The organism is Citrobacter sp. R4 (assembly GCF_026719175.1).
GTDB lineage: Bacteria > Pseudomonadota > Gammaproteobacteria > Enterobacterales > Enterobacteriaceae > Citrobacter_A > Citrobacter_A sedlakii.
Window position 1 is genome coordinate 110,515 of record NZ_JAPPSU010000002.1, and the last position, 56,496, is coordinate 167,010.

53 protein-coding genes, 5 tRNA genes and 1 pseudogene (1 of these 59 only partly in view) are annotated in these 56,496 nt (G+C 57.6%); 29 read left to right on the forward strand and 30 right to left on the reverse strand.

All coding sequences use genetic code 11. The features are described 5' to 3' along the window. The 3 genes in view from OOJ60_RS06055 to OOJ60_RS06065 are tightly spaced (each overlapping or abutting the next) and all read left to right on the forward strand, a layout consistent with a single transcriptional unit that may run on beyond the window. Window positions 1–2,526 carry the 3' portion of a type VI secretion system protein gene (locus OOJ60_RS06055; RefSeq protein ID WP_205612241.1) on the forward strand. Its footprint begins 1,026 nt before the window's first position, so only the last 2,526 of its 3,552 coding nucleotides appear in the window; its start codon lies beyond the left edge, outside the window; its stop codon occupies window positions 2,524–2,526. Continuing rightward, entirely contained in the window at window positions 2,526–3,446 is a 921-nt protein-coding gene (locus OOJ60_RS06060) for a type VI secretion system ImpA family N-terminal domain-containing protein (RefSeq protein ID WP_205612242.1), read from the forward strand. Before OOJ60_RS06055 ends, OOJ60_RS06060 begins: the two co-directional genes overlap by 1 nt. Continuing rightward, window positions 3,443–3,835, forward strand: coding sequence for a DUF4280 domain-containing protein (locus OOJ60_RS06065; RefSeq protein ID WP_205612243.1), 393 nt, complete (start codon window positions 3,443–3,445; stop codon window positions 3,833–3,835). The genes OOJ60_RS06060 and OOJ60_RS06065 overlap by 4 nt, the downstream gene beginning before the upstream one ends. 9 nt (window positions 3,836–3,844) lie before the next feature. Here the strand turns inward: OOJ60_RS06065 and iolB are convergent, their stop codons facing one another. The 10 genes from iolB to OOJ60_RS06115 all read right to left on the reverse strand — a co-directional run bounded on the left by iolB (window position 3,845) and on the right by OOJ60_RS06115 (window position 16,916). After that, entirely contained in the window at window positions 3,845–4,660 is an 816-nt protein-coding gene (gene iolB / locus OOJ60_RS06070) for a 5-deoxy-glucuronate isomerase (protein ID WP_205612244.1), read from the reverse strand. Window positions 4,661–4,669: 9 nt separating this feature from the next. Then, window positions 4,670–5,560 (reverse strand): myo-inosose-2 dehydratase, encoded by an 891-nt coding sequence (gene iolE / locus OOJ60_RS06075; RefSeq protein ID WP_205612245.1) that lies wholly within the window; start codon window positions 5,558–5,560, stop codon window positions 4,670–4,672. A gap of 11 nt (window positions 5,561–5,571) precedes the next feature. Continuing rightward, window positions 5,572–7,476 carry a bifunctional 5-dehydro-2-deoxygluconokinase/5-dehydro-2-deoxyphosphogluconate aldolase gene (locus OOJ60_RS06080; RefSeq protein WP_205612246.1) on the reverse strand — a complete coding sequence of 635 codons (1,905 nt, stop codon included), beginning with the start codon at window positions 7,474–7,476 and terminating at the stop codon, window positions 5,572–5,574. A gap of 12 nt (window positions 7,477–7,488) precedes the next feature. Then, a complete protein-coding gene (locus OOJ60_RS06085; protein ID WP_205612404.1) occupies window positions 7,489–8,622 on the reverse strand; it encodes a Gfo/Idh/MocA family protein in 1,134 nt (377 codons plus the stop codon). An 8-nt stretch (window positions 8,623–8,630) separates the two neighbouring features. Continuing rightward, a complete protein-coding gene (locus OOJ60_RS06090; protein ID WP_013098254.1) occupies window positions 8,631–9,659 on the reverse strand; it encodes an ABC transporter permease in 1,029 nt (342 codons plus the stop codon). 11 nt (window positions 9,660–9,670) lie between these two features. Then, on the reverse strand, window positions 9,671–11,218 hold the full coding sequence (locus OOJ60_RS06095) for a sugar ABC transporter ATP-binding protein (protein ID WP_205612247.1): 1,548 nt from the start codon (window positions 11,216–11,218) through the stop codon (window positions 9,671–9,673). A gap of 54 nt (window positions 11,219–11,272) precedes the next feature. Beyond that, entirely contained in the window at window positions 11,273–12,202 is a 930-nt protein-coding gene (locus OOJ60_RS06100; protein ID WP_042288441.1) for a sugar ABC transporter substrate-binding protein, read from the reverse strand. A gap of 30 nt (window positions 12,203–12,232) precedes the next feature. Further along, window positions 12,233–13,219, reverse strand: coding sequence for an inositol 2-dehydrogenase (gene iolG / locus OOJ60_RS06105; protein WP_205612248.1), 987 nt, complete (start codon window positions 13,217–13,219; stop codon window positions 12,233–12,235). 254 nt (window positions 13,220–13,473) lie between these two features. Continuing rightward, window positions 13,474–15,399: a 3D-(3,5/4)-trihydroxycyclohexane-1,2-dione acylhydrolase (decyclizing) gene (gene iolD, locus OOJ60_RS06110; protein ID WP_205612249.1), complete on the reverse strand. Its 1,926-nt coding sequence runs from the start codon at window positions 15,397–15,399 to the stop codon at window positions 13,474–13,476. A gap of 11 nt (window positions 15,400–15,410) precedes the next feature. Beyond that, window positions 15,411–16,916, reverse strand: a complete 1,506-nt coding sequence (locus OOJ60_RS06115) for a CoA-acylating methylmalonate-semialdehyde dehydrogenase (protein ID WP_205612250.1) — start codon at window positions 16,914–16,916, stop codon at window positions 15,411–15,413. A 291-nt stretch (window positions 16,917–17,207) separates the two neighbouring features. Here OOJ60_RS06115 and OOJ60_RS06120 point away from each other — a divergent pair, with 291 nt between their 5' ends. After that, complete coding sequence (locus tag OOJ60_RS06120) at window positions 17,208–18,044, forward strand: MurR/RpiR family transcriptional regulator (protein ID WP_060569154.1); 837 nt, start codon at window positions 17,208–17,210, stop codon at window positions 18,042–18,044. Window positions 18,045–18,081: 37 nt separating this feature from the next. On the opposite strand, the gene OOJ60_RS06125 is transcribed toward OOJ60_RS06120, so the two are convergent. Beyond that, the gene (locus OOJ60_RS06125) at window positions 18,082–18,837 is read right to left on the reverse strand and encodes a hypothetical protein (protein ID WP_205612251.1); all 756 of its coding nucleotides are present in this window, start codon (window positions 18,835–18,837) and stop codon (window positions 18,082–18,084) included. Between the two features lies 1 nt (window position 18,838). Further along, complete coding sequence (locus tag OOJ60_RS06130; RefSeq protein WP_060569152.1) at window positions 18,839–19,036, reverse strand: hypothetical protein; 198 nt, start codon at window positions 19,034–19,036, stop codon at window positions 18,839–18,841. A gap of 373 nt (window positions 19,037–19,409) precedes the next feature. Between OOJ60_RS06130 and OOJ60_RS06135 the strand changes: the two genes are divergently transcribed. Both OOJ60_RS06135 and OOJ60_RS06140 read left to right on the forward strand, forming a co-directional pair. Then, the gene (locus OOJ60_RS06135) at window positions 19,410–19,604 is read left to right on the forward strand and encodes a DUF1482 family protein (RefSeq protein ID WP_060569151.1); all 195 of its coding nucleotides are present in this window, start codon (window positions 19,410–19,412) and stop codon (window positions 19,602–19,604) included. 190 nt (window positions 19,605–19,794) lie between these two features. Continuing rightward, on the forward strand, window positions 19,795–20,151 hold the full coding sequence (locus OOJ60_RS06140; RefSeq protein ID WP_060569150.1) for a hypothetical protein: 357 nt from the start codon (window positions 19,795–19,797) through the stop codon (window positions 20,149–20,151). Window positions 20,152–20,240: 89 nt separating this feature from the next. Here OOJ60_RS06140 and OOJ60_RS06145 read toward each other — a convergent pair whose 3' ends face one another. Together OOJ60_RS06145 and tctD are read right to left on the reverse strand one after the other, a co-directional pair. After that, the gene (locus tag OOJ60_RS06145) at window positions 20,241–21,653 is read right to left on the reverse strand and encodes a sensor histidine kinase (RefSeq protein WP_205612252.1); all 1,413 of its coding nucleotides are present in this window, start codon (window positions 21,651–21,653) and stop codon (window positions 20,241–20,243) included. Continuing rightward, window positions 21,640–22,314 carry a transcriptional regulator TctD gene (gene tctD, locus OOJ60_RS06150; protein ID WP_042288453.1) on the reverse strand — a complete coding sequence of 225 codons (675 nt, stop codon included), beginning with the start codon at window positions 22,312–22,314 and terminating at the stop codon, window positions 21,640–21,642. The genes OOJ60_RS06145 and tctD overlap by 14 nt, the downstream gene beginning before the upstream one ends. 153 nt (window positions 22,315–22,467) lie before the next feature. Here tctD and OOJ60_RS06155 point away from each other — a divergent pair, with 153 nt between their 5' ends. The 3 genes from OOJ60_RS06155 to OOJ60_RS06165 are packed head-to-tail and all read left to right on the forward strand — an operon-like array spanning window position 22,468 to window position 25,416. Beyond that, complete coding sequence (locus OOJ60_RS06155; protein WP_205612253.1) at window positions 22,468–23,445, forward strand: Bug family tripartite tricarboxylate transporter substrate binding protein; 978 nt, start codon at window positions 22,468–22,470, stop codon at window positions 23,443–23,445. 14 nt (window positions 23,446–23,459) lie between these two features. Then, window positions 23,460–23,891: a tripartite tricarboxylate transporter TctB family protein gene (locus OOJ60_RS06160; protein ID WP_042288459.1), complete on the forward strand. Its 432-nt coding sequence runs from the start codon at window positions 23,460–23,462 to the stop codon at window positions 23,889–23,891. A 10-nt stretch (window positions 23,892–23,901) separates the two neighbouring features. Next, window positions 23,902–25,416 carry a tripartite tricarboxylate transporter permease gene (locus OOJ60_RS06165; RefSeq protein WP_205612254.1) on the forward strand — a complete coding sequence of 505 codons (1,515 nt, stop codon included), beginning with the start codon at window positions 23,902–23,904 and terminating at the stop codon, window positions 25,414–25,416. On the opposite strand, the gene OOJ60_RS06170 is transcribed toward OOJ60_RS06165, so the two are convergent. Then, window positions 25,413–26,900: an alpha/beta hydrolase gene (locus tag OOJ60_RS06170; RefSeq protein ID WP_233470887.1), complete on the reverse strand. Its 1,488-nt coding sequence runs from the start codon at window positions 26,898–26,900 to the stop codon at window positions 25,413–25,415. The genes OOJ60_RS06165 and OOJ60_RS06170 overlap by 4 nt on opposite strands. A gap of 279 nt (window positions 26,901–27,179) precedes the next feature. Here OOJ60_RS06170 and glaH point away from each other — a divergent pair, with 279 nt between their 5' ends. The 5 genes from glaH to csiR all read left to right on the forward strand — a co-directional run bounded on the left by glaH (window position 27,180) and on the right by csiR (window position 33,161). Next, window positions 27,180–28,157 carry a glutarate dioxygenase GlaH gene (glaH, locus tag OOJ60_RS06175; protein WP_042288468.1) on the forward strand — a complete coding sequence of 326 codons (978 nt, stop codon included), beginning with the start codon at window positions 27,180–27,182 and terminating at the stop codon, window positions 28,155–28,157. A gap of 17 nt (window positions 28,158–28,174) precedes the next feature. After that, on the forward strand, window positions 28,175–29,443 hold the full coding sequence (lhgO, locus tag OOJ60_RS06180; RefSeq protein WP_205612256.1) for an L-2-hydroxyglutarate oxidase: 1,269 nt from the start codon (window positions 28,175–28,177) through the stop codon (window positions 29,441–29,443). Window positions 29,444–29,467: 24 nt separating this feature from the next. Beyond that, complete coding sequence (gene gabD, locus OOJ60_RS06185) at window positions 29,468–30,919, forward strand: NADP-dependent succinate-semialdehyde dehydrogenase (RefSeq protein ID WP_199957105.1); 1,452 nt, start codon at window positions 29,468–29,470, stop codon at window positions 30,917–30,919. A gap of 103 nt (window positions 30,920–31,022) precedes the next feature. Then, window positions 31,023–32,423, forward strand: a complete 1,401-nt coding sequence (gabP, locus tag OOJ60_RS06190; RefSeq protein WP_042288477.1) for a GABA permease — start codon at window positions 31,023–31,025, stop codon at window positions 32,421–32,423. A 45-nt stretch (window positions 32,424–32,468) separates the two neighbouring features. Continuing rightward, window positions 32,469–33,161 (forward strand): DNA-binding transcriptional regulator CsiR, encoded by a 693-nt coding sequence (gene csiR, locus OOJ60_RS06195; protein ID WP_042288480.1) that lies wholly within the window; start codon window positions 32,469–32,471, stop codon window positions 33,159–33,161. Window positions 33,162–33,167: 6 nt separating this feature from the next. Here csiR and lysM read toward each other — a convergent pair whose 3' ends face one another. Then, window positions 33,168–33,617 (reverse strand): peptidoglycan-binding protein LysM, encoded by a 450-nt coding sequence (gene lysM / locus OOJ60_RS06200; RefSeq protein ID WP_042288484.1) that lies wholly within the window; start codon window positions 33,615–33,617, stop codon window positions 33,168–33,170. Between the two features lie 131 nt (window positions 33,618–33,748). Beyond that, entirely contained in the window at window positions 33,749–33,907 is a 159-nt protein-coding gene (locus OOJ60_RS06205) for a YqaE/Pmp3 family membrane protein (protein WP_042288486.1), read from the reverse strand. Window positions 33,908–34,088: 181 nt separating this feature from the next. Between OOJ60_RS06205 and OOJ60_RS06210 the strand changes: the two genes are divergently transcribed. Continuing rightward, window positions 34,089–34,388, forward strand: a complete 300-nt coding sequence (locus tag OOJ60_RS06210; protein ID WP_205612257.1) for an ArsR/SmtB family transcription factor — start codon at window positions 34,089–34,091, stop codon at window positions 34,386–34,388. A gap of 9 nt (window positions 34,389–34,397) precedes the next feature. Beyond that, the gene (locus OOJ60_RS06215) at window positions 34,398–34,934 is read left to right on the forward strand and encodes a rhodanese family protein (RefSeq protein ID WP_060569142.1); all 537 of its coding nucleotides are present in this window, start codon (window positions 34,398–34,400) and stop codon (window positions 34,932–34,934) included. 35 nt (window positions 34,935–34,969) lie between these two features. Here OOJ60_RS06215 and stpA read toward each other — a convergent pair whose 3' ends face one another. Next, the gene (gene stpA / locus OOJ60_RS06220) at window positions 34,970–35,371 is read right to left on the reverse strand and encodes a DNA-binding protein StpA (protein WP_042288495.1); all 402 of its coding nucleotides are present in this window, start codon (window positions 35,369–35,371) and stop codon (window positions 34,970–34,972) included. Between the two features lie 498 nt (window positions 35,372–35,869). Between stpA and alaE the strand changes: the two genes are divergently transcribed. Next, on the forward strand, window positions 35,870–36,319 hold the full coding sequence (gene alaE, locus OOJ60_RS06225; protein WP_042288498.1) for an L-alanine exporter AlaE: 450 nt from the start codon (window positions 35,870–35,872) through the stop codon (window positions 36,317–36,319). A gap of 32 nt (window positions 36,320–36,351) precedes the next feature. Here the strand turns inward: alaE and OOJ60_RS06230 are convergent. Beyond that, window positions 36,352–36,694: pseudogene (locus OOJ60_RS06230) on the reverse strand (DUF2002 family protein). 162 nt (window positions 36,695–36,856) lie between these two features. Here OOJ60_RS06230 and OOJ60_RS06235 point away from each other — a divergent pair. From OOJ60_RS06235 to proX, 8 genes are all read left to right on the forward strand, one after another. Next, on the forward strand, window positions 36,857–37,183 hold the full coding sequence (locus OOJ60_RS06235; protein ID WP_042288505.1) for a DUF883 domain-containing protein: 327 nt from the start codon (window positions 36,857–36,859) through the stop codon (window positions 37,181–37,183). A 338-nt stretch (window positions 37,184–37,521) separates the two neighbouring features. Further along, entirely contained in the window at window positions 37,522–37,767 is a 246-nt protein-coding gene (nrdH, locus tag OOJ60_RS06240; RefSeq protein ID WP_205612258.1) for a glutaredoxin-like protein NrdH, read from the forward strand. Beyond that, window positions 37,764–38,174: a class Ib ribonucleoside-diphosphate reductase assembly flavoprotein NrdI gene (nrdI, locus tag OOJ60_RS06245; protein WP_042288511.1), complete on the forward strand. Its 411-nt coding sequence runs from the start codon at window positions 37,764–37,766 to the stop codon at window positions 38,172–38,174. The genes nrdH and nrdI overlap by 4 nt, the downstream gene beginning before the upstream one ends. Continuing rightward, a complete protein-coding gene (gene nrdE, locus OOJ60_RS06250; RefSeq protein WP_060569139.1) occupies window positions 38,147–40,291 on the forward strand; it encodes a class 1b ribonucleoside-diphosphate reductase subunit alpha in 2,145 nt (714 codons plus the stop codon). Before nrdI ends, nrdE begins: the two co-directional genes overlap by 28 nt. 10 nt (window positions 40,292–40,301) lie before the next feature. After that, the gene (gene nrdF, locus OOJ60_RS06255) at window positions 40,302–41,261 is read left to right on the forward strand and encodes a class 1b ribonucleoside-diphosphate reductase subunit beta (RefSeq protein ID WP_042288515.1); all 960 of its coding nucleotides are present in this window, start codon (window positions 40,302–40,304) and stop codon (window positions 41,259–41,261) included. Window positions 41,262–41,615: 354 nt separating this feature from the next. Beyond that, the gene (gene proV / locus OOJ60_RS06260) at window positions 41,616–42,818 is read left to right on the forward strand and encodes a glycine betaine/L-proline ABC transporter ATP-binding protein ProV (protein WP_060569138.1); all 1,203 of its coding nucleotides are present in this window, start codon (window positions 41,616–41,618) and stop codon (window positions 42,816–42,818) included. Then, the gene (gene proW / locus OOJ60_RS06265; protein WP_205612259.1) at window positions 42,811–43,875 is read left to right on the forward strand and encodes a glycine betaine/L-proline ABC transporter permease ProW; all 1,065 of its coding nucleotides are present in this window, start codon (window positions 42,811–42,813) and stop codon (window positions 43,873–43,875) included. The genes proV and proW overlap by 8 nt, the downstream gene beginning before the upstream one ends. A gap of 9 nt (window positions 43,876–43,884) precedes the next feature. Beyond that, complete coding sequence (proX, locus tag OOJ60_RS06270; protein ID WP_205612260.1) at window positions 43,885–44,880, forward strand: glycine betaine/L-proline ABC transporter substrate-binding protein ProX; 996 nt, start codon at window positions 43,885–43,887, stop codon at window positions 44,878–44,880. Between the two features lie 52 nt (window positions 44,881–44,932). Here the strand turns inward: proX and OOJ60_RS06275 are convergent, their stop codons facing one another. Further along, window positions 44,933–46,333 carry a DUF1996 domain-containing protein gene (locus tag OOJ60_RS06275; protein WP_205612261.1) on the reverse strand — a complete coding sequence of 467 codons (1,401 nt, stop codon included), beginning with the start codon at window positions 46,331–46,333 and terminating at the stop codon, window positions 44,933–44,935. A 211-nt stretch (window positions 46,334–46,544) separates the two neighbouring features. On the opposite strand from OOJ60_RS06275, the gene OOJ60_RS06280 reads away from it, so the two are divergent. The 4 genes from OOJ60_RS06280 to emrB all read left to right on the forward strand — a co-directional run bounded on the left by OOJ60_RS06280 (window position 46,545) and on the right by emrB (window position 51,492). After that, window positions 46,545–47,729: an MFS transporter gene (locus OOJ60_RS06280; protein WP_042288525.1), complete on the forward strand. Its 1,185-nt coding sequence runs from the start codon at window positions 46,545–46,547 to the stop codon at window positions 47,727–47,729. Between the two features lie 381 nt (window positions 47,730–48,110). Then, complete coding sequence (mprA, locus tag OOJ60_RS06285) at window positions 48,111–48,641, forward strand: transcriptional repressor MprA (protein ID WP_042288528.1); 531 nt, start codon at window positions 48,111–48,113, stop codon at window positions 48,639–48,641. 123 nt (window positions 48,642–48,764) lie between these two features. Beyond that, window positions 48,765–49,937, forward strand: coding sequence for a multidrug efflux MFS transporter periplasmic adaptor subunit EmrA (gene emrA / locus OOJ60_RS06290; protein WP_200035397.1), 1,173 nt, complete (start codon window positions 48,765–48,767; stop codon window positions 49,935–49,937). Between the two features lie 16 nt (window positions 49,938–49,953). Further along, window positions 49,954–51,492 carry a multidrug efflux MFS transporter permease subunit EmrB gene (gene emrB / locus OOJ60_RS06295; RefSeq protein ID WP_042288532.1) on the forward strand — a complete coding sequence of 513 codons (1,539 nt, stop codon included), beginning with the start codon at window positions 49,954–49,956 and terminating at the stop codon, window positions 51,490–51,492. A 101-nt stretch (window positions 51,493–51,593) separates the two neighbouring features. Here emrB and luxS read toward each other — a convergent pair whose 3' ends face one another. From luxS to csrA, 10 genes are all read right to left on the reverse strand, one after another. Beyond that, window positions 51,594–52,109, reverse strand: a complete 516-nt coding sequence (luxS, locus tag OOJ60_RS06300; RefSeq protein ID WP_060569134.1) for an S-ribosylhomocysteine lyase — start codon at window positions 52,107–52,109, stop codon at window positions 51,594–51,596. 149 nt (window positions 52,110–52,258) lie between these two features. After that, on the reverse strand, window positions 52,259–53,815 hold the full coding sequence (gene gshA / locus OOJ60_RS06305) for a glutamate--cysteine ligase (RefSeq protein WP_205612262.1): 1,557 nt from the start codon (window positions 53,813–53,815) through the stop codon (window positions 52,259–52,261). A gap of 76 nt (window positions 53,816–53,891) precedes the next feature. Beyond that, window positions 53,892–54,320 carry a YqaA family protein gene (locus OOJ60_RS06310; protein ID WP_042288542.1) on the reverse strand — a complete coding sequence of 143 codons (429 nt, stop codon included), beginning with the start codon at window positions 54,318–54,320 and terminating at the stop codon, window positions 53,892–53,894. Further along, window positions 54,317–54,883, reverse strand: a complete 567-nt coding sequence (gene yqaB / locus OOJ60_RS06315) for a fructose-1-phosphate/6-phosphogluconate phosphatase (protein WP_205612263.1) — start codon at window positions 54,881–54,883, stop codon at window positions 54,317–54,319. Before yqaB ends, OOJ60_RS06310 begins: the two co-directional genes overlap by 4 nt. 269 nt (window positions 54,884–55,152) lie before the next feature. Beyond that, window positions 55,153–55,229: transfer RNA gene (locus tag OOJ60_RS06320), tRNA-Arg, on the reverse strand. Between the two features lie 62 nt (window positions 55,230–55,291). After that, window positions 55,292–55,368: transfer RNA gene (locus OOJ60_RS06325), tRNA-Arg, on the reverse strand. 194 nt (window positions 55,369–55,562) lie between these two features. Further along, window positions 55,563–55,639 (reverse strand) — tRNA-Arg (locus OOJ60_RS06330). Window positions 55,640–55,833: 194 nt separating this feature from the next. Beyond that, a tRNA-Arg gene (locus OOJ60_RS06335) sits at window positions 55,834–55,910 on the reverse strand. 3 nt (window positions 55,911–55,913) lie between these two features. Beyond that, window positions 55,914–56,006, reverse strand: a tRNA-Ser gene (locus OOJ60_RS06340). Between the two features lie 304 nt (window positions 56,007–56,310). Then, window positions 56,311–56,496, reverse strand: a complete 186-nt coding sequence (gene csrA, locus OOJ60_RS06345; RefSeq protein ID WP_000906486.1) for a carbon storage regulator CsrA — start codon at window positions 56,494–56,496, stop codon at window positions 56,311–56,313.

Sequence of the window (56,496 nt, forward strand, 5' to 3'; positions counted from 1 at the left end):
GTGATGACCTGGCGCTGGCAGTATCAGCACACCAACGCCCTGCTGCTGCACGATCGCCTGCAACTGCTCGCCAGCCAGACCGCAGAACCCGGCGCGCCCGGCGAGCGTACAGCCGCTTTTTACTGGCGCATTCTCAATGCCATTCCGCAGTGGCAGTTCAGCTCCGTTGTCTGGCCGGGTTCGCTGTTCAGCCGTACGGACGGCAAGCTGCGCGAGACCCTGCATAGCGCCACCCTGACCAGCCTGCTGCTGCCCGCCGCTAACGGCGTCTGTCAGCAAAACCACGTCCTGAGCAACGAAGAGGACGCGCGGGAAGATCTGCTGCCGGACGAACGCTACCGGCAGATTGAGGCGCTGCTGGGAGAAACAAAGCAGATGGAGACCCGCTATCTGCCGCTACTTCAGCTATTGCAGGTAAAACAGCCGACAGTCACGACGCTGGCGAACGTCTCGTCCTCCATCTGGGGGGTCACCGTTGACGTTGATTCTTTGCCCGCGCAAGACAGCCTGAATGCGTTGTTCGCCACTCTCAACATCGCCCCTCTGCATCTACCGGACGCCAGCGAACTGACCCGGCGAAACAGCGAGCTGTTTTCTCGTGAAACGATGCGCTGGCTGGAACAGAACTATGGGGACGCCAGTCTCGATGACAGCGAAGAACGGCTGGAGAAACTCCTGGCGCTGTTCAGTAACGATACGCGGATCACGCCACTGTTTGTCCGCTCGCTGGTGCGCCAGATTGGTCGTCTACAGGCAACGCTGGCGACCATCAACAACCTGAGCCGCGACGCGGCGCACTCCCCTGTCCGGCTTCCCCTTGATGAGCTACTGACCCAGGCGCGCGGTCTGCGGCTTATCGACAATCGCGTCATTCCGCAATTGCTACGCCATGAAGCGCTGCTACGCCAGCGCTTCATGGCGCAAGTGGATGATTCGCGGCTGCATTTTTCTTCATTAACCGAACAGTCACCAGATGGCAATTTCAGCGTTTCGCCGGATATTCTCGCCCTGCAAAAAAGTCTGCGCGATCTGCTCAACCACCCTTTCTGGCAGCGTGGCGTGGACCTGACGCCGATAGCCAGCACAGGCTATCCTGGCGTACTTCAGTTGCAGCAGGCACAGCAGTTGTTCAGCGGTTACCAGCGCTATGTCCAGCAATTGCCTGACAGTCTGTGGCGGCCAAAGCTGGTCGCGCTGGCGCAGAACGCGGTGGAGAACGCCATGAACCTGGCGCTGTATGCGGACGCGCCAGATTCGGCGCAAGGAAGCGCTGTCAGCATTGCCGATGCGGACCGGGTAATCGACGCCTTTAGTCAACTCGCCCGACCACAGCTCGCCGCCCGGCTGCGCCAGCAAATCGCAGCGCAGGTCATGGCGCGGGTGAGCCAGCAGGGCGGCGCGTTGCTGCCAAACATGGCGCCTCCCGCGATTGCCTACGCCACGCCGGAGCAGGCGCAGGCCAGTGGCGAACGGATCGCCGCCTGGTCGACGGCCCAGGCGGAACAGATCTCCGCCACGCTCACCCGCTATCAACAGGACGTCACCTGGCTTGACGGACAACGCCCATGGCTGTCGGCGGCGGAGAATCAGCAAATCGTCCGCTGGGTTAATTCCCTGAACGCCATGCAGCGTCTGCTACAGCAGGACCCGACCAGTCCCCCGGCGCAAATGACCACCCTCGCAACCGCGCTGCCGACCCTGACCGCGCAAAACTGCCAGAGCGAACTGGCGCAGTTCACCGCCTCCGGCGGCAATGATTTTTACAGCCAGTCGCTGACAGCGCTGGTCGGCGCCGCGCAGCAAAACTGCCGTCAGTTGCGCCAGCAGGCCAGCGTCAGCACGACGCAGAAGATCTTCAACCTGTATAACGTCTGGCTGGCGGGGCATTTCCCGTTTACCGCCGTGCCGCACGCGCCGGACGCAGATGTCGATCGGGTCCGCGAACTTACCGTACTGCTTGATACGCTGCCGCCGGAATCTCTGACCGGACAGCCGCCGCTGATCCAACAACTGGCAGCGGCAAAACCGCTGCTGGCGGCTCTCGTCTCACCGAAGGGCGTTGCGGTACGCGTCCTCTGGCGCACTTCGCGCAATAACGAGTCCGGCGCAGATCAAATAGTCGACTGGCGGCTGAGCGGAAATCAACAGACCCTCAGCTACCCCGGCGGCGCAGAGGTGGATCTGCACTGGCGCAGCGGCGACGCTCTGAGCGTAAGCCTGCGCTGGGCGAAAAACTCCGCATGGCGGCCATTGCCGGGCGCATCACAGCCAGGCATAACCGTTGTCGGCGATACGGGGCGCTGGCGCTGGCAAGGCGCGTGGTCGCTGTTGCGAATGATTGCACAACAGCGCGTCGGCAGCGCACTGGCCCAGCCGCTGCCGCTGCGCTTCACCCTTCCCGTGGGCGACGGTCAACTGCGCGCAACGACCACCGTGTATTTACAGGTAGTGCTACTGGATGTGGAAGGTAAAGCGCCGTTGCCCTGGGTAAGGCTCACCGAACAAGGATTATCAGGAGAGGATTAATGGAACATATTGAAGCACTGCTGGCCCCTGTCCGCGCCGACTGCCCCTGCGGCGAGTCGATACGCTACTCGCCAGAGTTTGACCAACTGGTCGCCGCACGCCAGCAGGATGACGAGACGCTGCCTACCGGCGTCTGGCAAAGCACGCCCCGGCGCGCTGACTGGGAAGCGGTCGCCCGCATTGCCAGCGAACTGACCGTCACGGGCAGTAAAGATCTGGTGATCATGGGCTGGCTCGGCGAGGCGTGGCTGCGTCTGCGCGGGCTGCTCGCCCTGCCCGATGCGCTGGCGCTGCCCGTACTGGCGCTGGAGCGTTATCCGACAGAGTTGCATCCACAAATTCAAGCGGGTGATTACGACTATCGCGCCGCGCCGCTTAGCTGGCTGGCACAGCGCTACGCGCTGCTGGTGGCTGACGCGCCGCTGTTTTTATCCGAGGATGAGAGCGTGTCGTTGACGGGGTGGCAGCAGGGCAACGTTGCCAGATTTCTCTCCCCCGAGAAGCAGGCGCCGATTGTGCAGGCGCTGGCGACAAGCCTGGAATGGCTGCAACGCCTGAACGCCGTCTGCCAGCACTGGCCAGAGGCTTCTGCCCCCTCATTTACCCACCTGGAGCAAAAGATTAAAACCTGTCAACAGGCACTGGGCAGCGCACTGCCTGAACAGATACTGCCAGCCGCGCAACCAGCCGCACCGATGCCTGTCCATGGAGCGGCTTTCGGCAGCCGCGAAGAAGCCTATCAGATGCTCAGGCAGATCGCGGATTATTTGCAGAGCACCGAGCCGCACAGCCCGGTGCCCTACCTGTTGCAGCGCGCCTGTGTGTGGGGAAATACGCCGCTGCCGGAGTTGCTTAATGAACTGATCAGCGGCGATGAGGCCGCCCGCCGACTGTGGCGGCAACTGGGAGTCTTACCATGAGTTGTCCAGGAGTATGTAATGGCGCGACGCTGCAATGCTCGTTTGGCCTCGCGCCTTCCCCGCTGTGCGTAGTGCCCATCAGCCGTACTCTGGTAAACAGCATGCCGATGGCGAATATCATGGACAACAAATCGTTCGTGAACATTTTGCCGTTCGGGATGTGCAGCAGTATGGCTAACCCGACCGTGGCCGCCGCGACCGCCGCGGCGCTCGGGGTGCTGACGCCGATGCCCTGCATTCCCGTGACCATAGCTCCCTGGATGCCCGGTTCGCCGACAATACTGGTGGGCGGCATGCCCGCCCTGACCGCGCAGTCGAAGCTGATGTGCAACTGGGGCGGCGTGATTCAGATTGTGTTTCCGGGACAGGTGACGACCATCGTGACGTAATTCTCCTGTTCACCTGGCGGGATAATCGCGATTAATCCACGTGTGATCGTCTTCCCAGGTGAACATCCATTTGCGCACCGGCCCGGCCATCACGTTGAGGTAATAGCTGTCATACCCGGCCATCGTCGCCACCGGATGGTAGCCCTTCGGCACCATGACCACGTCGCGGTTGTAGACCGCCATGCACTCGTCCAGCGTTCTGTCATCGGTGTAGACGCGCTGCATGCAGAACCCCTGCTCCGGGTTGAGGCGATGATAGTAGGTCTCCTCCAGGTAGGTCTCCTGCGGCGGGTTATCCGTATCGTGCTTGTGGCTCGGATACGAGCTGGTGCAGCCCTCGCTGGTCCACACCTCCACCACCAGCAGGCTGTCGGCGGGCTTGTCTTCCGGCAGAATGTTGTGCACGTAGCGCTGGTTGTGCCCCTTGCCGCGCGCTTCGCCGTCGATATCCTGCGGGGCAATCAGCCGCGTCGGATACGCGCCTTTGCCGGGAGCGGCGCAGACCGCCAGCTCCAGCCTCGTCAGCGCCTTCACCTGGACCGCCTCCAGCGGGGTGACGTAAACCGCCCACGGCTTGATGCGCTCGAACGGGCTCATCCGCTCCCCGATGTCGTTAAACCGCGCGGATGGCGTGCTGATGGAGGCGCGCCCGGCCACCAGCACCAGACAGCGCTCTTCGCTGACCGCGGGCAGCGTCAGCTCCTGCCCCTCCTGAAGTTCATAGGCCTCAAAGCCAACATATCCCCAGCCCGCGCCGTGGGGCGTGACGGACTGGGTGCGTCCCTCAGCGTTCGGCAGTTGCCAGCGTGATAACAGACGTGACATGACACCTCCTCAGAAAAGCCCGGCGTCGCGCGCCAGGCGGCTCAGGTTGTTATAGCCCAGACGGGCGTAGGTCAGCGGGTGAGCAATCGCCGGATCCTGCTCAGCTTCCACCACCAGCCAGCCGTGATAGTCCTGCGCTTTCAGCAGTTGCATGATTGGCGGGTAATCCACGCAGCCGTCGCCTGGCACGGTAAATACGCCGCTCAGCACCGCGTCGAGGAAGCTGGTTTTGCGGTTTTTGACGTCCGCCAGCACGTCGGCGCGCACGTCTTTGCAGTGGACGTGGTTGATGCGCGACGCCCAGCGCTGCGCCACCGCCAGCGGATCGGCCCCGGCAAAGGTCAGATGCCCGGTGTCCAGCAGCAGCCCGACCTCTTCGCCGGTATGGGTCATCAGGTTGTCCACGTCGTCGGCGGACTCAATCACCGTGCCCATATGGTGATGGTAGGCAATCTGCACTCCCTGCCGCTGTGTATAGCGCGCAAATTCGGTGAGCTTCTCGCCGTACTCCTTCCAGCGATCCTGCGGGAAGCGCGGGCGCAGGTGCACCGGCGTCTGCTGCTCGCCGTGAATGCAGCCGCTCACCTCCGCAAAGACCAGCACCTTCGCCCCCAGCTCGCGCAGCAGCGTCAGGTGCGACTGCACGGCGGCAATCTCCTCCTCCACGCTGCGCTCCAGCAGGCGGCCGGAGTACCAGCCGGAGACCAGCTGCAGGTCGTGGCGCTGCAGAATGGGGCCAAGCAGGCGCGCTTCGCGCGGGAATTTGTTGCCCAGTTCGAAACCGGCAAAACCGGCCTCTTTGCCTTCGCTCAGACAGGTCTCCAGCGGCGTCTCCGCGCCGAGCGAAGGCAGATCGTCGTTCGTCCACGTCAGCGGGTTAATGCCCAGTTGTACACTCATTGTCGTCTCCATTATGCGTGCCCGCGCTCGCGCCACCAGGCGATAAGCTGCAGGTAATTGTCCCGGATGCGCGCCACCAGTTGCGCATCGTCGATATCGTGCTTCAGCCATGCGCGGGAAGCGTCGCCGAACAGCGTGCGCCCCACGGCAAACCCCTTCACCAAATCGTGCCCCGCCGCGGCGTTAAACCCGGCGCGTAGCTGTTCGGCCGGCGCGTCCAGCCCGAGGATCACCACCCCGCGGCAGTGCGGATCCCGGCGTTCGATAATTTCGCCGAGCGACGCCCAGCCGTCGGTCGAGAGCGGCGGCAGCTTCCACCAGTCCGGGTAAATGCCCAGGTTGTAGAAGCGGGAGATGGCGCGCAGGTAAAGTTCGTCGCTGCGCGGCATGGTCGCGGGCAGGATCACCTCCAGCAGCAGCTCATGCCCGGACCGGCAGCAGGCGCGGTAGACTTCGGCAATTTTCTGCTCCTGCTCCAGGCGCAGGCCGTGGGCATCTTCCGGATGGAAAAAGACCAGGCACTTCACCACGTGCTCCTGCGGCCAGCTGATAAGCTGGGTGCCGATATTGCCGTGCTCCATTTCCAGCGGACGGGAGCCCGGCAGCTCAATGGGCCGCCCGATCCACCACCCTTCACCGGTAATGGCGTTGAGCGCATCCTGGCCAAAGGTGCCGTCGCACAGCAGACCGGCTTTGCCCTCCAGCCCGGCGCGGCTCGCCGCTTCGCGGCTGGCCTGCAGGATCAGCTGCTTCAGGGCCGGAATGCGCCCGAGCGACGCGCCGCACTGTATAGCCATATCCTCAAGCTGGCTGCGGTGATCGAAGGCCATCACGCACAGCTCCGGCCACTCGCGGCGGCGGGTGGTGACCCGGTGCAGATGGTTCAGGCGCGGATCGAGATCCGGACGCGGAACGAGCGCGGCGCGAGAGAGATAATCGTCCAGCTCGATTTTGCTCGGCATCGCCGGGGCGCAGCCGTGGCGCGAGACCACCAGCGCGCCGCAGGCGTTGGCGTAGCGGCACGCCTGCTCCCAGCCCTCGTCGTTCAGGTAGCCGCGCAGCAGGCCGGACATAAACGCGTCCCCCGCGCCGAGAACGTTCAGCACCTCCACGCGCACGCCGGTCACCGTCAGGCCGTCGTCCAGCCGTGGCGGAATGGCGCCGGTATAGACCGAGCAGCCGAGCGCGCCGCGCTTGCAGACCAGCGTGGCCTGACTCACGTCGCGCACCCTTTCCAGCGCCTGTAAGGTATCCGTGCTGCCGCCCGCAATGTGGAACTCCTCTTCGGTGCCGACAATGACGTCGAAGAGGTGCAGCACCTCCTGCAGCTCGCGGGTGACCCGATCGGCGGGAATAAAGCGCGTTTCGCCGTCGCCCAGGGAGGTCAGCCCCCACAGCACCGGGCGGTAATCGATGTCCAGCACCGTGCGCACGCCGTGACGGCGGGCATAGCCCAGCGCCGTCTGCACCGCCTCGCGGGTCTGAGGGTGAGAAAGGTGAGTCCCGGTGATGGCAAGACACCGTGCGGAGGCGATGTAGCTTTCGTCCACATCGCTGGCGGTAATCGCCATATCCGCGCAGTTATCGCGGTAAAAAATCAGAGGAAAGGTGTCCCGGTCTTTAATGCCGAGCAGCACCAGCGCCGTGAGGCGTTCTTTATCGGTGATCAGATGGCTGGTGTCGCAGCCCACCTGATTTAACTCTTCCCGCAGGAAGCGGCCCATATGTTCATCGCCCACGCGCGCCAGCATCGACGAGCGCAGGCCCTGACGCGCGGTACCGTACGCCACGTTGCCGGACGATCCGCCGAGATATTTGGCGAAGCTCGACGCATCCTCCAGGCGGGCGCCAATCTGCTGGCTGTAGAGGTCTACCGCCACGCGGCCCATGCATATCACATCAAACTGCTTTTCCACGTTGATACCTCTTCAGACAATGTCATTCACGTTCAGCCAGCGGCCCTGCTGGTGCGAGAGTGCGATGGCGTCCAGCACGCGCGACACCTTCCAGCCCTCTTCGAAGTCCGGCCACATCGGCGCGTCGGCGGCAATGCCGTCCACCAGGTCGCGCACCTCCACCGTTTTTTGGTCGTTAAAACCGATCCCGTGGCCCGCGCCCATGCAGAACGCGGCGTACTCCGGGTGTGCCGGGCCGACCAGCAACGTGCGGAACCCCTGGCGGTTGACCGGATCGTCATGCAGATAGAGCTTCAGCTCGGCCATGCGCTCCTGGGTAAAGCTGATGGCGCCTTTCGTCCCGGTGATGACGTACGACAACCCCATCTTGCGGCCACAGGCGACGCGGGAGGTTTCAATCACACCCTGCGCCCCGCCCGCAAAACGCACCATCGCGTGGGCCTGATCCTCGTTTTCGACGGCAATCATTTCCGGCGATCCGGCCTTCGCCGGGCGTTCCGGGACCACAATCTTCAGGTCGCCGCAAACCTGCTCAATCTCGCCCACCAGGTACTGGGCCATATTGACGATGTGCGCCGCGAGGTCGCCCAGCGCTCCCAGCCCGGCGGTCTCCCCGAAGCAGTGCCAGTGAATGGGCGACAGCGGGTCGGCCATATAGTCTTCGTTGTGGGTGCCGTAGAAGTGGATCACCTCGCCAATCTCGCCGCGGGCGATAATCTCCTTCGCCAGCTGCGCCGTCGGGTTTTTCATGTAGTTGAAGCCCACCAGGGTTTTCACCCCTGCCCGCCTGGCGGCGTCGACCATCTCGCGCGCGTCGTGGGCGTTCAGCGCCAGCGGCTTTTCCGAGTAAACGTGCTTGCCGTGGCGGATCGCCTCCAGCGCCATCTCTTTATGGAGATGGTTGGGCGAGCAAATATCCACCACGTCAATAGCCGGGTCGGCCACCAGCGCCCGCCAGTCTCCCGTTGAACGGTTGAAGCCAAACGCCCGGGCGCGCTCTGCCGCCAGCGTCGGGTTTACCTCGGCCACCATCTCGCGCACCAGCCTGCCGCGCAGGTTGAACACCGTCGGGGCCTGGGCATAGGCGATGGCGTGCGCCTTGCCGATATACCCGGTGCCGATTAATCCAATACGTACCTCTTTCATCACGATCCTCACAGTGCGCCGCGACGGCTCTTGGCGTAGGTGTCGAACGCCACCGCCAGAACGATAATTAATCCGGTGATAATCTGCTGGTAGTAGGCCGAGACGTTCATCAGCACCAGGCCGTTAATCAGAATACCCATGATGATGGAGCCGATGATGGTGCCGCCGATGCGCCCGTAGCCGCCCATCAGCGAGGTGCCGCCAATCACCACCGAGGCGATGACGCGCAGCTCAAAGGAGATCCCGGCGACCGCCTCGGCGCTCCCCAGACGCGCGCTGAGGATGAAGCCCGCCAGCCCCGCCAGGCAGCCAATCAGCACGTAGACGCTGACCAGCACGCGCTTCACGTTCACACCCGCCAGACGCGCCGCCTCCGGGTTGCCGCCGATGGCGTAGACGAAGCGGCCCCAGCGGGTTTTGTGCAGCGCCAGATAGCCGCCAACGGCGACGATGGCGAAGATCCAGATCGGAATGGAGATGCCGAGCAGCTCCCCGCGCCCCCACCAGCGGTAGCCCTGATCGAAACCGGCGATCGGCGCGCCGTCGTTAATCACCAGGGTCAGGCCGCGCCAGATGGTCATCCCCCCGAGGGTGACGATGAACGGCGGCAGGCGCAGGCGGGTGACGCCCAGACCGTGCAGAAAGCCAATCGCCGTGCCCATCGCCAGGCAAATTCCCAGCCCAATCAGCCAGCTCATGCCGCCCCAGGCGTTCGGGTCGACGGTGGTAAAGTTGTCGCCTTTAATCACGTACGCCGCGGTCATGGCGCACACCGCCAGAATGGAGCCGACGGAGAGGTCGATCCCGGCGGTCAGGATGACGAAGGTCATCCCCACGGCCATGATCCCGTAGATAGAGACTTCGGTCAGAATGTTGAAAATATTGCGTTCAGAGAAAAAGTTGCTGTTCTGCGACTGGAAGAAGATCAGCAGCAGGATCATGAAAATCAGCACCCCGAAGCGCTCGAAGAAGGCGATGGGATCGATGCGTCCGGCGCGTTTCACCGGGGCCTGCGTTTTAGAAATCATCTGCGTCATGAGAAACTCCGTTATGCCGCGTTCAGGGCGTTGTGGTTGATGGCCATCATCGTCATCAGCCGTTCTTCGTTAGCGTCGTCGCCGTGGATCTCGCCGGTCACCCGGCCTTCGCTGAGGGTGATGATCCGGTCGGACACCGCCATCACTTCAGGCAGATCGGAGGAGATCACGATCACCGCCACGCCCTTTTTCGCCATGTCAAACAGCACCTGGTGCACTTCCGATTTGGTCCCTACGTCGATGCCGCGCGTCGGCTCGTCGACGATCAGCACCCGAGGATTGAGCGCCATGCAGCGCGCGAGGATCACTTTTTGCTGGTTACCGCCGGAGAGCTTGCGCACCTCCTGCTCGCTGTTGACCATTTTGATCTGCAGCGCCTGGCGGTAGGACTCAATCAGGTCGTCCTCTTTGCGGGTGTTCACGAACCAGCGCCACTGCAGCAGAGACGAAAGGCACGAGAGCGACAGGTTGTCGCGAATCGACAGCCCCAGCACCGCCCCCTCTTTTTTGCGATCTTCCGGCACCAGCGCCACGCCCTGGTCGAGGGCATACAGCGGATCGCGCGGCTGGTACGGCACGCCGTCCAGCTCAAAGCTGCCCGAGGTAAACGCGTCCGCGCCAAACAGGCAGCGCGCCACCTCGGTGCGTCCCGCGCCCACCAGCCCGGCAATGCCTAACACTTCCCCGGCGTGGACGTGGAAGCTGATGTCGTGCAGGGCGATGCCGTGCGGATCCAGCGGCGGCTTTTCGCGGCTCAGCCCCTTCACCGCCAGGCGGACAGGTTTATCTTCATGGTGGGTTTCGCTGGCGGGACGACGGTTAAACGCCACGTCGCGCCCGACCATCAGGCGAATCAGTTGTTCGACGGTGGTCTCCGCCACCGCGCCGGTACCGGTGAACCGACCGTCCTGAAACACGGTGAAGCGATCGCAAAGTTGAAACACTTCGTGCAGACGGTGGGTAACGTAAATAATGCTGACCCCACGCCCCTTTAGTTCCCGCACCACGCGGTGCAAACTTTCCACTTCGCTGTCGCTCAGCGCGGCGGACGGTTCGTCCATAACGATCAGCTTCGCGTTCAGGGTTAACGCGCGGGCGATCTCCACCATCTGCTGCTGCGCGACGCTCAGGCGGGCGACGGGCGTGGTCGGGGCGACGTTCAGTTGCAGGTAATCGAGGATGACCTGCGCCTCCTGATTCACCGCTTTCTCATCAACGATCAGGTTACGCCTGCGCGGCTCGCGCCCGAGAAACATGTTCTCCGCGACGGTCATGTTGGGCAGCAGGTTGAATTCCTGATAGATGGTGATAATCCCCTTGTTCTGCCGCTCCACCGGGGAATCGTCCAGCGGCAGCGTTTCGCCGTTGAACCAGATCTCCCCGCGCGTTTGCGGCTGCGCCCCCGCGAGCGCCTTCAGCAGCGTGGATTTTCCCGCCCCGTTCTCCCCCAGCAGGGCGTGTATTTCTCCGCTGCCGACGGTCAGCTGAGCGCTGCTCAGCGCCCAGACGCCGGAAAAGCTTTTCACCAGGTCGGTCACTTTCAGTAAGGGTTGCGACATCGGTCTGCTCCTCCTTCAGAGTGCGCCGCCGCTCGCGCGGCGGCTGCGGATAGATCAGTTACCGGCCTCGCCGATGCGCTCAGCCTGCTGCAGGTTCTCTTTGGTGATCAGCGTCGGCGGGTAGTCAGCCCCGGTGATGGCGGTTTTGTCGCGCACGTTGGCCACCAACTGGCTCATCGCCGTTTTGACCGCAAAGCCCGGACGCTGATCCGCCGTCACCGCCAGCCAGCCCTCGCGCACGCGGGCCAGCGCTTCCGGTACCGCATCAAAGCCGGTCACCAGTATTTCGCCCGGCTTCACGCCCTGGCTTTGCAGGGCTTCAATCGCCCCCAGCGCCATATCGTCGTTGGCGGAGAGGATCACCTGCGGGCGTTTCGGCAGAGATGGCAGGACGCTTTCAACGATGCGCATCCCTTCTGAACGCATCCAGTTGCCGGTCTGATCGGCGACGATCTTGTATTTATCGCCACCCGCCTTCAGGCTGTCGCGGATCCCTTTGGTGCGTTCAATATTGGAGGAGGAGCCGGGCTGACCGGTGAGCAGTATGATCTCCGCACCGTTGGGGAACTTGCTTTTCACGAAGTCGCCAATCGCCTGGCCGCCTTTGTAATTGTTGGCGCCAAAGTGCGGCACTTTCTTCTGACTGTCGACGGAGCGGTCAAGGGTGACGACCGGGAGCTTCGCCTCCTGAATTTCATCCACCGCGCTGGAGACCGCGTTCACGTCGTTCGGGGAGACGATAAAGCCCTGCGCCCCGCGGGTGATGGCGTTTTCCAGGTCAGCCACCTGTTTCGGCGAGCTGCCCTGCCCGTCCAGCACCTGAAGCTGCACGCCCATCTCTTTTGCGGCCTTCACCGCCGTGCGCTGCATGTGAACTTCAAACGGCATCGCCAGATTTGGCGTACTGAAAACAATTTGCTCGTTTTCGGCGAGGGCGGCCCCGGACGTTACGGCGATGAGGGCGGCTACGATCAGTTTTTTCATTATTATGTCTCTCTGTGTAGGGTGGTGTGTTTAGAGGACGATCTCGCGCTGGCTGCGCAGTGATTCCAGCGCTTTATCCGCGAGGTACAGCGCTCGTTCGCCGTCATCGCCGCTACAATCCGGCACCGCTTCGCCGCGCAGGACCGCAACAAAGTGTTCCCATTCCGCGGCGTAAGCGGATTTGTAGCGCTGGAGGAAGAAGTGTTCCGGCAGCGCGCTGGTGCAGCCCTGTTTTCCGTAGTGCTGCACCTGGTTTTCAAGAATATTGCCCGCACAGAGCAGCCCTTCGGAACCGTGCAGCTCCAGGCGCTGGTCGTAGCCGTACGAGGAGCGGCGGCTGTTGACGATGGTCGCCATCGCGCCGGAGGCGTATTTCAGAACGATAAACGCGGTATCGATATCCTCCGCCTCGCCAATCGCCGGATCCACCAGGTTGCTGCCCTGGGCATACACCGACACCGGCTCTTCGCCCATGATGAAGCGCGCCATGTCAAAGTCGTGAATGGTCATGTCGCGGAACATGCCGCCGGAGACGCGCACGTACTCCGCAGGCGGCGGAGACGGATCGCGGGAAATAATCAGCAGCGATTCCGGTTTGCCGATGCGCCCGGCCTGGGCCTCGGTTTTCACGCGGCGGAACTGCGGGTCGAAGCGGCGGTTAAAGCCGATGAACAGCGGCACGTCGTACTCTTTGACCACCTTCAGGCAGTCGCGCACGCGGGCGAGGTCGAGGTGTACCGGCTTTTCGCAGAAGATGGCCTTGCCGTGACGGGCGGCCAGTTCAATCAGATCCGCGTGGGTATCCGTTGCCGAAGCAATCAGTACGGCATGAACGTCAGGGTCGGTCATCGCCTCCTCCAGGCTCTGCTGACGGGCCTGATACTGCATGGCGAGACGGGTGGCAAATGCCTGATTCGGGTCGACCACCGACCACAGCGTGGTCGCACTGTGGCTGGCGATGTTAGCTGCATGTACCTGGCCGATTCGGCCAGCGCCCAGTAAAGCAATGTTAAACATAACGGCTCCCGGTGTTGGTGAATGCAATGAACTAACGACCCTTTAAATAAAACATTTATTTCATTTTTATAAATAGTGAAAATTATGTTTTTGAGTGCGAGTTAACAGTTTTGAGATGAACGAGATAATTTTTGTTATCAATCTCACAACATGAGCGGCGATATACGGAAAGAACATCGCGCTCTCCCGGATGGGGAGGGCGCGGAAAACACAGGAAGAGAAAATGAAATGAAAATTTCGTTACGGCGGGAAAACTAATACTGACGCGCTTTTTTTACCTGCGCTTGCGTCAACGCGGCGGCTTCGCACACTGCGGGCGAGTCTGCCACCTGCGCATCGCCGGTTCGCCACCACGAGGCGTAATCGTGGGTCATGGTCTTCGGCAGCACCTTAATGTCCAGCAGCGTCGGGCCAGGATGGGCGCGGGACGCCGCCAGCGCCGCCAGCAGACCTGGTTCATCGTGTACCCGCCACGCGCGACAGCCGTAGCTTTCCGCGTTTTGCGCAAAATCGACCTTCACCAGCGGTCCGTCAAGTTGCCCGGTTTCCGGGTTACGGTGGCGGTTTTCGGTGCCAAAGCTCCCCATGCCGTGTCCCATCTGCAGGTTGTTAATGCAGCCGAAGCTGGCGTTATCAAACAGCAGAACGGTGACCTTAATCCCCTCCTGCACTGCGGTTTGCAGCTCGGAGTGCAGCATCATGTAGGAGCCATCCCCCACCATGGCGTATACCGGCTGTTCGGGTCTCGCAATCTTCGCGCCAATCGCGGCCGCTATCTCGTAGCCCATGCAGGAGTAGCCGTACTCCAGATGATAGGTATCGGGCGTTTTGACCTGCCAGAGGCGCTGCAAATCCCCCGGCAGCGATCCGGCTGCCCCCACCACGATGGCGTTGTCTTCAACATGCTGATTAATCAGCCCCAGCACCCGCGTCTGGGTCAGGCGGGTGTTGAGCGTCTCACCGTATTCCGCCAACTGCGCGTCCAGGTGTCCCGCCACCTCGGGCGCATCTGCCGGATGCCACTGGCGATCCCACAGGCGGCGGCACTCGTCGCGCCAGGCGGTTTTCGCCTGAGCAATCTCCTCTCCCCAGCCGCTGCGGTAATCCTTCAGCGCATGGGTCAGGGCCTGCAGCCCGGTTTGGGCATCGGCAACCAGCGCGGTGGCGTCGAGCTTCAGGGCGTCAAATTCGGCCACGTTCAGCAGCAGAAATTCGACGTCCGGATGGGCAAACAGTGCTTTGGAGCCGGTGGTAAAGTCGGTCAGGCGCGTGCCGACGCCAATTACCAGGTCGGCCTGTGGCGCAAGCTGGTTGGCCGCCAGCCCGCCGGTGACGCCAACCCCGCCCAGATTAAGCGGGTGGTCACTGACCAGCGCCCCCTTTCCGGCCTGGGTTTCGGCAAACGGCAGTTGCAGCGTCTCGACAAATTCTCGCAACGCCTCATGCGCGCCGGAATAACGTACCCCACCGCCGCACACCACCAGCGGGCGACGCTTACGGGCAATCAGTGCCCGCGCGTGTTCAAGCCGCTGGGAGTCGGGCGGTCGACGTTCAATGTGATGCACGCGACGGGCAAAAAAGCTCATCGGATAATCCCAGACCTCGCCCTGTACGTCCTGTGGCAAACAAATGGTCACCGCGCCCGTATCCGCGGGGTCAGTGAGTGCTCGCATCGCATTGAGCATGGCGCTCATCAGTTGCTCGGGGCGGTTGATGCGGTCCCAGTAGCGGGAGACAGGACGGAAGCAGTCGTTGGTGCTGATGCTGAGATCGTGATACTGCTCAATTTGTTGCAAGACCGGGTCCGGCTGGCGGCTGGCGTAGATATCTCCCGGCAGCAGCAGCAGCGGGATGCGGTTCGCGGTGGCAGTAGCTGCAGCGGTCACCATATTGGCGGCGCCCGGCCCGACGGAGGAGGTGACGGCGAAAATGCGCTGACGGCGATGCTGTTTGGCGAATCCCGTCGCCATATGGGCGATGCCCTGCTCGTTGCAGCCCTGCATTACCTGCAGATGGCCCGGATCCTGCTCCAGCGCCTGGCCGATACCCAGCACGTTGCCATGACCAAAAATGGTCGCCACGCCCTCCACGAAGGGCGTTTCGTTGCCGTCAACGCTGACATACTGTTGATTAAGGAACCGGACCAGCGCCTGGGCCATGGTCATACGTTCGGTTTGCATAACACCTCCTGTCAGCCCAGCGTCGGCATAGAGAATGCCGCGCCGCTGTCCTGCTGCATTTCCGGCCAGCGCGCGGTAATGGTTTTCATGCGGGTGTAGAAACGCACGCCGTCGTTGCCGTGGACGTTGAGCGCGCCATAGATGGAACGCTTCCAGCCGCCGAAGCTGTGGAACGCCATCGGCACCGGGATCGGCACGTTGACGCCCACCATGCCCGCCTGCACCTCTTCGCAGAAGCGGCGCGCGCAGCCGCCGTCGCGGGTGAAAATGGCGGAGCCATTACCATATTCATGGCGGTTAATCAGGTCCACCGCGCTGGCGTAATCTGCTACGCGCACCACAGAAAGCACCGGACCGAAAATCTCTTCCTTATAGATGGTCATCTCCGGGGTGACGTTATCGAACAGCGTCGGACCGACGAAATAGCCCTGCTCGTAGTCCTTCACGTGGAAGCCGCGACCGTCCACGCGCAGTTTCGCCCCTTGCGCTTCCCCGCTGTCGATGTAGCCCAGCACCTTGCTGCGGTGCGCGGCGGAGATGAGCGGCCCCATTTCGTTTTCCGGCGTCTGGTCCAGACCCGGCCCAACGCGCAGTGCGGCAATCTGTTTTTCCAGCCGGGCGCAAAGGTCATCAGCGGTTTTATCGCCCACCGCCAGCACCACCGAGAGCGCCATACAGCGCTCGCCCGCCGCGCCGTAGGCCGCGCCCATAATGGCGTTAGTCGCCATCTCCATGTCCGCATCCGGCATCAAAATGCAGTGGTTTTTCGCACCGCCCAGCGCCTGACAGCGTTTGCCGTGGGCGGAGGCGGTCTGGTAAATGTATTCCGCAATCGGCGTGGAGCCGACAAAGCTCACTGCCTGCACGCGCGGGTCGGTCAGGAGCACGTCAACGGACTCCTTATCCCCCTGTACCACGTTAAACACGCCGTCCGGCAGGCCGGCCTCTTTCAGCAGTTGCGCCAGCGCGAGCGCCAGGGAGGGATCTTTTTCCGACGGTTTCAGCACGAAGGTGTTACCGGTCGCCAGCGCAATCGGGAACATCCACATCGGCACCATCGCCGGGAAGTTAAACGGCGTGATCCCGGCGCAGACCCCGAGCGGTTGCATCAGCGAATGGCTGTCGACGCCGGTCCCCACGTTGGCGGAATGCTCACCCTTTTGCAGATGCGGGATGCCGCAGGCGAATTCCACCACTTCCAGGCCGCGGGTCAGCTCGCCCACCGCGTCGGAGAAAACCTTGCCGTGCTCTTCGCTGATGATGCGGGCCAGCGTTTCCATGTTCTCTTCGAGCAGCGCCTTGAAACGGAACATCACCCGCGCGCGCTTAAGCGGAGCCTGACGTGCCCACGCGGGAAAGGCCTGCTGCGCGGCGGCAACCGCCTGCTCAGCCTCCTGCGCCGTACTCATCACCACCTGGCGGATCTGCTCGCCGGTGGCCGGGTTGAAGATCGCCTGAACGCGCTGGCCTGAACCGGTGACACATTCGCCGTGAATAAAATTCGCTACCGTCTCCATCCTTAACCTCTCGCTGTGGGTTCGTGATTGTTACCTGAACGCTCTCTATGAAATCACTATATATGAAATAAATATTCCATTTTAAGTTGAAATAAAACAAATAGTGATTATTGTGATCAAGGATGGATTTTTATGTTAACAGCCGCAATACGCAGGATAAGCCGATCTTTCGGGGATTTCAGAGAGGGAAAAGCGTGAATCTTCTGTTTCATTTTTGCCGCGAATCGGACGTCCGACATTTAAAAGAAGCGGCTTTACGTTTAGAATCAGAAAACTAACCCAGGGGGATCAATGAGTACCGCAACCAACCTGAACGAACTGCAACAGCAAATCCGCGATCGCTACGACAGCCTGAGCAAAAGGTTGCAGCAGGTGTCCCGCTATGTGCTGGATAACACTAATAGCGTGGCCTTTGATACGGTCGCTGTCATTGCCGAGCGCGCCGGGGTGCCGCCCTCCACGCTCATCCGCTTCGCCAACGCCTTTGACTTCACCGGTTTCAATGAAATGAAACAACTGTTTCGCATGAATCTGGTTGAAGAGACCGCCAGCTACAGCGACCGCGCCCGCCTGTTTCGTGAAATGGAAAGCGAAGCGGTGCCGGAAACGCCGCTGGATATTTTGCAGGAATTCGCCCGCTCAAATGCGCAGGCGCTACAGCAGCTTGCCGCCCGTGCCGAACCGGCAATGCTGGAACAAGCGGTGCAACTGCTGGCGGAAGCCGACACTATCTATGTCGCCGGCTTACGTCGCTCGTTCAGCGTTGCCGCTTATCTGACCTACGCCCTGAGCCATCTGGCCTGCCGTCCCATACTGCTCGACGGGATGGGCGGGATGCTGCGCGAACAGATCAACCGTATTAGCTCACGCGATATCGTGGTTTCCGTCAGTTTCTCGCCCTATGCGGAAGAGACGGTGATGGTGAGCGAAACCGCGGCGAAGGCCGGCGCGCGTCAGATTGTCATCACCGACAGTCAGATAAGTCCACTGGCCACGTTCAGTGAACTCTGCTTTGTGGTGAAAGAGGCGCAGGTTGACGCGTTTCGCTCCCAGTCCGCAACGCTGTGTCTGGTACAGTCGCTGGTCGTGGCGCTGGCTTACCGGTTGGGCGACAAGGGAAGCGCCTGACCGTAAACCGGTAAAAAACGCGTTCTTCGCTCGCACGTTAGCGTGGTTCCATCGACAAGGCGCTGGCGCTGGCAGGGTCGAAAAGGGAAAGGCTTTCTATCTGATCCAGCATAATCACCTTGCGGAAGTCCATTGCGCTTCTGGGTTCTGAATCCAGCGTAATGTCATGCTCGGCGTACCATTTGCTGTAGTTGTGCTCAATGCACAGGTTCATTTTTTCCCCGTCACGATAGCCGCTCAGCATTGGAATCAGCACGATGTTGGCCGTTTTTTCATATTCCAGCGTGGCGGTATGGATCATGCCGATATAAATTCGCCGCGATTTGAGCGTCACCAGCGCCAGTTCGCCTTGTTCCATACACTGATACAGCAGTTGTTCAATACCGCTCGAGCGCGCCAGACGCTTATACAGCGTTTTCCGGTCTTCACCGTCCAGCCTGGCGCTGCCCGCCCAGTTAGAACGATAAAGGCAAAACAGGATGGCAAAGGCCAGCATCACCACCACCGGCGCCTGGATGCCGAGAAAGCTCCAGTTCATAAATTCAATTTGCCAGTCGGCATATTTCTGCGAGGTGATCTGAAAGGTATTATCAGCGGCGGGGAGCGCCAATAACAGCAGCCAGAGCAGCCCGGTAGCAAGGACGCCCTGCAACACAAAAATGCAGCCATACAGCGCCACCAGAAAATAGACATCCCAGCCAAACGATCGTTTGATCTTAAAACGTGTGGACAGATCGCGACTGGTGTACCAGTATCCGCACACCATCAGCACCATAAATATCGCCGTTCCCATGTCATGCCCTCTTCAGCGCGTTAACATGACGCTGGAAATCGTGTTGCACTTCTCTGCTTTTAAAATTAACCGAGGCATTACCGTCCTGGTCGATAATAATGCGGTCGCCATCCTCCACCGCTTCGATTATTTCCTGATGGCTCATCACCTGTAACAGCGACTCCGGGCTGGAAAAAATGGACATAAACAGGCGTTTCATTACGCAACCTCCTCATAAACAAAAAGGATAAGTCTGGTCGGCATTCGCAGCGGCTGCCTTAAGGTTATGCTGAAAAGCCCTGGTTACGTCATGCGATTAGTACAACGCGGCGCGACCAGCGCGTGCCGTTGCATGCGCGCGGGGTTAATTCACCCGCTATACCGCTTAATAATTTCGTTGCGCAATCATTAAGAAAATATTAGTAAAGTCCGAACACATACTTTCAGAATAATCAGCTTGCTTTTAAGAATTTTATACGTATATTACGATTCGCTAACATTATTCGTACAAAGAATGATCCTGCTGGAGTCCATTACAGCGGCACGTTCGCCTGTCATGTAGCCAGCGCCGTTAATGATTTTAAGGAAAAAACATGTATGTTCTTGCATTGATCTTCGCGCTCGCAGGCGGAGAGTCAAAGAGTGAAGTGATTGGCGCATACAGTACCCTCGCGCAATGCGAGGCGGCATCCGAGACAAAATCGTCCCCCACCCAATGCTTCTTTCTTGACCCGGAAAAAGGGTTAGTGGATGTGAAACAGAGCGATCGTTCAGCAACGCAAAAATAAAGCGAATTGTAATAATCGTGATATCAATAAATATCCTCTTAGCATCAAAGCGATTATTTTATTTTGTGTATGGATGCATTTAGCGTTCAGAAATCATTATTTTCATTTACAGTTTTTTCTTAAAGCCAGCGCTTCGTTGACCTGCCATGCTTAATCACGCATTTAACTGATAACGTTAAGCGAGGATATTATGAAAAAAACAACGATCGCCTTATCTGCTCTTCTGTTGGCTTCCCCAGTTTTTGCCGCGACCACACACGCCACCGATAATGACGTAGCCGCCGCGCACGAAAATGCCAATACCGCCAAAGAGAAACTGCACCAGGCGCAAAACCAGGGTGAAGAACAGCAACTAAAAGCAAAACATGCAGCCGAAGGCACCCGCAACGACCTGAGCAGTAAAGTCAGCGAAGGTTCTCAGGAAGCCTGGAATAAAACCAAAGAAGGCACCGAGAAAGGCTGGAATGCCACTAAAGAAGGCGCAGAAAAAGGCTGGAATAAGACCAAAGAAGGCGCTGCCTCGGTTGAGAAAAAGGTCAGCGAATAATTCTTCTCCCCTGACTGAAGCCGCGAAAGCGGCTTTTTTTATTTCAGGCCGCAGAACATATTTTTCGTGCGTTCCCGCCAGGTTAAACCCTAATGCGTCATGACCAGAAACCGCACTCTTACGCGTAATCCGCCCAGTGTTTCGCTGCGTGTCAGTTGCGGATGGGTGCGGTGTAGCCGGGCAATATCATTGACCAGCGCCAGGCCGATCCCCGCGCCGGGCTGGGAGCCTGCGTTTTCCAGCCGGTGAAACGGCAACAGCGCCTGGGGGATCTGGTCGTCGTCTATTCCCGGCCCGCTGTCCTCTACCACCAGCACCACGGCCTCGCCCTCGCGGTCAAGCCTTGCCGTCACCGTTCCCTGCGGCGGCGTGTATTTCAAGGCATTGTCCAGGAGATTACCGCACAGTTCGCCCAGTAAGACCTCATCCCCCTCCATCCAGACCGACGCCTGTACGCCCTCGTAGCCAAGATCGATCTGTTTACTGCGCGCCTGCGCCAGTCGGGTAAAACAGCTTTGCTGCACTACGGCGAACAGATCTACCGGCGCAAACTGGCGCTCGCCCTGCTCTTTGCGCTTTACCGCCGAAAGCTGCAACAGCCTTTCGGTAAGCAGAATGGTATTGTCCAGCGTTGTGCTCATCGCCCGTAAGCTCTCGTACCATTGCTGCGGCTCCCGGCTCGCCAGCGCCACCGCCGCCTGGGTTTTCAACACCGCCAGCGGCGTTTTTAACTGATGGGACGCGTCGGCGCTAAAACGTTCCTGACGCGAGATCAGCACGCGCAGCCGGTCAAGGTAACGGTTGAAGGCCACGATCAGCAGGCGAGTTTCCGACCACGGCAGCAGTTCCGGTAACGGCGTGAGCAACCCCGGCTCACGGCGGACCATCAGCGAAGAGAGCTGGCGCATGGGTTTGAGCACCCGACGCAGTAACCAGCCGACCAGCACCAGCGTCAGCAACACCAACAGCCCCTGCGTGACCCAGGACGAAAACAGCAGTTGTCCCGCCAGATAGCGCCGGGACTGTAGCGTTTCGGCCACGTAGATTTCCGCCATTCCGACGATCCCGCCTTCGTTCACCGGCTGCAGCAAACGCGCGACGCGTATCGCCTGCCCGCGATATTGGGTGTGATAAAACCACGCCAGCGCCGGATAAAGCCGGGTTCGCGAGGTCGCAGGCGGCATCACGGGCATATCGTCATAGCCGGAGATCACCCGCCCCGCCGGATCCACCACTTTGTAATACAACCGATCGTTCATGTTGAGCTCAAAGCTGTCCAGCACCACCCACGGAACGTTGACCTCCAGCCTGCCGTTACGCACTTCCAGCCGTTCCGCCACCGTGCGTGCAGAAGAAAGCAGAGTGCGATCATAGGCCTGGGTCGCGGCCTGTAGCGCGCTGACATAGCTGTTAAATGCCGAAAATCCCCACAGCAGGAGCAACGGTAGCCCCAGAAACAGCAGCAGTTGCAGGTACAGCGACTGCGGTTTAACCCACCTCATCGCCGCACTCCAGCACGTAGCCCAACCCGCGCAGGGTTGTGATTCGCACGTTGCTGCCGTGGAGTTTTTTGCGCAGGCGATGAATATACAGTTCGATGCTTTCCGGGCTGACTTCATCGTTCAGACTGAATACCTGTTCAAACAACTGCTGACGCGACACCGGGCGCGTTCGCCGGTACATCAGCACCGTCAGTAGCGCCAGCTCTCGCGGGGTGAGCGCCAGCGGCTGCTGCTGAAGCAAAAAATACCCCTCGTCGTGAAACGCCAGATCGCCCAGTTGCTGGAGCTCCTGCACCTGGCCCGCACTGCGCCGCAGCAGGGCGCGCAGCCGCGCGTCAAGCTCCTCCAGCTCAAACGGCTTGGGCAGGTAGTCATCTGCGCCGACGTTCAGCCCCTTTACCCGATCCGCCACCGCGCTGCGTGCTGTTAACAACAGGACGGGCAGCGTCTGCCCACGTTTGCGCAGACGCTGCACCACTTCCAGCCCGTCAATACCGGGCATATTGATGTCCAGCACCGCCAGCGCATAGCTTTCGCGGTGCAACAGATGGTCGGCAGCCAGTCCGTCGAACACGCAGTCCACGGCGAACCCGTTCTGCACCAGCGCTTTTTCCAGCCAGTGAGCCAGCTCACGGTTATCTTCCGCCAATAAGAGACGCATATCACATCCTGTAAAGTTTCTGCCGCATTGAAAGGGAAATGAAAGGTTAATGTTTTAACAATCACGCAACCGAACTGCTACATGCAGGTTCACATAATCAAAAAAATGTTGTTCCGAACCCTACTATCCGGGCATCCGGCGTGAGGATAAACAATGAAAAAACAAGTACTTCGTACTCTTACTGCAAGCGTTTTACTGATGAGCACCTCTGTACTGGCGCAGGACGCGCCGTCACGTACCGAATGTATCGCCCCGGCGAAGCCCGGCGGCGGCTTTGATCTTACCTGCAAACTGATCCAGGTAAGCATGATGGAAACCGGCGCTATCGAAAAACCGATGCGCGTCACCTATATGCCCGGCGGCGTCGGCGCGGTCGCCTATAACGCTATCGTGGCGCAGCGTCCGGCCGAGCCAGGGACTGTGGTCGCCTTCTCCGGCGGCTCGCTGTTAAACCTGTCACAGGGGAAATTTGGCCGCTACGGCGTTGATGATGTGCGCTGGCTGGCGAGTGTGGGCACCGACTACGGCATGATCGCCGTACGCGCCGACTCGCCGTGGACGTCGCTGAAGGATCTGCTCACCGCCATGGAAAAAGATCCCAATAGCGTGGTAATTGGCGCAGGCGCGTCTATCGGCAGCCAGGACTGGATGAAGTCGGCGCTGCTGGCGCAACAGGCGAAGGTCGATCCGCACAAGATGCGCTATGTCGCCTTTGAGGGCGGCGGCGAGCCGGTGACCGCGCTGATGGGCAACCACGTGCAGGTTGTCTCCGGCGATCTCAGCGAAATGGTGCCATACCTGAACGGCGACAAAATTCGCGTGCTCGCGGTGTTCTCAGAAAATCGCCTGCCGGGGCAGTTGGCTGACGTCCCGACCGCCAAAGAGCAGGGCTACGATCTGGTCTGGCCGATCATTCGCGGTTTCTATGTTGGCCCGAAAGTGAGCGACGCCGAATACCAGTGGTGGGTGCAGACGTTCGAAAAGCTGCAGCAGACCGAAGAATTTAAAAAGCAGCGCGATCTGCGCGGCCTGTTTGAATTCAACATGACCGGCAAAGCCCTTGACGAGTATGTCAAAAAACAAGTTACCGGTTACCGGGATCAGGCCAAAGCCTTCGGCCTGGCTAAATAAACGCGGAGGCCTCCATGAGCGATCGTATTTTCGCCGGGATCTGGCTGCTGCTCTGTATCGCCGGGCTGTTTATCGCCTGGCAGATCCAGAGTGAATACAGCTACGAGCCGGTCGGCCCACGCCCGTTTCCTTTGGGGATCATTGGCCTGATGGCGCTATGCGCGCTGGCGCTACTGCTGCGCCATCCGGATGTGGTGGACTGGCCACGCCGTCACGTGCTGCAAAAACTGTTAACGATGGTCATCATCCTGTTGATGTACGCCTGGGGCTTTGAATGGCTGGGCTTTCCCGTCGCTACTGCGATCCTGACGCTGGTCATTGGCCTGCTGTTCGGCGCCACGTTACCTGCAGCGGGGATCTCCGGCGTGATCCTCGGTGTGGCCCTCTGGTACGCCTTCGACCGCCTGCTCGACGTCACCTTACCGCTCGGCGCCTGGCTGAGTTAACGGAGAAACGATGGATACCTGGATATATCTTTCTCAGGGTTTCGCGGTGGCGATGACCCCGGAAAATCTGCTGATCGCGCTGATTGGCTGCTTTGTCGGCACCATTGTCGGATTGCTGCCCGGACTTGGGCCAATCAACGGCGTGGCGATTTTGCTGCCGCTGGCTTTTGCCCTGCACCTGCCCGCCGAGTCGGCGCTGATCCTGCTGGCGACCGTGTACATCGGCTGTGAATATGGCGGGCGCATCTCGTCGATTTTACTCAACGTACCCGGCGATGCGGCGGCGATCATGACCGCCCTTGACGGTTACCCGATGGCGCAACAGGGGCGCGGCGGCGTCGCGCTGTCGATTTCCGCGGTCAGCTCATTCTTTGGCTCGTTGATCGCCATCGGCGGGATCATCCTGTTCGCGCCGCTGTTGGCGCAATGGTCGCTGGCGTTTGGTCCGGCGGAATATTTCGCGCTGATGGTGTTTGCCATCGCCTGCCTCGGCAGCATGATGGCGCAAAACCCACTGAAATCGTTTCTCGCCGCGTTGATCGGACTGGGTCTTGCTACCGTCGGCGTGGACGCTAATACCGGGGTGTATCGCTTTACCTTTGACAGCGTTCACCTTTCCGACGGCGTTCAGTTTATCGTCGTGGTGATCGGCCTGTTCTCAGTGTCTGAAATCCTGTTGATGCTGGAGCACACCAGCAGCGGGCAAACGCTGGTCCGTAAAACCGGACGGATGATGTTTAATCTGAAAGAAGGCGTTCAGTGTGCCGGCACAACGCTGCGCTCGTCGGTGATAGGTTTCTTTGTCGGCGTGCTGCCCGGCGCGGGCGCGACGATTGCCAGCGCCATCACCTACATGACCGAGAAGAAAATCAGCGGCAACAGCGACAGCTTCGGCAAAGGCGATATTCGCGGGGTGGCGGCGCCGGAAGCGGCAAACAACGCGTCGGCCTGTGGCTCGTTTATCCCGATGTTAACGCTGGGGGTTCCCGGTTCCGGCACTACCGCGGTGATGATGGGCGCGCTAACGTTGTACAACATCACACCCGGCCCGGCGATGTTTACCGAACAACCGGACATCGTCTGGGGGCTGATCGCCGCGCTGCTGATCGCCAACGTGATGCTGCTGGTCATGAATATCCCGCTGATCGGCCTGTTTACTCGCATGCTGACCATTCCGCTGTGGTTTCTGGTCCCGGCGATCGCCGCTGTTTCAGCGGTTGGCGTGTACGCGGTCCACAGCACCACCTTCGATCTGGTGCTGATGGTGGCGCTTGGGGTGCTGGGCTATATTTTGCGCAAGATGCATTTCCCGATGTCACCGCTGATCTTAGGCTTCGTCCTCGGCGAAATGCTCGAACAGAACCTGCGCCGCGCGCTGTCCATCAGCAACGGCAATATGGCAATTCTGTGGGAAAGCGGCGTGACCAAAACCCTGCTGGTGATGGCGGTGGCAGTGATTATCGTCCCTCCCGTGTTACGCATCATCCGTAAACGCCAGGCAAAGCCGCAGGTTGAAGTTGGCTAATCCTGCGGCGCGGCAATTGCCTCGATCCGTTCTTCAAGATAACCGAAGAACGGATTCGAGGTGACGCGCATCAGTGTGTCTGCTCCCACCAGCAGCGTGCCAGTCTCACCACGCAACGCAATCGTCCCCATACTCAGCCCATAACGGTTTATCTGCTCCGGTTTCAGGCCATACAGGGAGTCGGTCACGGGAAATGGCACCGCTACGTGCGACAGGGAATACATCTCCTGCGGCCAGACTTCATGCAAAGGCTGAATCTTTTCTTCCTGATTCCCGGCTGCCGTGTCGCGCGCCACAACCGCCAGCGTGTCTGCCGCGGCGTTAGCGATGACCGTGGCGCGGTAAGCGCGCGGCGCTGGCGGCAACAGCGTGGCGGCAGCGGTGTAAGAAGACGTTCGCAACAGCGGGCGCAGACTGGCAGCCTGGTTGATATCGAACAGCACCAGTTCGCTGCCGTTTGCCGGAAGATAACGATATAGCGAGTCCACTACCGCGTGGGTGCTGACGGTGGAGTCCATCACTGACTGAAAGGTCAGCACCGGCGGCAATGCCGTTAAACGGCGGCGCTTCGCGTCGTCGACGAGCTGCGTTTGCAACGCGCGGGTCAGCAGATACGACTGGCGCGCGGCATTAACCGGAAACGAATTGTATTTGAAAGGATTGTATTCAGGCGTCACGTTGAGCCACGCCGCTTTGGCAAACGCCGGAAACCATGCCGGAAGACCGGCCAGTCCGGCAAAACGGGCGAAAGCGGTGACGCCAATCATCGGCGACAGCAGCACCATCTGGCTGGGACGCCGCAAAGACGCGTCCTCCAGGCTGTCGAGCGTGTATTTCATTGCCAGCGCACCGCCGTTGGAGTAACCCACCAGATGCAACGGCAGGTCACGCCCCCCAAGCCGCGTCGCTTCCCGTATCGCCAGCCGCGTCGCTGCCAGCCAGTCCTGCCATGCCACGTCAGTCAGCGCTCCGGGGGCGGTGCCGTGTCCGGGCAAACGCGGTACCACGACGATATACCCCCACTGCCGGTAGCGCTGCGCCACGTGCTTCAGGCTGTACGGCGAGTCGGTTAAACCATGCAACATGACCACCGCGCCGCGCGGCGCCCCCTGCGGCAGCAGGACGAATGAACGATTTCCGTTCGGCGTAAACTGCTGAGGATAAACCCGGCTTCCGGCCCAGTAGCGGTTGATCGGCGTTTGCTGTTCGGCGCCGAGCTTGTCGCTGATCTCGACTTTCATCGCGTCGAATAAGCGCGCCTCGTGCGCCTGATATTGCGCGAAGGTGGCGCTCTCCAGCGCCTTCGCGGACATTTCCTCGCCATGCCAGGTATGCCAGAGCTGAAGGTCGGGACCGCGTTCGGTCTGATAAACCCGCACGCCGAGAAAGAGAATCAGTACCGCCAGCAACGTCAGGGAGACGTGCTTAATCAGCGCGATCAGTCCGGCGCTTACCCATTTCAGCCGACGAAAGCCGTGTTTAATCATGACGTTAATCCCGTTGTGCTGCGTACCTGACGCGCGATAAACGGCGTTAGTTTAGGCTAACTCACGGATTCCTCAATCTTTTCTTCCACACTCTGTCCTGTCGTCGGCGTCAATCAGAAACCCGCAATGTTAAATATTTGTAGCTTTAGATCACAAAAAATACACATTAGCGATTATTTTGTGCGCGTTTATTAAAAATGTAGATATTTTTAATTTATGGCTACGAAATGAGCATCACCCTGACTCCCCGACGACTCACAGAGAGGAATGTTTCCGATGAACGCACTGACCGCCGTAAAACCGACTCCTGAAGACACCGATCAACGCTATAGCGGGTTCACCCTGACGCCTTCAGCCCAGTCTTCGCGACTGCTGGAGCTGACTTTTTCCGCCCCAACCACAAACGCGTTCCTCACGCAGGTAGCGCAGTGGCCGGTGCAGGCGCTGGAGTATAAATCCTTCCTGCGCTTTAAGGTCGCGAAGATCCTCGACGATCTGTGCGGCAATCAGTTGCAACCGCTGCTGCTGAAAACATTGCTGGATCGCGCCGAAGGGGCGTTACTGATCAATGCTGAAGGGATCGATAACGTTAGTCAGGCCGACGACATGGTCAAGTTGGCGACGGCAGTGGCGCATCTCATCGGGCGCTCGAATTTCGATGCGATGAGCGGCCAGTACTATGCGCGCTTTGTGGTCAAAAACGTGGACAACTCTGACAGCTATCTGCGCCAGCCGCACCGGGTGATGGAGCTGCACAACGACGGGACTTACGTTGAGGAGATCACCGATTTTGTGCTGATGATGAAAATCGACGAGCAGAATATGACCGGCGGCAACTCGCTGCTGCTGCATCTCGACGACTGGGAGCATCTGGAAGAATACTTCCGCCATCCGCTGGCGCGTCGCCCGATGCGCTTTGCCGCGCCGCCGAGCAAAAACGTCAGCCAGGACGTGTTCCATCCGGTGTTTGACGTGGACCCGCAGGGTCGCCCGGTGATGCGCTACATTGACCAGTTCGTCCAGCCGAAAGATTTTGAGGAAGGCGTCTGGCTGAGCGACCTTTCTGATGCGCTGGAAACCAGCAAAAATATTCTTTCCGTCCCGGTTCCGGTGGGCAAGTTCCTGCTGATCAATAACCTGTTCTGGCTACACGGGCGCGACCGTTTTACCCCGCACCCGGATCTGCGCCGTGAGTTAATGCGCCAGCGCGGCTATTTCGCGTATTCCGCCCACCGTTACCAGACGCATCACTAAGTGGGAAGGAAGAGCGGATGTATGATTTTGTGATTATCGGCGGCGGCATTATCGGCATGTCGACCGCCATGCAGTTGATTGACGTCTACCCCGACGCCCGCATTGCGCTGCTGGAAAAAGAGTCCGGCCCGGCCAGCCACCAAACGGGCCATAACAGCGGCGTGATCCATGCTGGCGTTTACTACACGCCTGGCAGTCTGAAGGCGCAGTTTTGCTTTGCCGGAAACCGCGCCACCAAAGCCTTTTGCGATCAAAATGGCATCCGTTACAACACTTGCGGAAAAATGCTGGTCGCGACCTCGGAACGGGAAATGGAACGGATGCGCGCGCTGTGGGATCGCACCGCCGCCAACGGTCTGGAACGCGAATGGCTGAACGCCGATGCGCTTCGCGAGCGTGAACCCAACATCACCGGTCTGGGCGGCATTTTCGTGCCGTCGAGCGGGATCGTCAGCTATCGCGACGTCGCGGCGGCAATGGCGAAAATTTTCCAGGCCAGAGGCGGCGAGGTGATCTATCACGCGGAGGTCAGCGCCCTGAACGAGCATGCGGCAGGGGTGGTGGTGCGAACGCGGCAGGGTAAAGAGTATCACGCCGCCACGCTGATAAGCTGCGCGGGGCTGATGGCTGATCGGCTGGTGAAAATGCTGGGCGTCGATCCGGGTTTTATCATTTGCCCGTTCCGTGGCGAATATTTTCGCCTGGCGCCAGAGCATAATCAGATCGTCAATCATCTCATCTACCCGATCCCCGATCCGGCGATGCCGTTTCTGGGCGTTCATCTTACCCGCATGATCGACGGCAGCGTCACCGTTGGGCCAAACGCGGTGCTGGCCTTTAAGCGTGAAGGCTATCGCAAGCGCGACTTTTCGCTGGCCGATACGCTGGAGATCTTCGGCTCCGCCGGCGTTCGCCGCGTGCTGCAAACAAACCTTCGTTCCGGGCTTGGCGAAATGAAAAATTCGCTGTGCAAAAGCGGCTATTTGCGGCTGGTGCAGAAATATTGTCCGAGCCTGACCCTCGCCGATCTGCACCCGTGGCCTGCGGGCGTCAGGGCGCAGGCGGTATCGCCGGACGGCAAGCTGATCGACGATTTTCTGTTTGTGACCACACCGCGTTCTGTTCACACCTGCAACGCGCCTTCGCCGGCAGCGACGTCGGCCATGCCTATCGGCGCGCACATCGTCAGCAAAGTGCAAACCCTGCTGGCCAGCCAAAGCAACCCCGGGCGCACACTGCGTGCGGCGCGCAGCGTGGACACCTTACACGCCGCCTTTACCCGTTAACCCTTTTTACGACAGGAAGCCCCTATGCAACTTAATGATTCTGGTTTGTTCCGCCAGCAGGCGTTTATCGACGGTCGCTGGCGCGACGCCAGCAGCGGCGAAGTGATTAGCGTTGTCAATCCCGCAAACGGCCAGACGCTGGGTAGCGTGCCAAAGATGGGCGCAGCGGAAACCCGCGAAGCCATTGACGCCGCAAACCGTGCCCTGCCCGCCTGGCGCGCGCTCACCGCCAAAGAGCGGGCGACATTTTTGCGTCGCTGGTTCAATTTGATGCTGGAGCACCAGGACGATCTCGCCCGTCTGATGACCCTGGAACAGGGAAAACCGCTGGCGGAGGCCAAAGGGGAAATCAGCTATGCGGCATCGTTTATTGAATGGTTTGCCGAAGAGGGCAAGCGGATCTACGGCGACACGATTCCGGGACATCAGGCCGACAAACGTCTGATTGTCATCAAGCAGCCGATTGGCGTGACGGCCGCGATCACCCCGTGGAATTTTCCTTCGGCAATGATCACCCGAAAAGCCGGTCCGGCGCTGGCGGCAGGCTGCACGATGGTGCTGAAGCCCGCCAGCCAGACTCCCTTTTCCGCGCTGGCGCTGGCCGAACTGGCGAACCGGGCGGGGATTCCAGCGGGCGTGTTCAGCGTGGTGACCGGGTCGGCAAGCGCGGTAGGCAACGAACTCACCGGCAATCCACTGGTGCGCAAACTGTCGTTTACCGGCTCGACGGAAATTGGTCGACAGCTCATGCAGCAGTGCGCCAGAGACATTAAGAAAGTGTCGCTGGAGTTGGGCGGCAATGCGCCGTTTATCGTTTTTGACGATGCCGATCTCGATAAAGCCGTCGAAGGCGCGCTGGCGTCGAAGTTTCGTAACGCCGGACAAACCTGTGTCTGCGCCAACCGTCTGTACGTGCAGGAGGGGGTATATGAACGCTTTGCAGAAAAATTGCATCAGGCGGTGCAAACCTTGCGCCTCGGTGACGGCCTGGATCCGGAGGTGACCACCGGGCCGCTGATCGACGACAAAGCGGTCGGTAAAGTCCAGGAGCACATTGCCGACGCGCTGGCGAAAGGGGCGCGGGTGCTCACCGGCGGCGAGGCGCACGCGCTGGGAGGCAATTTCTTCCAGCCCACGATTCTGGTAGACGTACCGGCCAGCGCGAAGGTCGCTAAAGAAGAGACGTTCGGTCCGCTGGCGCCGCTGTTCCGCTTTCGCGACGAAGCCGACGTCATCCGCCAGGCGAATGACACCGAATTTGGCCTTGCCGCTTACTTCTACGCTCGCGATTTAAGCCGCGTTTTTCGCGTCGGTGAAGCGCTGGAGTACGGCATTGTGGGAATTAACACCGGCATTATCTCCAACGAAGTCGCGCCGTTTGGCGGGATCAAAGCTTCCGGTCTTGGCCGTGAAGGATCGAAATATGGCATCGAAGATTACTTAGAAATCAAATATATGTGCATCGGTCTGTCATGATCTTTTTTGTCCGGAACGGGCATCGTTGAAAGCCGGATGCCCAGTCTGTATCAGCAACGCGCCATCCGGCAAACGGGCAACATAACAATAACGGGGTAAAAGTATGGGGCAACTGTCGCAATCACATGATTTAGGGGGCGGGCTGAAATCACGCCACGTCACCATGCTGTCTATCGCCGGGGTTATTGGCGCCAGTCTGTTTGTCGGCTCCAGCGTCGCCATCGCCCAGGCCGGTCCTGCGGTACTACTGGCCTATCTGTTTGCCGGGCTGCTGGTGGTGATGATAATGCGAATGCTGGCGGAAATGGCCGTCGCCACGCCGGACACGGGGTCCTTTTCCACCTATGCCGACAAGGCCATCGGACGTTGGGCAGGCTACACCATCGGCTGGCTGTACTGGTGGTTCTGGGTGCTGGTCATTCCGCTTGAAGCCAATATTGCGGCGATCATTCTTCATTCGTGGATACCGGGGATCCCCATCTGGCTGTTCTCGCTGGTCATCACGCTGGCATTAACCGGCAGTAATTTGCTGAGCGTCAAAAACTACGGTGAGTTTGAGTTCTGGCTGGCGCTGTGCAAAGTGATTGCCATTCTGGCCTTTATCGCGCTGGGCGCGGCGGCGATAAGCGGCTTTTATCCCTGGGCCGAGGTTGGCGGCATTTCGCGCCTGTGGGATCACGGCGGCTTTATGCCCAACGGTTTTGGCGCGGTGCTGAGCGCAATGCTGATCACCATGTTTTCCTTTATGGGAGCGGAAATCGTGACCATTGCCGCCGCCGAATCGGACACGCCGGATAAGCACATCGTTCGCGCCACTAACTCGGTGATCTGGCGGATCTCACTCTTTTATCTCTGCTCTATTTTTGTGGTCGTGGCGCTGATCCCGTGGAATACGCCAGGGTTGAAGGAGACGGGATCGTATCGCTCGGTGCTGGAGTTACTGAATATTCCGCACGCCAAACTGATTATGGACGCAGTGATCCTGCTGTCGGTGACCAGTTGTCTGAACTCCGCATTGTATACCGCTTCCCGTATGCTCTATTCCCTGAGCCGCCGCGGCGATGCCCCGGCGATAATGGGGAAAACCAACCGCAGCAAAACGCCTTACGTGGCGGTGCTGCTGTCGACCGGCGCAGCGTTTCTGACGGTGGTTGTGAATTATTACGCGCCCGCGAAAGTGTTTAAATTTCTGATCGACAGTTCCGGCGCCATCGCCCTGCTGGTTTATCTGGTGATCGCCGTGTCGCAACTGCGGATGCGTAAAATCCTGCTGGCGGAAGGCGGCGAACTCACCCTTAAAATGTGGCTGTATCCGTGGCTCACCTGGCTGGTGATCGGTTTTATCTGCTTTGTACTGGTGGTGATGCTGTTTCGGCCCGCGCAGCAGCTGGAGGTGATTTCCACCTGTCTGTTAGGTATCGGTATCGTTTGTACCGTACCGATTATGTCGCGCTGGAAAAAACTGGTATTGTGGCATAAGTCACCCATGCACCCTACCCGGTAGCGCTGATCCCTGCGCAGACCGGGCGTTCTGTTCAGGAGTAAGACCATGACCGCCATTTCGCATCCGACGGCCATTGATGGATACCGCTGGCTCAAGAATGACATTATTCGCGGTGTGTACCAGCCGGATGAAAAGCTGCGCATGAGCTTACTCACGTCACGTTATGCGCTGGGCGTCGGCCCGCTCAGAGAGGCGCTGTCTCAACTGGTGGCTGAGCGGCTGGTTACGGTGGTGAATCAGAAAGGCTATCGGGTCGCGTCGATGTCCGAGCAGGAACTGCTCGATATCTTCGACGCCCGCGCCAATATGGAGGCGATGCTGGTCGGGCTGGCCATTGCGCGTGGCGATGATGAATGGGAAGCAGAGATCCTGGCGCGGGCGCATATGCTGAGCAAACTGGAAGCCAGCCACGCCAGCGAACAACTGCTTGACGAGTGGGATTTACGTCATCAGGCGTTTCATACCGCCATCGTTGCCGGATGCGGTTCGCGCTATCTGTTGCAAATGCGCGAGCGGCTGTTCGATCTGGCAGCACGGTATCGCTTTATCTGGCTGCGCACCACGGTACTGTCGGTAGAGATGCTTGAGGATAAACACGAGCAACATCAGGCGTTGACAGAGGCGATTCTGGCGCGCGATGCCGGGCGCGCCAGTGAATTAATGCGCCAGCATATGCTGACGCCTATTCCCGTTATTCAGCAAGCCATGTCCGGCAAGCTGCGAATGGAAAAGCCGTGACTGCTTTTATTCTTCCGGAATACGCAGAACCTGTCCGGGATAAATTTTATCCGGACTGCTCAGCATCGGCTTATTCGCTTCGAAGATTTTATTATACAGATTAGCGTTACCATATACCTGTTTAGAAATAGCGCTTAAGGTGTCGCCGGATTTCACCGTATAGAACTGACTTTCCGCAGCGGGCGCGGCGGTTTTCACCTGATCTTCTACGCTACCAATACCGGAAATATTCCCGACCGCAATCAGGATTTTTTCTTTCGCTTCCTGACTCAGGCCGTCGCCGGTTACCGTCGCTTTACCGTCGGCAATTTGCACATTCACTTTATCGGCATCCGGAATACCGGTTTTGTTCAGGTGATCCTGTACTTTTTTCGCTAAATCGTCTTTATCGTGATTACCGGTTACGGCATCCCAAAGTTTCTCGCCAGCGTCTTTTACAAAGTTGAAAAGTCCCATATTCACCTCGATTGTTTGCAATAAATACACCCGAAGTGTAGCAGAAAGTTTCGCTTAAAATTCCGAAAGCCATTAAGAAACGAAGCCCGGCTGGCAGAATGCCCCGGGCGGGTAACAGGTTAAGAAAGACCTTAGCTACGGGTTTGCACCCAGAAGGCGTGGATCAGACCCGGGATATAGCCCAGCAGGGTCAGCACAATATTCAGAATAAAGGCCCAGCCAAACCCCTTACCTAACAGAACGCCAAGCGGCGGTAAAATAATGGTAAATACAATTCTCCAGAAACCCATACACACTCCATACATGCAAATTAATCTTTGTTTAAAAAGAGATTTTATCTCTAAGCATAGTAATTTTACGCCAACCCGCCAGTTTCGCCTTTCGCTTTTACCCTCTTTTACGCTCTTTACACTGGCGCTCTTTTTACCATTACTTTAGAATCTACTTAACTTAGCAAAAACTAAATTAATCATGAACGATCTTGAACAGCTCCAGGCCAGCGCTGAACAGGCGGCGGCCCTGCTTAAAGCAATGAGCAACTCTAAACGTTTGCTGATCCTGTGCATGCTCTGCGGTTCACCTGGCACCAGCGCGGGCGAGCTGGCGCGCATCACAGGGCTTAGCGCGTCAGCCACCTCTCAGCATCTGGCGCGAATGCGCGATGAAGGGCTTATCGACAGTCAGCGCGACGCCCAGCGTATTCTCTATTCCATTAAGAACACGGCGGTGAATGCACTCATTGCCACACTAAAAAACCTTTATTGTCCATAAGGAGTGAACATGGCTATCGGGACACTTACCGCGCGTGAAGCGCAGGCGCGTATCGCCGCAGGCGCAAAACTGATTGACGTTCGCGACGCCGACGAGTATCTGCGTGAACACATACCGCAGGCGGCGCTCGCCCCGTTGCCCACGCTGGAGCTACACGGTTTACCGGCGCAGCTGCGAAGCGAGCAGATTATCTTTCACTGCCAGTCGGGCAAGCGCACGCAAAACAACGCGGCAAGGCTGGAAGCTGTCGCCGCGCCGGCAGAAGCCTGGCTGCTTGAGGGGGGGATCGAGGGCTGGAAAAACGCCGGATTACCGACAGTGGAAGATAAATCGCAGCCGTTGCCTTTGATGCGTCAGGTGCAGATCGCCGCAGGCGGGCTGACGCTGGCAGGCGTGGTGCTGGGCTATACCCTGAGCAGCGGCTTTTTTCTGCTGAGCGGCTTTGTCGGCGCGGGGTTAGTCTTTGCCGGATTAACCGGCTTTTGCGGCATGGCGCGCCTGCTTGATAAAATGCCGTGGAATCGTCGCGCGCACGCGCCTGAGTGAAATAAGCGGTGAGCATTGTCTCACCGCCGTTGTGATTAGATCAGGAAATCGTCGAGGGATTTTCCTTCCGCCAGCGCTTTGGCGATCGGTTTCGGCGTACGCCCCTGGCCGGTCCAGGTTTTACTTTCGCCATTTACATCGGTAAAGCGATATTTCGCCGGGCGCGGTTGACGTTTTTTAGTCACGCGCACGTTCGCTTTTTCACCGGCAAATAACTCCTCCGGATTAATTCCCTCGGCTTTCAGCAGTTCCAGCCACGTCTTAATTTTCTCCTGCTGTTCCTGACGTTCACGCTGTAACTGTTCTTCTTCTTCGCGTCTTTCTTTAGTGACCACCCTGAATTTCTCGAGCATTTCTTCAAGGACGTCAATGGAGAATTCGCGGGCCATTGCGCGTAATGTGCGAATATTATTTAAGTTATGTAACATCACATTCATAATAATTAAAACCTTATAACGCTAAAACATATGTATTACGCCGGGTAGTGTATTCGATCATAAAATCATTTTCCAGAGGTAATAATACCACGGGTATTATTCCGTTCTCATTCTCTGGCGTGCCCATCACCCTATTCTTTAATGCTTTCTGAATTATATTCAGGCTAATTTTTAGCGCGCCGTATGCGCTAGCGGAATAAGCTCAGGCGCTACCTTTGTCAAATTTTCGCTTATAACAAACTTTGTCGTCAGGTATTTTATAATAACCCACTGATTTTTAATGATTTCCACTCTACGAACAACAAAAACTCCACGCAACGCGCTAAACGCGCCGCCGCAGAGTATTTTATCGACAAAAAGCCACAAAATAAAAAGATTTCTCTAGTTGATAGTTACAAGGCAGCCATATAATCTATCATTAAGCGAAAACACCGCCAAAAACCACTACGAAAAGCTTGTTTGCTATCGATTTTATCCTCTTTTGACAGGAGCATTAGCATGTTCTCACCGCAGTCACGCTTACGTCATGCCGTCGCTGACACGTTTGCGATGGTTGTTTATTGTTCTGTTGTGAACATGTTGATTGAGATCTTTCTTTCCGGGATGACCTTTGAACAGTCTCTGTCATCGCGACTGGTCGCTATTCCGGTTAATATTCTGATCGCCTGGCCGTACGGTATGTATCGCGATCTGTTTATGAAAGGCGCGCGCCGTTTAAGCACCGCGGGCTGGATGAAAAATCTGGCGGATGTGCTGGCGTATGTAACCTTTCAGTCGCCGGTATACGTAGCGATCCTGCTGACAGTGGGTGCAGACTGGCATCAGATTACAGCAGCGGTGAGTTCGAATATCGTGGTATCGATGATGATGGGGGCGGTGTATGGCTATTTTCTCGATTACTGCCGCCGGCTGTTTCGGGTTAGCCGTTACCAACAGATCAAAGCCTGAAGCGTGAGCGACTGGCCTTGCCAGTCGCACAATTATTTAGCCTCGCCAAACAGCCCATTTAAATATCGCTCAAGCGCAATACGCGAACTAAAGCCGTGCGGAATACCGTAATGTTCATGGGTCTCGCCGGCTAAATAAAGCGGAAAATGCTGGTAATGCTCGCAGGTTTTTATTTCCGACGCAGGTTCCGCCAGCGATGAACTGCGCTCTTTCAGGGTAGGATGACACCAGCGCCGTGCGTCCCATGCGCGCTTCTCGATTCACATAAACATAATTTTCGCCACGTCGATAACCGTACGCTTTCTGTGTCACCACATCGACGGTAAACCCCACTTTTTCAAGTACGCGCGCCACCTCGTCAGGTCGTAAATACATATATTTTCCTCGTTATCTTTTACTGCGGGCTTACCTTACCTGATTCAGCATTAGCAACGCTTTCAGAAAAGTCCATAAACACGCGATAACGCCGTGATGCGTCTCAGAAGTTAAAAATATGAACTAAACTGAAAAGCGACATCGAAATCACTGGAGGATCATATGTTTAACAGACCGAACCGCAACGATGTAGATGAAGGCGTGCAGGATATTCATAATGACGTCAACCAGTTAGCGGATAGCCTGGAAGCCGTGCTGAAGTCATGGGGTAGCGATGCGAAGGACGAAGCGGAAGCCGCGCGGCGTAAAGCGCAGGCGCTGCTGAAAGAGACCCGCGCGCGGATGCAGGGTCGTACCCGCGTTTCGCAAGCGGCACGTGACGCCGTTGGCTGCGCCGATACCTTTGTACGTGAGAAACCGTGGTGCAGCGTCGGAACGGCGGCGGCCATTGGGATCTTTGTTGGCGCGCTGTTAAGCCTGCGTCGCTAACCGCGTGACGCTTGTCCGGCCTGCCTGCACAGTGGGCCGGATAAGATTTCCCCCCGTTGCTCTACTACCCTCCTCCCCTTTTGCCCCTTTAACATCGACGCCAGCGACCGGGCGCCTTCAACGTCAATGACCCACTGGATACCGCCATTCGACTCACTTGCGCCCATAGCAGCCCATTCCCGCTGAGCTCATCATCAGGACCACCATCAATCGGAATTTCCCATATCTTGTATGGTTGAAACTTATTTCAACTACATCTAGTATTCCCTTTATCAACTCACACTCAACCGACGCGTCACATCGCGCCGTTCTTTTCATTTTAAATGGAAATACGAATCATGCGCATTACTATTTACACTCGCAATGACTGTGTTCAGTGCCACGCCACGAAACGGGCAATGGAAAGCCGGGGCTTTAACTTTGAGATGGTAAATGTCGACCTGGAACCCGACGCTGCGGATACGCTACGCGCGCAGGGCTTTCGCCAACTGCCAGTCGTCATTGCAGGAGACATCAGTTGGTCGGGATTCCGCCCGGACATGATCAACCGCCTGCATCCGGAACCACGCGTGGCCAGCGCATGAACCCGCTCGTCTACTTCTCCAGCAGCTCCGAAAATACGCACCGTTTTATCCTGCGTCTGGGGCTGCCCGCCATTCGCATTCCGCTGAATGAACGCGAGCGTATCCGGGTAGACGAGCCGTACATTCTGGTAGTGCCCTCCTACGGGGGCGGCGGTACGGCGGGGGCGGTCCCCCGGCAGGTGATCCGCTTTTTAAACGATGAACACAACCGGGCGCTCATTCGCGGCGTCATTGCCTCGGGCAACCGCAACTTTGGTGAAGCCTACGGTCGCGCAGGCGACGTGATCGCCCAGAAATGCGCCGTTCCCTGGCTTTATCGCTTTGAGCTAATGGGTACGCCAGCCGACATTGAGAACGTCCGAAAAGGAGTAAGCGAATTTTGGCAACGACAACCGCAGAACGCGTAATGCAGGAAAAACGGGACTACCACGCGCTGAACGCGATGCTCAATCTGTACGATAAAGCAGGCCGTATTCAGTTCGAAAAAGACAGCGAGGCGGTGGATGCTTTTTTCGCCGCCCACGTTCGCCCTAACGCCGTGACGTTCAGCAGCCAGCAGGAACGACTCGACACGCTCGTTAACGAAGGCTATTACGATAGCGGCGTGTTGAGCCGCTACGATCGCCGGTTCGTGCTGGATTTGTTTGCCCACGCTCACGCCAGCGGTTTTCGCTTTCAAACCTTTCTCGGGGCGTGGAAGTTTTACACCAGCTATACGCTGAAAACCTTCGATGGCAAACGCTATCTGGAAGACTTTGAAGACCGGGTGGTGATGGTGGCGTTGACGCTCGCACAGGGGGATGAAACGCTGGCCACGCGGCTAACCGACGAAATGCTCTCGGGGCGCTTTCAGCCCGCCACGCCGACCTTTTTAAACTGTGGAAAACAGCAGCGTGGCGAACTGGTTTCCTGCTTCCTGCTGCGCATCGAAGACAATATGGAATCGATTGGCCGGGCGGTGAACGCCGCGCTCCAGCTATCAAAACGCGGCGGCGGCGTGGCGTTTCTGCTCTCCAACCTGCGGGAAGCGGGCGCGCCGATTAAGCGCATTGAGAATCAGTCCTCCGGGGTGATCCCGGTCATGAAGATGCTGGAAGACGCGTTTTCTTATGCCAACCAGCTCGGCGCGCGTCAGGGGGCGGGGGCAGTATATTTGCATGCGCACCACCCGGATATCCTGCGCTTTCTCGATACCAAACGCGAAAACGCCGATGAAAAAATTCGCATCAAAACGCTCTCACTTGGGGTGGTGATCCCGGACGTGACCTTTCGGCTGGCAAAAGAGAACGCGCAAATGGCGCTGTTTTCTCCTTATGACGTGGAGCGCATCTACGGCAAACCGTTCGGCGATATCGCAGTTAGCGAGCTTTACGATGAGCTGGTCGCCGACGCGCGGGTGCGCAAAACATACATTAACGCCCGCGACTTCTTCCAGACGCTTGCGGAAATTCAGTTCGAATCCGGCTATCCGTACATCATGTTTGAGGATACGGTAAACCGCGCGAACCCCATTGCTGGCCGTATTAATATGAGCAACCTGTGCTCGGAAATTTTGCAGGTTAACAGCGCTTCCACCTATGATGAAAATCTCGACTACGCGCAGGTCGGCCACGACATTTCCTGCAATCTTGGCTCGCTGAATATCGCTCATACTATGGATTCGCCAGACATCGGGCGCACCGTGGAAACGGCTATCCGCGGCCTGACAGCGGTATCCGATATGAGCCACATCCGTAGCGTGCCGTCGATAGAGGCGGGCAACGCCGCGTCACATGCGATCGGGCTTGGGCAAATGAACCTGCACGGGTATCTGGCGCGCGAAGGCATTGCCTACGGCTCACCGGAAGGGCTGGATTTCACCAATCTTTACTTCTACACCATCACCTGGCATGCGCTAAACACCTCGATGTTGCTGGCGCGAGAGCGCGGTCAGACCTTTGCCGGATTCTCACAATCGCGTTACGCCAGCGGTGAATATTTCACCCAGTATTTGCAGGGCAACTGGCAGCCGAAAACAGAGAAAGTTCGCGCGCTGTTCGCCCGCAGCGGCATTACCCTGCCGACGCGCGAAATGTGGCAACAATTGTGCGACGACGTGATGCGCTACGGCATTTACAACCAGAATTTACAGGCGGTGCCGCCCACCGGCTCGATTTCGTACATTAATCATGCGACTTCCAGCATTCATCCGATTGTCTCGAAGGTGGAGATCCGCAAAGAGGGCAAGACCGGGCGCGTTTACTACCCTGCCCCGTTTATGACCAATGAAAACCTGGCGATGTATCAGGATGCGTATGAGATCGGCCCGGAAAAAATCATCGACACCTATGCCGAAGCGACGCGCCATGTGGATCAGGGGCTGTCGCTGACCCTGTTTTTCCCTGACACTGCGACCACTCGCGACATTAACAAAGCGCAGATTTACGCCTGGCGAAAAGGCATTAAGTCGCTGTATTACATCCGGCTGCGCCAGCTGGCGCTGGAAGGCACTGAAATTGAAGGCTGCGTCTCGTGCGCACTGTAAGGAGAGCGGAATGACATTAACACGCGTGAGCGCCATTAACTGGAACAAGATTCAGGATGACAAAGATCTGGAAGTGTGGAATCGCCTGACCAGCAACTTCTGGTTGCCGGAAAAGGTGCCGCTGTCGAACGATATTCCGGCATGGCAAAGTTTAAGCCCGGCGGAGCAACAGCTCACTATCCGCGTCTTTACCGGGCTGACGCTGCTCGACACCATTCAGAATATCGCTGGCGCGCCGTCGCTGATGGCCGATTCCCTCACCCCACACGAGGAGGCGGTGCTGTCGAACATCAGCTTTATGGAAGCCGTGCATGCCCGCTCCTACAGCTCAATCTTCTCGACGCTCTGTCAGACGAAAGATGTCGATGCCGCCTACGCGTGGAGTGAAGAAAACGCGCCGCTCCAGCGCAAAGCGCAGATTATTCTGGCGCATTACGCCCACGGCGAACCGCTGAAAAAGAAGATTGCCAGTGTTTTTCTTGAGTCTTTTCTGTTCTATTCCGGCTTCTGGCTGCCAATGTATTTCTCCAGCCGCGGCAAACTGACCAACACCGCCGATCTGATCCGCCTCATCATCCGCGACGAGGCGGTGCATGGCTATTACATAGGCTATAAGTACCAGAAAGGGCTGGAGAAACTGCCGGAACCGACGCGTGAAGAACTGAAGAACTTCGCGCTGGATTTACTGATGGATCTGTACGACAACGAAGTCCGCTATACCGAAGAACTGTATGCCGACACCGGCTGGGCGGAGGACGTGAAAGCGTTTCTCTGCTACAACGCCAATAAGGCGCTGATGAACCTCGGCTATGACGCGCTGTTTCCGGCAGAGATGGCGGAGGTTAACCCGGCGATTCTCGCGGCGCTGTCGCCAAACGCGGATGAAAACCATGACTTTTTCTCCGGTTCAGGCTCGTCCTACGTCATGGGCAAAGCCGTCGAAACCGAAGATGAAGACTGGAATTTTTAACGCAAATTATCTTAAAAATAGCCCGACAGTTTTCGGGTAAATATTTTTTACGGATCGCGTTTTTATCACACAAATATCGTCGAGTGAACTACACTCATTCACTGATGCCTTATTCGCCTGAATGCTTCCTCATCCAGGCGAATTTTGCCTGTCCGTGTCAACAAATATCATTTTTTTACACTTGCGATCAGCCCTTATATCACGGGGAATTCCGGCAAATTCCCCCTGGGGCTATTTCACCAATTCACACATTCAGGGTTGTCTCAGATTCTCAGTATGTTAGGGTAGAAAAAAGTGACTATTTCTATCAGGTAACATATCGACATAAATAAATAACAGGAATCTTTCTATTGCATGGCAATTAAATTAGAAGTTAAGAATCTATACAAGGTATTTGGAGAGCATCCGCAACGCGCCTTCAAGTATATTGAAAAAGGACTTTCGAAAGAGCAAATTCTGGAAAAAACAGGGCTATCGCTTGGCGTAAAAGACGCCAGTCTGGCCATTGAAGAAGGCGAGATATTTGTCATCATGGGATTATCCGGTTCGGGTAAATCCACAATGGTACGCCTTCTCAATCGCCTGATTGAACCCACCCGCGGACAGGTACTGATCGACGGCGTGGATATTGCAAAAATATCCGAAGCTGAACTTCGCGAGGTGCGCAGAAAAAAGATTGCGATGGTCTTCCAGTCATTTGCGCTGATGCCGCATATGACCGTGCTGGATAATACGGCTTTCGGCATGGAATTAGCCGGCGTCTCCGCCGAGGAACGCCGGGAAAAAGCGCTGGACGCCTTACGCCAGGTCGGTCTGGAGAATTACGCGCACGCCTGGCCGGACGAACTTTCCGGCGGCATGCGTCAGCGTGTTGGTCTGGCCCGCGCATTAGCCATTAACCCTGACATTTTATTAATGGACGAGGCCTTCTCCGCCCTCGACCCGTTAATTCGTACCGAAATGCAGGATGAACTGGTCAAACTGCAGGCAAAGCATCAGCGCACAATTGTGTTTATTTCCCACGATCTCGACGAAGCGATGCGCATTGGCGACCGTATCGCCATTATGCAAAATGGCGAAGTGGTCCAGGTCGGTACACCGGACGAAATTCTCAATAATCCGGCCAATGATTATGTGCGCACATTCTTCCGTGGCGTTGATATTAGCCAGGTGTTTAGCGCGAAAGATATTGCCCGTCGCAGTCCGGTGGGGCTGATTCGTAAAACGCCAGGTTTCGGCCCGCGTTCGGCACTGAAATTATTGCAGGATGAAGACCGGGAATTTGGCTACGTAATTGAGCGCGGAAATAAATATGTGGGTGTGGTTTCCATCGACTCATTAAAAAGCGCATTAAGCCAGACTCAGGGGATCGAAGGCGCGTTAATTGACGAACCGCTGGCCGTTGATGCGCAAACTCCGCTTAGCGAGTTGCTCTCTCATGTTGGACAGGCGCCGTGCGCGGTGCCGGTTGTCGATGAAGAACAACAGTATGTCGGCATCATTTCAAAACGCATGCTGCTACAGGCTTTAGATCGCGAGGGGGCAAATAATGGCTGATCAATCGAATCCGTGGGATACCGCACCGGCGGCCGATAGCGCCGCTCAGTCCGCCGACGCCTGGGGCTCGGCGGCCAGCACGCCGACCGACGGCGGTGGCGCAGACTGGCTGACCAGCGTGCCCGCACCGGCGCCAGAGCATTTTTCTATTCTGGATCCGTTCCATAAAACCCTGATCCCGCTCGACAGCTGGGTCACGCACGGGATCGACTGGGTCGTAACCCATTTCCGTCCCGTTTTCCAGGGCATACGTGTCCCGGTGGATTACATTCTTAACGGCTTTCAGCAACTGCTGCTGGGTATGCCCGCGCCGGTAGCGATTGTTATTTTCGCCCTGCTCGCCTGGCAGATCTCCGGCGTTGGGATGGGCGTGGCGACGCTGATCTCGCTGATCGCGATCGGCGCGATCGGCGCCTGGTCGCAGGCGATGATTACCCTGGCGTTGGTACTGACCGCCCTGCTGTTCTGCGTGGCGATTGGCCTGCCGATGGGGATCTGGCTGGCGCGCAGTCCGCGTGCGGCGAAGATCGTCCGGCCACTGCTCGACGCCATGCAGACCACGCCGGCGTTCGTGTACCTGGTGCCGATTGTGATGCTGTTTGGTATCGGCAACGTGCCAGGCGTGGTAGTAACCATTATCTTTGCGCTGCCGCCTATTGTCCGTCTGACGATTCTTGGCATCAACCAGGTGCCGGCGGACCTGATCGAGGCATCACGTTCGTTCGGCGCCAGCCCGCGGCAGATGCTGTTTAAGGTTCAGTTACCGCTGGCGATGCCGACCATTATGGCTGGCGTCAACCAGACGCTGATGCTGGCGCTGTCGATGGTGGTTATCGCCTCGATGATTGCCGTCGGCGGTCTGGGTCAGATGGTGCTGCGCGGTATTGGCCGTCTCGATATGGGGCTGGCGACCGTCGGCGGGGTGGGGATTGTGATCCTCGCCATTATTCTTGACCGCCTGACTCAGGCCGTCGGTCGCGATTCCCGCAGTCGCGGCAACCGTCGCTGGTATACCACCGGCCCTGTCGGGTTACTTACCCGCCCATTTACAAAATAAGGAACAACGATGCGACATAGCGTACTTTTTGCCACAGCGTTTGCCACCCTTGTCTCTACCAGCACGTTCGCGGCTGACCTGCCGGGCAAAGGCATTACCGTTCAACCGGTACAGAGCACCATCACCGAAGAAACCTTCCAGACGCTGCTGGTGAGCCGCGCGCTGGAAAAACTGGGTTACACCGTCAGCAAGCCGAGCGAGGTCGACTATAACGTCGGCTACACCTCCATCGCCTCTGGCGATGCCACCTTTACCGCCGTGAACTGGCAGCCGCTGCATGATGATATGTATGCCGCAGCAGGCGGCGACAAGAAGTTTTATCGCGAGGGAGTCTTTGTTACCGGCGCGGCGCAAGGGTATCTGATCGATAAGAAAACCGCCGAGCAGTACAACATCACCAATATCGCCCAGTTAAAAGATCCGAAGATTGCAAAGATTTTTGACACCAACGGCGACGGAAAAGCGGACATGATGGGCTGCTCGCCGGGCTGGGGCTGTGAAGCAGTAATTAATCACCAGAACACAGCGTTCGATCTGGAAAAAACCGTTGAGGTCAGCCACGGTAACTATGCGGCGATGATGGCCGACACCATCACCCGATTTAAAGAGGGCAAACCGATTCTGTATTATACCTGGACGCCATACTGGGTGAGCGACGTTATGAAGCCGGGCAAAGATGTGGTCTGGCTGCAGGTGCCGTTCTCTTCCCTGCCAGGCGAGCAGAAGGACATTGATACCAAATTGCCTAATGGTGCGAACTATGGCTTCCCGGTGAACACCATGCACATCGTCGCCAACAAAGCCTGGGCCGAGAAAAACCCGGCGGCGGCGAAACTGTTCGCGATCATGAAGCTGCCGCTGGCGGACATCAACGCGCAAAACGCGATGATGCATGCGGGTAAAGCCTCAGAAGCCGACGTTCAGGGTCATGTGGACGGCTGGATCAAAGCCCACCAGCAGCAGTTTGACGGCTGGGTGAGCGACGCGCTGGCCGCACAGAAGTAAGGCTTACCTCTTGCCGGATAAGGTGCTCAGGCCCCTTATCCGGCACAGGCAATTATCTCTCCGGCGTCTTTTTATAGCCCGTCAGCATGAGCACCAGGCTTTCCCGTGTGTCTGCATTGTTGAACTGATAATGATTCCCCTGGCGATCGCCGCCGATATACCACGCGATTTCCGTTTTCCCCTCGGCCAGCGCCTTGCGCACGGCTTTGTCCACGTCCACCATCCGGTATTCTTTCGCGTTATTAAGATACAAGACGGCATCTGAACGATAGTGACAGGCCGGGCGATTTTGCCAGGTGACACTGTGCGGATCCCAGTCGCTGCTGGTCGGGTAGAAGAAGATTTGATCCGCGCCGTTGCTCTCGACCTTGCCGCCATAAATACGGATGCGATATTTAAACAATGACGGATCCTGCCCCGCCGGTAGCGCCGGGATCGCGAATTTAACCAGCGTCATGGTTTCCGGGTTATGCGTGCGCCCACCGTTTTGCCAGTTATCCTGAATCAGCAGCTTTTCCGCCGCATTGGTTACTGTCTCCGGCTGCTCGCTGCTGATCCACGTCGCCACTGCCTTTTCATAGCGATACGGTACGTTCAGCCCGCAGTCCATACCGTTGTTCATGCACAGTTCCGTCATAAAGCGCGCGCCGTCCTCCGTCCAGCCGTTCATAAAGTCGGCATGTGCGGTGTAGAGGCTTCCCCAGCGTTCTTCACGCTCGTCGCCGTTCATGATCGGGTCGAGAGAAAGCTGCGCTTTTGCGGTGTCCAGCGACGTAATTCCCGGGATCACATACGCCACGTTCATGTTTACCGTCGGGATTTTCACCGGATAGCCGGACGGACACTGACCGTTGCTGTCATAGGCGGCGTTTGGCATACCATGACCGGGTTTCAGGTGAATACCGTCCCAGCAGTCTGGAAACTGGATGCCAATGTTGAACTGTACCGCGTCCCCCGCTTTACGCAGACCGCATACTTCTCCGGCTTTGGTGGTATAGCCTTTCCCGTTGGCGCACAAAAAAGTAATGCGGGGATTTGGCGCCGCGCCGTGGTGATCGCCCGCCAGCAGTGAAAGTCCCGCCGGAAACGGATGTAGCGGATACTCTGTCGTATTTTTGGCCTGATAGTAGGTTTTTTGATAGGCAGGCGGCACTACCGTCCCGTTCGGCAATTTCAGCGACGGGGCCCAGTACGCGGAGCTGTCCGCTTTATTATCGCAAGTGGTTTCTTCCTTCGCCCGCAGCGTCGGGTAAGTGGATACCGCATCGGTATGGGTATTACCGAAGAAGTCATGCCACATCGCCTGGTTCGGCATGCCAAACATCATGATGGCGTCATCGCCCAGCGTGTGGCTGTAGCCGCATACCACATGCGCCTGCGGTGCGGCATACGCGGGCGCTATTGCGGCGGTCATCAATAGGGAAAGTCCTGTCAACGTCGTGCTCAGTTTCATCGTCATCTCCTGTGATGAAAAAGAACATTGGTAACAGAGCGACGCGCCGCCACCGAACGTTTTTGCGACCGATTTTCTTCAGTTTGCCGGTTTCCCCCTACGCTTCGTGAAAAACGCACAATCGATCACCTCGCGATGTGCCAACAATCATTGACTTCCGCTATGATTGATTCCCCTGGAAATCATCACCTGACTGACGATAACAAACATAATGACAAAAAATACTCACCCGCTTAGCCCGGCGCTGATCGTGCTTATGTCGGTAGCGACGGGCCTGGCGGTTGCCAGCAATTATTATGCGCAGCCGCTGCTCGACACCATCGCCAACAATTTCTCTCTATCTGCCAGCTCTGCGGGATTTATTGTCACCGCCGCACAGTTGGGCTATGCCGCCGGCCTGCTGTTTTTGGTGCCGCTTGGCGATATGTTTGAGCGCCGGACGCTGATTGTCTCGATGACGCTGCTGGCCGCAGGCGGAATGCTCATTACCGCCAGTAGCCAGTCGCTGACGATGATGATCCTCGGCACCGCGCTGACCGGACTGTTTTCGGTGGTCGCCCAGATTCTGGTGCCGTTGGCGGCGACCCTCGCCACACCGGACAAGCGTGGTAAGGTGGTCGGCACGATTATGAGCGGATTGTTGCTCGGTATCCTGCTGGCGCGGACGGTAGCGGGCTTACTTGCCAGTCTCGGCGGCTGGCGCACCGTATTCTGGGTAGCCTCTGCGCTTATGGCGCTGATGGCTGTCGCCCTGTGGCGCGGCTTGCCAAAAATGAAGTCAGAGACGCATCTCAATTATCCGCAATTGCTCGGTTCGGTATTCAGCCTGTTTACCCGCGATAAATTGCTGCGCACGCGCGCGCTGCTGGGTTGTCTGACCTTCGCCAACTTCAGCATCCTCTGGACATCAATGGCCTTTTTATTGGCGGCGCCGCCGTTCAGCTATTCCGAAGGGATGATAGGCCTGTTTGGGCTGGCGGGCGCCGCGGGGGCGCTGGGCGCGCGTCCGGCGGGCGGCTTCGCCGATAAGGGACATTCTCATCTCACCACCACCTACGGTTTGCTGTTGCTGCTGCTTTCCTGGCTCGCTATCTGGCTGGGGCACGCCTCGGTACTGGCATTGATCGTCGGGATTCTGGTGCTGGATCTCACGGTGCAGGGCGTACACATTACCAACCAGACGGTGATTTACCGGCTCTACCCGGATGCCCGTAACCGACTTACCGCAGGCTATATGACCAGCTATTTTATCGGCGGCGCCGCCGGTTCGTTAATTTCAGCCTCTGCCTGGCAACATGCCGGATGGGCAGGCGTGTGCCTGGCGGGAACCACCGTTGCCGTACTCAACTTGTTGGTCTGGTGGCGAGGATTTCATCGACAGGAAGCCGCAAATTAATCGGTTAGCGAGCGTTTACCTCTGTTTCGGCTCCTTAGGGTGTTAAGGAGCCCCCCAGTCTGTTAAGGTTATAGCAATCATTTACCCTGGTTATTTTAACATTGGTGATATCGCATAAATTTCTATGGAAAGCCCCACTCCCCTTTCCGAACCCAACCCGGCGCCATGCATGGAAGGATTCACCGAAAGCTTATCCACCGTCATGAGTAACCTGCCCGCCGCGTTTTCCTATCCCCATTGTCGGGTGCCCTGAGCTACGGATTAGCCCCAGAGGCGCTGGCGATTTTATAACCCGTAAGAATCATTTTGCTTTAATAATACATTTACTTTATTTGTCACTGTCGTTACTATATCGGCTGAAATTAATGAGGTCATGCCCAAATGGATAGTTCGTTTACGCCCATTGAACAAATGCTAAAGTTTCGCGCCAGCCGCCACGAAGACTTTCCGTATCAGGAAGTGTTGCTCACCCGTCTTTGCATGCACATGCAGGGCAAGCTGCTGGAAAACCGCAATAAAATGCTGAAGGCTCAGGGGATTAACGAGACGTTGTTTATGGCGTTGATTACGCTGGAGTCTCAGGAAAACCACAGCATTCAGCCTTCTGAACTGAGTTGTGCGCTGGGTTCGTCCCGTACTAACGCAACGCGTATCGCGGATGAACTGGAAAAGCGCGGCTGGATCGAACGCCGCGAAAGCGACAACGATCGCCGTTGCCTGCACCTGCAGTTGACCGAAAAAGGCCACGAATTTCTGCGCGAGGTGTTACCGCCGCAGCATCACTGCCTGCACCAGCTGTGGTCCTCCCTTAGCACCGCAGAAAAAGATCAGCTTGAGCACATCACCCGTAAGCTTCTGACGCGTCTCGATCAGATGGACCAGGATGGCGCCATTCTTGAGGCGCTGAGCTAACGCGTCGACTCGCTCAATAATCCAGATTAAGAAAGAAAACTGACTGGCCAGCACCCGCGCGTGCTGGCCTTTCTGATAAACAGTTCGGCCAAGCCGACAAAAAATAAGATCGTGGAGAACAACATGAGCGCAAATGCGGAGATGCAAACCCCGCAGCAACCGGTCAAAAAGAAAAGCAAACGTAAAAGTACGCTGATTCTGCTGACCTTGCTCTTTATCGTTATTGCCGTGGCATATGGGATCTATTGGTTTTTAGTACTGCGTCATTTCGAAGAAACGGATGATGCGTACGTGGCAGGGAACCAGGTTCAAATCATGGCGCAGGTATCCGGCAGCGTGACGAAAGTCTGGGCGGATAACACGGACTTTATCAAACAGGGCGATGTCCTCGTCACCCTCGACCAGACGGATGCGAAGCAGGCGTTCGAAAAGGCGAAGACCGCGCTGGCCTCCAGCGTTCGTCAGACGCATCAGTTGATGATCAACAGCAAACAGTTGCAGGCGAACATTGACGTACAAAAAACCGCCCTCGCCCAGGCGCAAAGCGACTTTAAACGTCGCGTGCCGCTGGGTAACGCCAACCTGATTGGTCGCGAAGAACTGCAACATGCCCGCGACGCGGTTGCCAGCGCCCAGGCGCAGCTTGACGTCGCCATACAGCAATATAACGCGAATCAGGCGATGATCCTGAACAGCAAGCTCGAAGATCAGCCTGCTGTTCAGCAGGCGGCGACCGAAGTGCGTAATGCCTGGCTGGCGCTTGAACGTACGCGGATCGTTAGCCCGATCACCGGTTATGTCTCTCGACGCGCCGTACAGCCCGGCGCTCAGATCAGCCCGACAACGCCGTTGATGGCCGTTGTTCCGGCCACGAATCTGTGGGTCGACGCCAACTTTAAAGAAACCCAACTGGCGCATATGCGTATCGGCCAACCGGCAACGGTGATCAGCGACATTTACGGCGATGACGTTAAATACACGGGTAAGGTCGTCGGTCTCGATATGGGGACAGGCAGCGCTTTCTCCCTGCTGCCCGCGCAGAACGCGACCGGCAACTGGATCAAAGTGGTACAGCGTCTACCGGTTCGTATCGAACTGGACGAGCAGCAGTTAGCCCAGCACCCGCTGCGCATTGGTTTATCTACGCTGGTGACCGTCGATACGGCTAACCGTGACGGACAGGTACTGGCAAGTACCGTACGCAGCACACCGGTTGCGGAAAGTAACGCTCGCGAGATCGACCTTGCGCCGGTGAATAAACTGATCGAAGAGATTGTGCAGGCCAACGCCGGCTAATTCCGAGGTGCGTGTTATGCAACAGCAAAAACCGCTGGAGGGCGCGCAGCTCGTCATCATGACGATTGCGCTGTCGCTGGCGACATTCATGCAGGTGCTGGACTCCACCATTGCTAACGTGGCGATCCCCACCATCGCCGGGAACCTCGGCTCCTCCCTGAGCCAGGGAACGTGGGTGATCACCTCCTTCGGGGTGGCGAACGCCATCTCGATTCCTATTACGGGCTGGCTGGCGAAGCGCGTCGGGGAAGTGAAACTGTTCATGTGGTCTACGGTGGCGTTTGCCATCGCCTCGTGGGCATGCGGCGTCTCCAGCAGCCTGAACATGCTGATCTTCTTCCGCGTGGTTCAGGGGATCGTCGCCGGGCCGCTGATCCCACTCTCCCAGAGCTTACTGCTGAATAACTACCCGCCCGCCAAACGTTCTATCGCGCTGGCGCTGTGGTCGATGACCGTCATCGTCGCACCGATCTGCGGCCCGATTCTGGGTGGCTACATCAGTGACAACTACCATTGGGGCTGGATCTTCTTCATCAACGTCCCCATAGGGATCGCGGTGGTGCTGATGACGCTGCAAACCCTGCGCGGTCGCGAAACCCGTACTGAGCAACGACGGATTGACGCCATCGGTCTGGCGCTGTTGGTGGTGGGTATCGGGAGCTTGCAGATTATGCTCGACCGGGGCAAAGAGCTGGACTGGTTCGCCTCGCAGGAGATCATCATTCTGACGGTAGTGGCGGTGGTCGCCATTAGCTTCCTGATTGTCTGGGAGCTGACCGACGATAACCCCATTGTCGATCTCTCGCTCTTTAAGTCGCGCAACTTCACTATCGGCTGTTTGTGTATCAGCCTTGCCTACATGCTTTACTTCGGGGCGATTGTGTTGCTACCGCAGCTTTTGCAGGAGGTCTACGGCTATACTGCGACGTGGGCGGGTCTGGCCTCGGCGCCCGTTGGGATAATCCCGGTGATCCTGTCGCCGATTATTGGCCGCTTCGCGCATAAGCTGGATATGCGCAGACTGGTGACGTTCAGCTTCATTATGTACGCCGTCTGCTTCTACTGGCGCGCCTACACGTTTGAGCCGGGAATGGACTTTGGCGCTTCGGCCTGGCCGCAGTTTATCCAGGGCTTTGCGGTGGCCTGCTTCTTTATGCCGCTGACCACCATCACGCTGTCGGGACTGCCGCCTGAACGCCTGGCGGCGGCATCAAGTTTGTCGAACTTTACGCGAACGCTGGCAGGCTCCATTGGCACCTCGATCACCACCACCCTATGGACCAATCGGGAATCGATGCACCATGCGCAGTTGACCGAGTCGGTGAACCCGTATAACCCGAACGCCCAGGCAATGTACGATCAGCTTCAGGGCATGGGGATGACGCAGCAGCAGGCGTCAGGCTGGATCGCCCAGCAGATCACTAACCAGGGACTGATCATCTCAGCCAACGAGATTTTCTGGATGTCGGCAGGCATCTTCCTGATATTGCTTGGCCTGGTCTGGTTCGCCAAACCGCCCTTCGGCGCAGGTGGCGGTGGCGGCGGCGCGCACTGATTAAAAAGGCCAGTTCATCTGAACTGGCCTTTTTTATGCCGGGCGGCGTTTATCCGTAGTCGACCGGGTAAGGCGCGTAGCCTTGCTATCCGGCAACGCAACTAGATATGCAGCTCCTGCAATTTTTCTTTCGGTAGCGCCAGTTCTTCGTTGCTGTTGACGCGAACGTCGCGCTCCAGAATGTGGCGGGCAATCTCCTGCGCTTCGCTCAGGGAATGCATCTGATACGTGCCGCATTGATAGACGTTCAGTTCCGGGATCTGATTCTGATCCTGCACTTTCAGTACGTCAGCCATCGCCGCTTTCCACGCATCCGCCACGCGCTGCTCGTCTGGCGTACCGATCAGACTCATGTAAAACCCGGTGCGGCAGCCCATCGGCGAGATGTCGATAATCTCAACGCCGTTACCGTTGAGGTGATTACGCATAAAGCCTGCAAACAGATGCTCCAGCGTGTGGATCCCTTTCTCCGGCATCACCTCTTTGTTGGGGATGCAGAAACGCAGGTCAAACACGGTAATTGCGTCGCCGTGCGGGGTGTTCATCGTTTTCGCAACGCGGACGGCAGGTGCTTCCATCCGGGTATGATCGACAGTGAAGCTATCTAACAACGGCATTTAGCCACCTCCGATATTATTTTTTAAAATAAACTGAACTCTTCGTTTCGGGGCGAGTCTGAGTATATGAAAGACGCGCATTTGTTATCATCATCCCTGATTTCAGAGATGAAATTTTGGCCACTCACGAGTGGCCTTTTTCTTGTCTGTCAGGCCTGTTTTTCCAGCCAGCGTTCAAAGGGTTCGCTGTCCGCCGCTTCCACCTCACGTTGACGCCGTAAAGATGCCTCGCGTTCAGCGATAAATTCTTCTTCCTGCAAGATCTCCAGCGGCTCTTCGCGCAGCACATTACGCCAGGCTTCGCCCAGCGCTTTACCGGTGCCGCCAATCCCGTTGTCGATCATCGAACGCAGGATCCGCGCCGAAAACGTCAGTTCCGGGTTATCAAAACAGGCGACCAGTTCGTCGCACACTTTCTGATAATCCTCTCCACCGTGAATGCTGTCCAGCGTTTGCGCTACGCGTTTGAGATCGCGGAACAGATCTTTTCCGACTTTCGTCAGCGGGAACTGCGCGGTTTCGCAGCCAATCCCCAGCGTCAGCCCCGGCTTGCGCCCTTCCAGGATCACCCGATTCCAGTTGGTACGCGTACACTGCAGCTCGCCGCTGCTCATCTCCGGCGCGTCGGCCAGCACGCACCAGACCATAAACAGATCGAGGAAGCGTACCTGTTGCTCGTCAACGCCAATTGGCGAGAAGGGATTGATATCCAGCGAGCGAACTTCAATGTATTCAATGCCGCCGCGCAGCAGTGCGTCTGAAGGCGACTCTCCGCTGCGGGTCACGCGTTTGGGACGGATTGGCACATACAGCTCATTTTCGATTTGCAGCACGTTGCTGTTGATCTGCAGTCGCTTACCGTCTTTCTCGATACCAATGGCCGCGTATTCTTCTGACGGCGTTTTGATCGCGCGTTTCAATCCTGCCACATAGTCGTGCAGATCGTTAAACGTAATACCGAGATTACTTTGCGATTTATTGGTATAGCCGAGATCGCTCAGACGCAGCGAGGTCGCGTACGGCAGGTAGTACATGCCGCAGTCGGTTTTCTCGAAGGGCAGCGTGGTCGGTTTCCCCTGCAGGAAGGAAGAACAGATCGCCGGCGACGCGCCAAACAGGTACGGAATGACCCAGCCGAAGCGATAGTAGTTGCGGATCAGGCGAAAATAGCCAGCCGAGATTTTCTCTTTTGCCGCTTCGCCGTCCATCTCGCCGCACTTCGCCTGCCAGAACGCCATCGGCAGGGAAAAGTTATAATGCACGCCGGAGATCGTCTGCATTAGCGCGCCGTAACGGTTTTTCAACCCTTCGCGGTACAGTGTTTTCATCCGCCCGACATTCGAGGTGCCGTATTGCGCCAGTTCGATATCCTGCCCTTCCGCGATGTAACAAGGCATACTCAGCGGCCACATGCGCTCATCGCCCAGTTTTCTGGCGGTATAGCGGTGCAGATCGCGCATGAACGTCAGCATATGCTGAATGTCACCGTCCACCGGCGTAATGAATTCCAGCAGCGCTTCGGCAAAATCCGTGGTGATCCATTTATGCGTCAGCGCCGAGCCCAGCGCTTCCGGATGCCCCGTTGTCGCCAGGGTACCGTCAGCATTCACGCGCAGCGTTTCGCGCTCCAGCCCGCGCTGTATGCCTTTTAGAGCCTGAGGATGTCTTTCCAGCCAGGTCAGAGCCTGTGATACGTCCGGGATCAAATTGACCTCCCGCCTGTCAAAATCGTTTTAATTAGCATAATTGTAGTGGTTGCCCTGAAGGCTATTCCAGGCACAATTAGTGCCACCATAAAGAGCCCTGAATGGTTGCAGCCGCGACGACAATATAGCGCAGCGCTTTGCCAAGGCATAAAAAAAAGAGCACTGGTCCCCACGGGAGGCGCATCCACCCCGCTAACAGGCACAGTAAATCGCCCACTACCGGCATCCAGCTTAATAATAGCGCCACCGCGCCATAGCGATTAAGCCAGCCTGTTGCTTTCTCCTGCCAGCGCGATGTTTTGCGTAGCGGAAAGAAACGCCCAAGGATAACGTTAGTTAGCCCTCCAAGGCTATTACCCATTGTTGCTGTTATGACTAAGACCCAGGGATGAGAAATCCCGGAAAGCAGCATGGCAACCAGAACGACCTCAGAGTTGCCAGGCAACAGCGTCGCACTGAGAAAACTGCTGGCGAACAAAGAGAAGAGCGACAGTACGTCACTCACAGCAAACGCACATCCACGACATCCATGCCTGCGGCGCGTGCTGCCTGCACGCCAAAATCAGCGTCTTCAAATACCACACAGCGAGCCGGAGGCACGCCCATGCGTTCTGCGCAGAGAAGAAAGGTGTCCGGCGCCGGTTTATGGCGCAGTACGTGGTCAGCGGCAATCACGGCGTCAAAATAACGACGCAGGCCCAGGTGCGCCAGCAACGCTTCGGCAACGGCGCTTTCACTGCCGGTGCCAACCGCCATCGGACGACGACCATGCCATGCCTTCACAACCTCGACCAACGGCAAGGGTTCGACGCTGTCGAGCAACATGCGTTTTACCGCCGCGGTTTTTTCTTGCGCCAATGCGTGCGGATCGAGGTCCGCCTGGTTCAGTTCAATGATCGCCTGCGCGATACGCCAGGTCGGTGAACCGTTAAGCGCGATCATCGCCTGAAGATCGAAATGCATACCGTAACGGCCTAATACTTCGTCCCACGCCTTACGGTGTGTCGGCTCAGTATCCAGGATGGTGCCATCCATATCGAAAATCAGACCCGCATAACGTTCGTACATTGTGTTCTCGCAAACCGTAGAAACCAGACGTTATTTTATCGTAATGGCGGGATTTTGTCGCTGACGGCGAAAGTGAGGATTGTTCAGGGAAGAAGAAACAATTAAAACGGGAAGTATGGGGATTATCTCAGAGAAGATGGTGCATCCGGGAGGATGACTCGGCTGCGCCTCGCCCTTCGGGCCATTGCTTAAGCAACGTTATCCTCCCTGGTGCTTACGGTAAATCCGCAGCCCCTGAAACAACAGCGTGGTTATTGTTTCGGAGAAGATGGTGCATCCGGGAGGATTCGAACCTCCGACCGCTCGGTTCGTAGCCGAGTACTCTATCCAGCTGAGCTACGGATGCATCGGAAAACTTGCTTTACTGCCGATACTGATATGACGGCTGGCGTTATATCAAGCAAGGAATGGTGCATCCGGGAGGATTCGAACCTCCGACCGCTCGGTTCGTAGCCGAGTACTCTATCCAGCTGAGCTACGGATGCATCGGAAAACTTATTTTACTGCCGATATTGATATGACGGCTGGCGTTATATCAAGCAAGGAATGGTGCATCCGGGAGGATGACTCGGCTTCGCCTCGCCTTTCGGGCCGTTGCCTGGGCAACGTTATCCTCTCTGGTGCTTGCGGTAAATCCGCAGTCCCTGAAACAACAGCGTGGCTATTGTTTCGGAGAAGATGGTGCATCCGGGAGGATTCGAACCTCCGACCGCTCGGTTCGTAGCCGAGTACTCTATCCAGCTGAGCTACGGATGCATCGGAAAACTTGCTTTACTGCCGATACTGATACGACGACTGACGTTGTATCCAGTAAGAGATGGTGCATCCGGGAGGATGACTCGGCTTCACCTCGCCCTTCGGGCCGTTGCTTAGGCAACGTTATCCTCCCTGGTGCTTGCGGTAAATCCGCAGCCCCTGAAACAACAGCGTGACTATTGTCTCGGAGAAGATGGTGCATCCGGGAGGATTCGAACCTCCGACCGCTCGGTTCGTAGCCGAGTACTCTATCCAGCTGAGCTACGGATGCAAATGGCGGTGAGGCGGGGATTCGAACCCCGGATGCAGCTTTTGACCGCATACTCCCTTAGCAGGGGAGCGCCTTCAGCCTCTCGGCCACCTCACCACACGCCTCTTACGAGTGCGTCGAAGAACATGTTTCTGCTCATCGTCGCTGCGTGGCGCACATATTACTTTCTGGGACTTATAAGTCAAACAATTTTTCCTGCGCTTTTATCGTTTGCACACTTCACGCTCAATTAGTCTGCAAAAACGGCAAAAAGGGTGTTTTATCAACAAACAAATCGGTTTACATGGACTCTGGCTGCCCCGACAGCCCCAGGAACACGCTCAGATGATAGAGATAGAAAACAAGGAAAACACAGGAAGGACAGGTTGCGTCTCACCCATCCAGATGAGACGCGGAAACCTTAGTAACTGGACTGCTGGGATTTTTCAGCCTGGATACGCTGGTAGATCTCTTCACGATGGACAGAAACTTCTTTCGGGGCGTTTACGCCGATGCGTACCTGGTTGCCCTTCACCCCTAAAACTGTCACGGTGACCTCATCGCCAATCATGAGGGTCTCACCAACTCGACGAGTCAGAATCAGCAT

Bases quoted from the DNA above. Each gene is read 5' to 3' on its own strand.
- OOJ60_RS06065 (WP_205612243.1), top strand. From the start codon at position 3,443: ATGAGTTGTCCAGGAGTATGTAATGGCGCGACGCTGCAATGCTCGTTT.
- OOJ60_RS06215 (WP_060569142.1), top strand. From the start codon at position 34,398: ATGGCTATCGGGACACTTACCGCGCGTGAAGCGCAGGCGCGTATCGCC.
- nrdH (WP_205612258.1), top strand. From the start codon at position 37,522: ATGCGCATTACTATTTACACTCGCAATGACTGTGTTCAGTGCCACGCC.
- OOJ60_RS06135 (WP_060569151.1), top strand. From the start codon at position 19,410: ATGTATGTTCTTGCATTGATCTTCGCGCTCGCAGGCGGAGAGTCAAAG.
- stpA (WP_042288495.1), bottom strand. From the start codon at position 35,371: ATGAATGTGATGTTACATAACTTAAATAATATTCGCACATTACGCGCA.
- iolB (WP_205612244.1), bottom strand. From the start codon at position 4,660: ATGTCACGTCTGTTATCACGCTGGCAACTGCCGAACGCTGAGGGACGC.
- lhgO (WP_205612256.1), top strand. From the start codon at position 28,175: ATGTATGATTTTGTGATTATCGGCGGCGGCATTATCGGCATGTCGACC.
- OOJ60_RS06155 (WP_205612253.1), top strand. From the start codon at position 22,468: ATGAAAAAACAAGTACTTCGTACTCTTACTGCAAGCGTTTTACTGATG.
- proW (WP_205612259.1), top strand. From the start codon at position 42,811: ATGGCTGATCAATCGAATCCGTGGGATACCGCACCGGCGGCCGATAGC.
- OOJ60_RS06090 (WP_013098254.1), bottom strand. From the start codon at position 9,659: ATGACGCAGATGATTTCTAAAACGCAGGCCCCGGTGAAACGCGCCGGA.
- csrA (WP_000906486.1), bottom strand. From the start codon at position 56,496: ATGCTGATTCTGACTCGTCGAGTTGGTGAGACCCTCATGATTGGCGAT.
- OOJ60_RS06120 (WP_060569154.1), top strand. From the start codon at position 17,208: ATGAGTACCGCAACCAACCTGAACGAACTGCAACAGCAAATCCGCGAT.
- iolG (WP_205612248.1), bottom strand. From the start codon at position 13,219: ATGTTTAACATTGCTTTACTGGGCGCTGGCCGAATCGGCCAGGTACAT.
- OOJ60_RS06235 (WP_042288505.1), top strand. From the start codon at position 36,857: ATGTTTAACAGACCGAACCGCAACGATGTAGATGAAGGCGTGCAGGAT.
- OOJ60_RS06160 (WP_042288459.1), top strand. From the start codon at position 23,460: ATGAGCGATCGTATTTTCGCCGGGATCTGGCTGCTGCTCTGTATCGCC.
- OOJ60_RS06125 (WP_205612251.1), bottom strand. From the start codon at position 18,837: ATGGGAACGGCGATATTTATGGTGCTGATGGTGTGCGGATACTGGTAC.
- emrB (WP_042288532.1), top strand. From the start codon at position 49,954: ATGCAACAGCAAAAACCGCTGGAGGGCGCGCAGCTCGTCATCATGACG.
- OOJ60_RS06165 (WP_205612254.1), top strand. From the start codon at position 23,902: ATGGATACCTGGATATATCTTTCTCAGGGTTTCGCGGTGGCGATGACC.
- alaE (WP_042288498.1), top strand. From the start codon at position 35,870: ATGTTCTCACCGCAGTCACGCTTACGTCATGCCGTCGCTGACACGTTT.
- nrdI (WP_042288511.1), top strand. From the start codon at position 37,764: ATGAACCCGCTCGTCTACTTCTCCAGCAGCTCCGAAAATACGCACCGT.
- gabP (WP_042288477.1), top strand. From the start codon at position 31,023: ATGGGGCAACTGTCGCAATCACATGATTTAGGGGGCGGGCTGAAATCA.
- OOJ60_RS06210 (WP_205612257.1), top strand. From the start codon at position 34,089: ATGAACGATCTTGAACAGCTCCAGGCCAGCGCTGAACAGGCGGCGGCC.
- yqaB (WP_205612263.1), bottom strand. From the start codon at position 54,883: ATGTACGAACGTTATGCGGGTCTGATTTTCGATATGGATGGCACCATC.
- glaH (WP_042288468.1), top strand. From the start codon at position 27,180: ATGAACGCACTGACCGCCGTAAAACCGACTCCTGAAGACACCGATCAA.
- proV (WP_060569138.1), top strand. From the start codon at position 41,616: ATGGCAATTAAATTAGAAGTTAAGAATCTATACAAGGTATTTGGAGAG.
- OOJ60_RS06275 (WP_205612261.1), bottom strand. From the start codon at position 46,333: ATGAAACTGAGCACGACGTTGACAGGACTTTCCCTATTGATGACCGCC.
- mprA (WP_042288528.1), top strand. From the start codon at position 48,111: ATGGATAGTTCGTTTACGCCCATTGAACAAATGCTAAAGTTTCGCGCC.
- tctD (WP_042288453.1), bottom strand. From the start codon at position 22,314: ATGCGTCTCTTATTGGCGGAAGATAACCGTGAGCTGGCTCACTGGCTG.
- nrdF (WP_042288515.1), top strand. From the start codon at position 40,302: ATGACATTAACACGCGTGAGCGCCATTAACTGGAACAAGATTCAGGAT.
- OOJ60_RS06145 (WP_205612252.1), bottom strand. From the start codon at position 21,653: ATGAGGTGGGTTAAACCGCAGTCGCTGTACCTGCAACTGCTGCTGTTT.
- OOJ60_RS06205 (WP_042288486.1), bottom strand. From the start codon at position 33,907: ATGGGTTTCTGGAGAATTGTATTTACCATTATTTTACCGCCGCTTGGC.
- lysM (WP_042288484.1), bottom strand. From the start codon at position 33,617: ATGGGACTTTTCAACTTTGTAAAAGACGCTGGCGAGAAACTTTGGGAT.
- OOJ60_RS06095 (WP_205612247.1), bottom strand. From the start codon at position 11,218: ATGTCGCAACCCTTACTGAAAGTGACCGACCTGGTGAAAAGCTTTTCC.
- OOJ60_RS06140 (WP_060569150.1), top strand. From the start codon at position 19,795: ATGAAAAAAACAACGATCGCCTTATCTGCTCTTCTGTTGGCTTCCCCA.
- proX (WP_205612260.1), top strand. From the start codon at position 43,885: ATGCGACATAGCGTACTTTTTGCCACAGCGTTTGCCACCCTTGTCTCT.
- iolE (WP_205612245.1), bottom strand. From the start codon at position 5,560: ATGAGTGTACAACTGGGCATTAACCCGCTGACGTGGACGAACGACGAT.
- OOJ60_RS06130 (WP_060569152.1), bottom strand. From the start codon at position 19,036: ATGAAACGCCTGTTTATGTCCATTTTTTCCAGCCCGGAGTCGCTGTTA.
- OOJ60_RS06060 (WP_205612242.1), top strand. From the start codon at position 2,526: ATGGAACATATTGAAGCACTGCTGGCCCCTGTCCGCGCCGACTGCCCC.
- csiR (WP_042288480.1), top strand. From the start codon at position 32,469: ATGACCGCCATTTCGCATCCGACGGCCATTGATGGATACCGCTGGCTC.
- OOJ60_RS06115 (WP_205612250.1), bottom strand. From the start codon at position 16,916: ATGGAGACGGTAGCGAATTTTATTCACGGCGAATGTGTCACCGGTTCA.
- iolD (WP_205612249.1), bottom strand. From the start codon at position 15,399: ATGCAAACCGAACGTATGACCATGGCCCAGGCGCTGGTCCGGTTCCTT.
- luxS (WP_060569134.1), bottom strand. From the start codon at position 52,109: ATGCCGTTGTTAGATAGCTTCACTGTCGATCATACCCGGATGGAAGCA.
- emrA (WP_200035397.1), top strand. From the start codon at position 48,765: ATGAGCGCAAATGCGGAGATGCAAACCCCGCAGCAACCGGTCAAAAAG.
- OOJ60_RS06085 (WP_205612404.1), bottom strand. From the start codon at position 8,622: ATGAAAGAGGTACGTATTGGATTAATCGGCACCGGGTATATCGGCAAG.
- OOJ60_RS06280 (WP_042288525.1), top strand. From the start codon at position 46,545: ATGACAAAAAATACTCACCCGCTTAGCCCGGCGCTGATCGTGCTTATG.
- OOJ60_RS06100 (WP_042288441.1), bottom strand. From the start codon at position 12,202: ATGAAAAAACTGATCGTAGCCGCCCTCATCGCCGTAACGTCCGGGGCC.
- gabD (WP_199957105.1), top strand. From the start codon at position 29,468: ATGCAACTTAATGATTCTGGTTTGTTCCGCCAGCAGGCGTTTATCGAC.